This window comes from Rhodanobacter denitrificans (assembly GCF_003335105.1).
GTDB lineage: Bacteria > Pseudomonadota > Gammaproteobacteria > Xanthomonadales > Rhodanobacteraceae > Rhodanobacter > Rhodanobacter denitrificans_A.
In genome coordinates this window covers 1-55,921 of record NZ_QFWQ01000002.1, presented here as the reverse complement: position 1 = coordinate 55,921, position 55,921 = coordinate 1, and the positions used below count along the sequence as shown (strand labels likewise).

Sequence of the window (55,921 nt, the reverse complement as noted above, 5' to 3'; positions counted from 1 at the left end):
CGAAGCGCATGCCGCCATTCCGTTACGACGGCTGCTCAGTGCACCCGCTCGACATGGGAGTCGCCGTTGCAGCCGTCCACGAACATCAGCCAGCCGCCGAACAGCGAGGGTTTGACCTTGACGGCGGGGTTGTCGGAGGTCATGCACTCGGGCTTGTCCGAGCCGATCTGTTTCCACACCTGGCCGTTGTCCAGCGTGAACTCGCTCCGGCCCTGCCAGCCACCGAAGTGCCCGACCATGTGTGCATTGATCTTCTGGTGCTTGGCGCTGTCGGCATAGAACACCGGCTTGCCGCTGGAGCTGACCATGCGGGTCTTCACCACGGGATGCGTGGTCAGCCACGTATCGAGATTCGCCAGTTCCTGCGGGCTGAGCTTGTCCAGTCCGGCGGCCTTGAATTCGGCGCCGCTCATGCGCTGTTGCAGGCTGTTGGCGTCCTGCGCATGGACGCTGACGCAGCACAGCGGAAGGGCCAGCAGCAGCGGCAGGCTGAGGTGACGGTGGCGGATCGGCATGGGATGCATCCTCGAGGTTGCGGCGAACGGAAGAGCGGAGCGGTGATTCTGCGTCCGAAGCCGCTCTGGCGCCAGCCGCGCGGCGGGATACTCGCAGCGTCGCGCCGGCTGAGTGCGGTCGCGCCGCAGCCGGACCGCTGGCGGTGGCGCCCGGGCATGCGCTCATCGCAACGAGGCGGGCAAGAGGGCCCAGCCAGTACCCGCTCAGTTCGCCGGTTCCACCCTCGCGCTGGCGTTGTAGCCCTTCACCTTGAGCAGCCAGCCACCGAAAGCGCCGGGTTTCACAGTGGCCTCGGGGCTGTCGACCGGGCGCGGCGTGGCCAGCGAACTGTCGTCGCTGACGCGCCATTGCTGGCCGTTTTGCAGGGTGAGCACGCTGCCTCGCCGCCAGCCCTCGAAATGGCCGGCGATCGGGCTGACCACGATGCGTCCGACTTTTCGGTCGGCGGAGTCAGCTTGGTGCCCCGTGCCGCCACCACCACCCGCCGGTTTCCGGTCAGCCACCACCCTGGCGGAGGCTGTCGCAGACGCCGGTACCAGCGCCGCGAGTTCGGCAGCGTGGTCGGCCAGCCATTGCTGCAGGTGCTGCAGCTCGGCAGGGTCGAGCTTGTCCAGTCCGGCCTGGCTGAATTCCGCCGGCCCCATCTTCTGTTGCAGCATGATGGCCTGCTGGGCGTGCGACGAAGCGCAGGCCAGCCCCAGCGACAGTGCGAACAGGAATGGCGACAACGGAAGCAGGCGCAAGCTCATGACGATGAATCCACGGGGCGGCGTGCCGCAGGTGAATGTGGATTTTGCGCGGTAAGCTGGTCGCGTGCCAGCCGCAGGTCGATGGAAGCGGCGATGTCCGCCGATGAGGAAGATCGTTTCATGGTTCAAACCGTTCCCGGTGTGCCTGTCAACCTCGACACGTGGCGTGCCCGGGCCGGCCGGTTGCCATCGGCGCTGGCCGAGGCGCTGGATGCCTGTGCGGCGCGCGTGGTGAACCAGGCCGAGTGCTGCGACGTGCTGGACCTGCTCGGCGTGCTCGGCTGCGATGCGCAGACCCAGGCGGCGGCGCTGTGGTTCGAGCTGGCCCGGGTCGATCCCGTATTGTGGGCGGCGCGCCGCGCCGGGTTGCCGGCGGAACTGCAGCGGCTGGTGGACGGCCAGCAGGCGGCGGAACAGGTGTGGGCGCTGCATGCGCAACGGCCGCCACAGGGTGCGGCCGAGGGCCTGCGCCGGCTGCTGCTGGCGATCGTGCGCGACCTGCGCGTGGTATTCGTGCTGCTGGCGCGGCAGCTGGCGCGGATGCGCGCGGCGGCGCTGCCCGAAGGCGAGCGGCAGGCGCTGGCGCGGCTCACCCGCGACATCCATGCGCCACTGGCGAACCGGCTCGGCATCTGGCAGTTGAAGTGGGAACTGGAGGATCTGGCGTTCCGCCATCTGCAGCCGGATACCTACCGGCGCATCGCCGACCTGCTCGACGAGCGCCGCGCCGACCGCGAGGCGTTCATCCGCGACTCGCTGGCCGAACTGCAGCGCGCGCTGGCGGCGGCGGGCATCCAGGCCGAGCTGGCCGGCCGGCCCAAGCACATCTATTCAATCTGGAAGAAGATGCAGCGCAAGGCGCTGGACTTCTCCGACCTGTACGACATCCGCGCGGTGCGCGTGCTGGTCGACAGCATCACCGACTGTTATGCCGCGCTGGGCGTGGTGCATTCGCTGTGGCCGCACCTGCCGGGCGAGTTCGACGACTACATCGCGCGGCCCAAGGCGAACGGCTACCAGTCGCTGCACACGGCGGTGATCGGGCCGGAAGGCAAGACGCTGGAGGTGCAGATCCGCACCCACGCCATGCACCGCGCCAATGAACTGGGCGTGGCCGCGCACTGGCGCTACAAGGAGGGCGGCAGCGGCGATGCCGAGTTCGAGGCGAAGATCGCCTGGATGCGCAAGCTGCTGGAGCCGCGCGGCGAGGACGACAGCACGCTGGCGGCCGAGCTGCAGACCGAGCTGTTGGAGGACCGCGTCTACCTGCTGACCCCGAAGGGCGAGGTGTTCGACCTGGCGCGCGGCGCCACCGTGCTGGACTTCGCCTACCTGGTGCACACCGAGGTGGGCCATCGCTGCCGCGGCGCCAAGGTCAACGGCCGCATCGTGCCGTTGACGTTCCAGCCGCAGAGCGGCGACCGCGTCGAGATCCTCACCGGCAAGGTGGCCGAACCCAGCCGCGACTGGCTGTCGCCGCACCACGGCTACCTCAACACCGCGCGGGCGAAGGACAAGCTGCGCGCGTGGTTCCGCAAGATCGCCCACGACGCCAACGTGGCGGCCGGCCGCGGCATGTTCGAGCGGGAGCTGAAGCGGCTGGCGTTGACCCATGCGGACGTGAACCGGCTGCCGGCGCACTTCCATCTGAAGAGCCACGACGAGCTGCTGGTGGCGCTGGCGCTGGGCGAAGTCACCCCGGGCCAGATCGCCCGCGTGCTGCAGGAGGCGGCACAGCCACCGGAGCCGCCCGCAGTCACCCAGTCGGGTGCGCCGGTGGCCTCGCGCCACGCCACGCTGGACCACAGCGCGCTGCGCATCGAAGGCATCGGCAACCTGCTGACCACGCTGGCGCGCTGCTGCCAGCCGCTGCCCGGCGATCCGGTGCGCGGCTTCATCACCAAGGGCCGCGGCGTGTCGGTGCACCGCGCCGACTGCGGCAGCCTGGCGCGGCTGGCCCGGCGCGATCCGGACCGGGTGATCGAGGTGAGTTGGGGCAGCGCCGCCAGCCAGGCCTACGAGGTCGACATCGAACTGCGTGGCTACGACCGCAAGGGCCTGCAGAAGGATGTCACCAGCGTGGTCAGCAACGCCGGCACCCACATCATCGCCTCGTCCAGCCGGCTGTTCGTGCATACCGGCGAGGTGGAGATGCGCTTCACCCTGCGCGTGCGCGATTTCGAGCAGCTGTCGACCCTGCTTGGCAAGCTGCTGGCGCTGCCGAACGTGCTCGACGTGCGCCGGGTCGGCGTCGGCTGAATGACCGCGCAATGCCCGCGGGTCCGCCAAATGGCGGCGGACGGCCCGATGCTAAGCTTCAGCGTCAGCCTTCACAGCCACGGACCATGAGCCGACGCCGAGACCAGCACGAAGCACATCCACCCGGGCGCACCGAACCCACCCTGGGGGACATCGGCCGCCTGGATGCGCCGCGCGCGCCGATCGCGGACGGCTTGCCGCCGGTGTCGGTCGAGCCGCGCCGTTCGCATGAGGGCCAGACGGTATCGCGTCGCCGTCGCCATCGTCGCCGCGGCTGGCTGCTGCCGCTGTTGCTGCTGCTGATCGCGGGGGCCGGCGTGCTCTGGTTCAACCAGAACCGCTTGCGCGGCATGCTGCCGCGTACCGACTTCAATACCGTGCTGACGCAGGCGCAGCAGGCACTGCAGGATGGCCGTCTGGACGGCCAGGACGGCACCAGCGCGCGCGAACTGTTCCAGGCCGCCGCGGCGCTGGAACCGGACAATGACCGCGCCCGCGACGGGCTGCGCCAGGTCGGCCAGGCCGAGCTGGCGCAGGCCGATAGGGCGTTGCAGGCGGGCAATCTGGCCCAGGCCGCGCAGCAGGCCGCGGTGGCTCGCGAGCTGCTCGGCGGCGGCAGCGACGTCGACCGGCTCGACCACGCGATCAGTGGCGCACGCGCGCGGCAGATGCAGACGGTGGACGTGGTCGACGAGGCGCGGCAGGCCTTCGCCGCCGGCAGGTTGAGCGGCCCCGACGGCGCCGGCGCGCTGTACCAGCGCGTACTGCGCGCGGACCCGGACAACGCGGTGGCGGCCCACGGCCTGGACCAGGTCGGCTATGCGCTGGCGGTGCAGGCGCGCAATGCATTCGATGCGAAAGACGCCGCGACGGCTGACGCCAGTGTCGAGCAGCTGGCCGCGCTGCAGCCCAACAACGGCGCGCTGCCGTCGCTGCGCGCGCTGCAGGCGCAGGCGCGCAAGCAGGACAACAGCGCGCTGGATGCGGTGCTCAAGGCCGGCCAGGACGCGTTGCGCACGGGCCGCATCGCCGGCAGCGGCGACGACACCGCGCTGGCCCATTTCCAGGCCGCATTGAAGCTCGATCCGGGTAATGCAGAGGCACACGACGGCCTCGGCAGGGTGGCGCAGGCGCTGACCGTGCAGGCGAATGCCGCACTCGACGATGGCGACACGGCGCAGGCGGCGAAGCTGCTCGGGCAGGCGGAGGAACTGGCGCCGAAATCGGCCGACCTCGCCGCGGCGCGGGCAAGGTTGGACAAGGCGTCCGCGGTGAAGTCGGCGCCGCCGGCCGCCCCCGCGGCTGCGGAGCATGCGCCGGCATCGGTCGCTCCGCCCGCCCCGGTTGCCGTATCGCCACAGCAGAAAGAGGCGGTGGCGCTGCTGGTTCAGCGCGCACAGCTGGCGGCGAACAACGGCAATATCCTGATGCCGCCCGGCGACAGTGCGTACGACCTGTACCGCAGCGCGCTGGCGATCGACGGCAACGACGAGGCGGCGCTGCACGGCCTGCAGGCGTTGCCCACCCGGGTCGAGGGGCAGTTCAACCAGGCGCTGGCCGCCGGCGACCTGGGCAAGGCCGGCGACATGCTGGCGAACTTCGCGGAACTGGCGCCGGGCAACGGTGCGCAGGGCGTGCTGGGCAACCGGCTCGCCGAAGCATGGCTGGACCGGGCCGAACAGCAACTGGCGCACGGCGACCGCATCGGCGCCAGCCAGTCGCTGGAGCGCGCACGCAAGCTGGCCCCCGCCAACCCGCGCGTGCTCGACCTGGACGTCCGCCTGCGGCGTGGCGGGTGAGCACGGCATGACGGTGCTGGTGTTCGGCGGCAGCAGCCAGATCGGCCATTTCCTGTTGCCGCGCCTGCTCGCCAGCGGCGAGGCTGTGCTCGCCCTGAGCCGGCAGCCGCGGCCCGCGCACGCCGGGGTGGCATGGCTGCAGGGCACGCTGCCCGACCGCGTACCGGCATTGCCGCCGTTGTCGGCGATCATCAGTTTCGGCCCGCTGCAAGGGCTGGCCGACTGGCTGGCGCAGGCCACCCTGGCCGATGCGCCGCGGGTGGTGGCCACCAGTTCGATGAGCGCCGAGACCAAGCGCGAGTCGAGCGTGCCGGCCGAGCGTGCCCTCGCGCGCCAGCTGCGCGAAGGCGAGGCTGCGCTGGCCGCTGCCTGCGAACGCCACGGTTGTGCCTGGACCGTGCTGCGGCCCACCCTGGTCTATGGCGCCGGCCTGGACAAGAGCCTCACCCCGATCGCCCGCCGTGCGATGCGGCTGCGGCTGTTCCCGTTGCCGGCCGGCCGCGGCCTGCGCCAGCCGGTGCATGCGGACGACATTGCACAGGCGGTGCTGGCCGCGCTGGAATGCCCGGCCGCGGCCGGCCGGATCCTGCCGATCGGCGGCGGCGAGCGGCTGCGCTCCGCCGAGATGTTCGCCCGGGTGCGCCACAGCCTGCCGCTGGCCACCCTGCCACTGCCGCTGCCGGCGTGGCTGCTGCGGCTCGGCCAGCGCGCACTGCCGCCGCTGCGCGGACCGCTGAGCCGGCTGGACAGCGACCTGGTCGCCGACAATGGCGAACTGCAGCGGGTGCTGGGCATTCATCCGCGGCCGTTCCGGCCCGAGCCCGCGATGTGGGTGTCGTCACGCTAGCGGCCCCGCACGGCCCGCGTTTTGCCCCGAAACCGGCCGTCGCGTTCAGATGCCCGCCGGGTAGCAGGCCCTATGATCGACCTACTTGATTGCCGGATTCCCCCCGTTGGCCCCCATGACCCGCATTCGCCTGCTCGCTCGCCGCAGCTGGCCCTGGCTGCGCATCCCGTTCTGGATCGCCGCGGGCCTGCTGGTGGGCTTCGTGCTGCCGTACACGCTGGTGCTGAACAAGCGGGTGCAGGAGCGCTTCAACGATCTGGTGTTCGCGGTGCCGACCCGGGTCTATGCGCGGCCGTTGCCACTGGCCGTCGGGTTGCCGATGAAACCGGCGGCGCTGGAGCTGGAGCTGACCTTCGCCGGCTACAGCAACGACGGCAGGGGCCAGGTTGCCGGCAGCTGGGCGAAGGAGGGCGCGCGCTTCACGGTTTCCTCGCGCGGCTATGCCGGGCCTGACGGCGGCGAGCTGCCCAAGCGGATCCGCGTCACCCTCGGCAACGGCGTGGTGCAGTCGGTGCAGGACGTCGCCAGCGGCAAGAAGATCGAGCTGGCGCACCTGGATCCGGCGCGCATCGCCACGCTGTACGGCGCCACCCAGGAGGAGCGCCGCTTCGTGCACCTGGCCGACGTGCCGCCGCTGCTGGTCAGTGGCCTGCAGGCGGTCGAGGACCGCGACTTCAAGCATCACATCGGCATCGACATCGGCGCGATCGTGCGCGCGGCGTTCGCCAACCTGCGTGCGGGGCATACCGTGCAGGGCGGCTCCACGCTGACCCAGCAGCTGGTGCGCAACCTGTTCCTCAACCGCGACCAGAACTTCACGCGCAAGATCAACGAGGCGCTGATGTCGCTGCTGCTGGAGGCGCACTACAGCAAGGGGCGCATCCTCGAGGCCTACGTCAACGACGTCTTCCTCGGCCAGCAGGGCGGCCAGGCGGTGCATGGTTTCGCGGCGGCGGCGGAGTTCTACTTCGGGCGGCGGCTGGAGGACCTGCGGCCGCAGGAGGTCGCGCTGCTGGTCGGCATGGTGAAGGGGCCGAGCTACTACGATCCGCGCCGCGCGCCGGAGCGTGCGCTGGCCCGGCGCAACCTGGTGCTGCAGGAATTCTTCGATACCCACCTTATCAATGCCGCACAGCTCAACGCCGCGCAGGCCGCGCCGCTGGACATCGTGCAGAACGGCCAGCTGCCGCACAATCGCTTCCCGGCCTTCATGGACCTGGTGCGCACGCAGATCACCGCCGATTTCGACGAGCAGGCGCTGCGCGACGGCAACCTGTCGATCTTCACCACGCTCGACCCGGCCGCACAGCTGTATGCCGAGCAGGCGGTCACCAGCGCGCTGAAGGGCCTCGGCAAGCGCGGCGACGGCGTGCAGGCGGCGGGCGTGGTGACGGATGCGCACAGCGGCAGCGTGCTGGCGATGATCGGCAGCAAGATCCCGGGCGACCCTGGCTTCAACCGCGCGATGGACGCACGCCGGCCGATCGGCTCGACGGTCAAGCCGTTCGTCTACCTGGTCGCGCTGACCCAGCCGGAGCGCTGGAACCTCGCCAGCATGATGGACGACAGCCCGGTCAGCCTGCGCCAGCCCGACGGCAGCTACTGGACGCCGCAGAACGACGACCACCGCAGCCACGACCCGCTGATCATGGTCGATGCGCTGGCGCACTCGTGGAACCTGGCGACGATCCACCTGGGCATGCAGGTGGGGCTGCCGCGGATCCAGGCGTTCCTGAAGTCGTTCGGCATCGGCGACATCAATCCCAGTCCGTCGCTGCTGATCGGAGCGCTCGATCTGTCGCCGCTGCAGCTGGCCCAGCTGTACCAGTACCTCGCCGCCGATGGCCACGCGCTGCCGCTGGTGGCGGTACGCGGCGTGCTCGACGGCAGCGGCCGCACGATCAAGCGCTACCAGGTGCAGGGCGGGCGCGGCGAATACCAGGAAGCGGTGCGGCTGACCACCTGGGCGATGCAGCAGGTGGCCGAGTACGGCACCGCCAGCGCGCTCGGCAACTCCGCGCTGGCCTCGCTGCATGCCGCCGGCAAGACCGGCACCAGCAACGACATGCGCGACAGCTGGTTCGCCGGTTTCACCGACGACCACCTGGCGGTGTTCTGGATGGGGCGCGACGACAACAAGCCGACCACCCTGTTCGGCGCCACCGGCGGCCTGCGCGCATGGCGCGACCTGTTCGCCAAGCTGCCGACCACGCCACTGTCGGTCGCGCCCGGCGAAGGGTTGGAGATGGCCTGGATCAATCCCTCCAGCGGCAAGCGCACCGAATCGCAGTGCGCGGGCGCGCAGCAGGTGCCGGTGATCCAGGGCACGCTGTCGGGCGACACCGAGGGCTGCTTCTGGCAGGGCATCCAGAGCCTGTTCGGCGGCAGCGACCATCCCACCGCCACCGGCGCGGCGAGTCCCGCGCCCAGTACTCCGAACGGAAATTGATCATGCGTTACCCTGTCCCGCGTTCCCTTCCGCTGCTGGCTGCCGGCGCGCTGGCCGGTTGCGGCATGTTCGCCACCACGCCGCCGCCAGCGGACCCCCGACCGCCGCTGCCGACCTATGACCAGGTTGCGGCGATCCGCGCCGCCGGCGATCGCGAAAAATCCGTCATCGACGTCCATGCTTTGCGCGACCCCGGCGTCACCGCGCTGCAGGACGCCGCCAAGTACGACGAGCAGGGCGGCATGTACGCCGCCGCCGCCGGCAAGCTCGACCAGGCATTGAAACTCAGCCCGGATTCGCCCGACCTGCTGCAGGAGCGCGCCGAGATGGCGGTGCGCCTGAAGGATTTCTCCGCCGCCGAGAGGTTGGCCCACAGGTCGTGGTCGCTCGGTCCCAGGCTGGGGCCGCTGTGCGCACGCAACTGGCAGACCATCGCCGAGATGCGCCTGCAGGCGCGCGACCCGGCCGGCGCCGAGACCGCGCGCAAGTGGGTCGGGCAGTGCCACAAGCCGGGCGTGCCGCGTTATTGAGTGGTATTGCGGGCGGCCCCTGCGCGCGCCATGGATGTCAGAACAGTGCCGCCAGCACCAGCACGATGCCCACGACGCTCGCCGAGAACACCAGGGTGCGCAGGTAGGGGATGCCGGCGGCATAGACCGGCACATAGACCAGCCGTGCCCAGAAGTACAGCTGCGCGCCCAGCATGGTGTGCGAGTCGTGCCGTTGCAGGACGTGCGCGACGAGCACCACGGCGACGAAGAACGGGAAGGTCTCCAGGAAGTTCGCGTTGGCCCGCTGCAGGCGGCCACTGATGCCGCTGAGCGGTGGCCTCGCCTCGTCGCGCGCACTGGCGGCCCAGCCCAGCCCGCGCTGGGCGATCAGGCAGGTGGCGACCAGAGTGACCTGCACCAGTCCCAGCACCACACTCCACAGCAGCATCTGCAGTTCGGTCGTCATGCGGTGTTCCCCTCGTGGCGGTGCCGGCATGGTGGACCTTCGCCGGTGTCGGTGCCAGTGGAGCGGGCTCCGCGCCGCCGGTTTGCCGCGTGCTGCCGCTCCGCCATACTTGGCGGATGAACGACCTCGATGACACCGAGTCCGACGACGTCGGCGCCCTGCTCGGTGCCGACGGCCCGTTCGCGCGTGAGTTGCCGGATTTCGCGCCGCGGCTGGCGCAGCAGGCGATGGCGCGTGCGGTGCGGCAGGCGATCGCGGCGCGCGACACACTGATTGCCGAGGCCGGCACCGGCACCGGCAAGACCTATGCGTACCTGGTGCCGGCGCTGTTGTCGGGCGAGCGCGTGATCATCTCCACCGGCACCAAGGCGTTGCAGGATCAGCTGTATTTCCGCGACTTGCCGAAGGTGCGCTCCGTGCTCGGCACACGGCTGAAAACCGCCTTGCTGAAAGGCCGTGCGAATTACCTGTGCCTGTACCGGCTCGACCAGACCGTGCGCGAAGGCGCCAGCTTCGAGCGCACGCAGGCGGCGCAGCTGGCGACGATCCGCGCGTGGTCCGCGCGCACCCGCCGCGGCGACCGGATGGAGCTGGCCGAGGTGCCGGAGGAGTCGCCGCTGTGGCCGCGGGTCACCTCGACGCCGGAGAACTGCCTCGGCGTGGAGTGTGCGTTCTACGACGACTGCCACGTATTCAAGGCGCGTCGCGAGGCGATGGAGGCGGACGTGGTGGTGGTCAACCATCACCTGCTGTTCGCCGACCTTGCGCTGAAGCAGGAGGGTTTCGGCGAGATCCTGCCCGGCGCGGCGGCGTTCATCCTGGACGAGGCCCATCAGATTCCCGAACTGGCCGGCCAGTTCTTCTCGCAGAGCGTCAGCGCTCGCCAGCTGAGCGACATGGCGCAGGATGCACTGACCGAATGCAGCGGCGTCACCGGTGCGATCGGCCTGCTGCTGGAGCCGGTGGAGGCGCTGCAGGACGCGTTGCGCAAGCTGCGCCTGGCGCTGGAGCCGTTGCCAGCGCGCGGCGCGTTCCAGCTGCTGGAAGATCGCGCCGACGTGCGCACCGCGCTGCACGATTTGCGCGAACTGCTCGCCACGCAGGCCGAACTGCTGGCCTCGCAGGCCGAGCGCTCGCGCGGCTTCGCCAACCTGCACGAACGCGCCGAACTGTTTGCCGAACGGCTGGACCGCATCGTCGAGTCGCACGGCGACCACGACGTGCGCTGGTACGAGACCTTCCCGCGCGGCTTCGCGCTGTACGCCACACCGCTGGACCTGGCGGCACCGATGCGCGGCCTGCGCGAACGCACCCAGGCCGCGTGGATCCACACCTCGGCCACGCTGTCGGTGGCCGGCAACTTCGACCACTTCGCGCGCCAGCTCGGCCTGGACGAGCCGCAGACGCTGAGCCTGGAAAGCCCGTTCGACTACGCGCGCCAGGCGCTGTGCTACCTGCCACCGGACTTGCCCGACCCGAACGCGCGCGACTACACCGACAAGGTGATCGAAACCGTGCTGCCGGTGCTGCATGCCTCCAGCGGCCGCGCGTTCCTGCTGTTCACCTCGCATCGCGCGCTGCGCCGTGCCGCCGAACTGCTGCAGGACAAGGTGCCGTGGCCGCTGTTCGTGCAGGGCACCGCGCCACGGCCGCGGTTGCTGGAGGAGTTCCGCGCCAGCGGCCATGGCGTGCTGCTCGGCGCGGCCAGTTTCTGGGAAGGCGTCGACGTCGTAGGCGAGGCGCTCAGCGTGGTGGTGATCGACAAGCTGCCGTTCGCCGCGCCCGACGATCCGGTGCTGATGGCCCGTCTCGCCGCGCTGGAACAGTCCGGCATCAACCCGTTCATGGGCTGGCAGGTGCCCAGCGCGGCGATCGCGCTGAAGCAGGGCGCCGGCCGCCTGATCCGCAGCGTGCACGACCGCGGCGTGCTGGTGCTGTGCGACCCGCGCCTCACCGGCAAGGGCTACGGCAAGCTGTTCCTCGCCAGCCTGCCGACGATGCCGCGCACGCGCGAGCTGGCCGATGTGCGTGCGTTCTTCAGTGATGCGCCCGTCATGGCATCGTCGGACAACAGGTAGGGCCGCCGCCGATGGCCATCCTGCCGGCCACCGTTGCCGGCAGGATCACGCTCAGGCCCGCGCGACCTCGACCGTCACGTGCACCAGTTCCTCGTGGATGGCCAGCTGCCGGCGGACCTCTCCGGCGTCGATGGCCGTGCTGGCGACCAGCGCCAGGATGCAGGCATAGCTGTTGCGGCCGACGCGCCAGACGTGCAGGTCGCTGATGGCCGCCGTCGGAAAATATTCTTTCACGACATCGCGGATTTCCATGACCACCGGCTGGTCCATCTCGGCGTCCAGCAGGATCCTGCCGGACTCGCGCAACAGGCCGACAGCCCAGCGCGCGACCAGGATCGAACCGGCGATGCCCATTACCGGATCGAGCCAGGCGGCGCCGTAAAGCTTGCCACCGAGCAGCGCGACGATGGCGAGCACGGAGGTTGCCGCGTCCGCGACGACGTGCAGGTAGGCCGCGCGCAGGTTCACGTCGTGGTGACGGTGTCCGTCATGCCCGTGGCCATGCCCGTAATCATGTCCATGCGGGTGATCGTGCCCGTGCCCGTGATGGTGCTCCCCCTTCAGCAGCCACGCGCACAGCAGGTTGACGCCCAGGCCGAGCACCGCGATCAGGATCGCGTCGTCGTAGTGGATCACGGCGGGCACGAACAAACGTTCCAGCGACTGCACCATCATCAGTGCGGCGACCACGGCGAGCAGCAGGGCACTGCTGAAACCGCCGAGTATCTCGATCTTCCAGGTGCCGAAGGCGAACCGGCCGTCCTTCGCGTAGCGCCGGGCCAGCACGTAGGCCATCACGGAGAGGCCCATCGCCAGCGCATGCGAACTCATGTGCCAGCCGTCGGCCAGCAGCGCCATCGAATTCAGCCAGTAGCCGCCGGTGATCTCCACCACCATCATGGCCGCCGTGATGAACACCACCTGCCTCGTGTTGCGCTCCGCCTTCGCGTCGACGTGGTTGAACTGGTGGCTGTGGGTGAACGGAGAGGCGTCGGGCGCGGACATGGTTCGATCTCTGGCAATATACTCCCCCATAGTATATGAGCGAAGGACGATCGCCATGTCCCATATCCACGAAAACCGGAAGAAGCTGGTCGCGCGGGTGCGTCGCATCAGCGGCCAGGTGGCTTCGCTCGAACGCGCGATCAAAGGTGAAGCCGAGTGCGGCGCCGTGCTGCAGCAGCTGGCCGCCGTGCGCGGCGCGGTCAACGGCCTGATCCTGCAGGTGATGGAGGGGCACCTGCGTTCCCACGTGGCCGACAGCGGCAACACGAAACAGCAGGATGAGCTGCTGCCGGTACTGGCGGTGCTGCGCAGCTACCTCAAATAGCGGCGGAAGGGGCTCCATGGGGCGTTTTGACGCCATCCTGGAAAAGTTCACACTGTTCCCCGTCTTGAGTGGGTGATCGTGTTCCATCGGGGACGCTGGTGGGGCGCTGCGAGGCTGAATCTGACTTGCCGTTCGATGTCTGCTTTGGCCAGGAGTTGACGATGGGCCATCGGGAGCGCCCGTCTCAGTAGGGTTGGATTGCACGATTGAGGTCGCCGATGGTGACGTAACGATCCCGACCATCCGGTATTCTCCAGTTCGACGTTCGGGCATCCGCCAACAGCCGGATGACGTCACGGGGGAGCGTTATGTGGGGGTATTACGTTGCGTTGGCGTTGCGAAGCAGTGCGCGAAGCAAGGCTTTGACGACACTGGTGATGGCGCTGCTGGCTTTCGGCGTGGCGGCGTGCATGGTGTCTTATGCCGTGTTCCGCGCGACCACGAGCAATCCACTTCCCGCCAAATCTTCCCGGCTTTTCGTGCCTCAGATCGACAATGTGGGCCCGTCCTACAACTGGGGAGGCGATCCACGTGTGGGACTCAGCTACATCGATGCGATGGCGTTGTGGAAGGCACACGAAGCGAAGCGCCAGACGATCCTCTTTGCCTCGACCTGGCAGATGAACCCGGCTGATCGCCCCACGCAGGCCATGTCGCTGGATGGCGACGCGGTGACCGCCGATTTCTTCCCGATGTTCGATGTGCCTTTTCGCTATGGCAGCGGCTGGACGGCGGATGACGATGCGCGGTACGCCACCGTTGCCGTGATCAGCCAGGACCTGAACGAAACGCTGTTTGGCGGACAGAACAGCGTGGGGCGGGAGATGCGGCTGGATGGCCAACTCTTCCGGATCACCGGTGTGCTGCAGAACTGGAACCCGCGGCCGCGGTTCTTCGACATCGGCAGTCACGGAACCGTCTACAACTTCGATGACGCAGGTGATATCTACATCCCGTTCACTCGCGCGACCGAGATGAAGAAGGACAGCAAGTTCGTGTTCTGTCCGACGGCATCATGGCGATCGGACACCGCGCACTGGGGTGCCTACCTGCGCAGCGAATGCGATCGGATCGACGCCTGGGTGCAGCTCGATACTCCTGCCGAGGTCGCCCACTACCGCGAGTTCCTGCACAACTACGCCGCCGAGCAGCAACGCCTCGGGCGCTTCGCGTGGGCGCCCAACATCCGCCTGCGCAACCTGACGGACTGGCTGGCGGACCAGTTGGGTACGCCCAAGGTGTCGAGCCTGTCGATGCTGGTTTCCGGCAGCTTCCTGCTGATCGTGCTGGTCAACGTGGTCGGGCTGATGCTGGCCAGGTTCATGCGGAGGGCGCCGGAAATTGGCGTGCGTCGCGCCCTCGGCGCATCGCGGGCCGCCATCTACCGGCAGTTCCTGACCGAGGCGGTGACGGTGGGCCTGTTCGGCGGCCTGCTCGGCGCGGCACTGACGCTGCTGGGCGTATGGGGTGCCGGAGGCCTTTTCGAGCCGAACATTGCACGCCTCGTACATGCGGATACCTCGCTGGTAGCGCTGACCGTGCTGCTCGCCATGGCTGCCACGGTGATTTCGGCCCTGTACCCGACCTGGCGCGCGGCGCAAACCCAGCCCGCCTGGCAAATCAAGATCAATTGAGGTTCCCGTCATGGCACCAGCGAGGACATTCATGCAGTTGCGTCCCATTGTTGCTGCATTGGGTCGACACAAGGTCGCCACCCTGCTTATCGTCCTGCAGGTGGCGCTGACGCTGGCGGTGGTGTCCAACGCCATGTTTATCGTGGCATCGCGCATCGTCCACCTGTCCCGCCCCACCAGCACGGACGAAGCCCACCTTTTCGTTATCCGCAACGGCTGGACGATGGGCCAGAATGCAACCCAGCTCGATGCGAATATTCGCGCCGACCTGGATGCCTTGCGTCACGTGGCGGGCGTGCGTGACGCGTTTTCCAGCCAGGGGTTTCCGCTGGCAGGATACAACGTCAATATCATCACGCACCTCAAGCTCGACCCGGAGCAGAAGACCAACGCGCAGTTGGTCACGTTCTTTGCTTCGGACGAGCACACGATCGACACGCTGGGAATATCGCTGGTCGCCGGGCGCAACTTCCGTCCCGATGAAATCGCCGCCATCGGCCCCAACGACAAAATGGATCCGGCCGGCATCGTCGTCACCCGCAGCCTTGCCGACAAGCTGTTTCCCGATGGTTCGGCCCTGGGCAAGACGGTCTACCTGCCGGATGGGCCTGCCGCCATCATCGGCATCGTTGCAAGCCTGCAGGGACCGCTCAAGAATTCGAGAGCCATGGATGGATTTACGGTGCTGGTCCCGATGCGCTTTGTCGATCCCGCCGGCGTCATCTACATGGTGCGCACTGAATCCACGGACATGAAACCGGCGATCACGGCCTCGCTGAAAGCACTCCAGGCGCGCGGAGGCATCCGCATCATCGCCCCGAGAGGAGGCGTCGTGACCATGGCTCAGGTCCGTGAGCGCGCGTATGCGGACGACCACAGCGTGGCGATGCTGATGAGCGTCGTCTGCGGGTTGCTGCTGCTGGCCACGGCAGGCGGCATTGTCGGGCTGAGCAGTTTCTGGGTCAGCCAGCGGCGCAGGCAGATCGGTATCCGCCGCTCGCTCGGCGCGACGGCGGGCGACATCCTGCGCTACTTCCATGCCGAGAATTTCCTGATCGTCAGCGGCGGCGTCGTACTCGGAGCGTTGCTTGCGTTCCTGGCGAATCTCGGCCTGATGAATGTCTATGAATTGCCACGCATGCCGCTTTATCTGCCACTGGTTGGTGCGCTGCTGTTGTGGCTGCTCGGTCAGGTAGCCGTATGGGGACCGGCACGATATGCCGCCAGGGTGCCGCCCGTAGTGGCGATTCGCTCGGAGTGAACGGCGGTTGCAGTACCCTGATTTGAACGCGCGCGAAACCGCTGCCGTCAATCCAGCGCCGCACTGAAACGGTCCCCGCGTGGAAGGTGAGGCTGCTGTGGATCGAGCGAGGCGATTGGCTGATCGTGTTTCACCGGGACGCTGGGGGGCGTGTCGAGGCTGCATCCGACGGCTGCCCGGTACCCGCTTTCGACCGCGGATCAAGCCGGTCGACGCAACCGATTGTCGAAACGTGCTTCCGCCGTTCGTCGTGGCTCTGTGAATGGCCCCGATGCACCTGGGCATCCTGGTTCCAACCACCGTCACAAGACCAAGGAAGAATCATGGCTACCGCAACGGCAATGAAAAGAAAGCTGGTGTTGAAGATGTCCGTCTCCCTGGACGGCTTTGTCTGCGGACCGAACGGCGAGGCCGACTGGATATTCCGCTCATCCGGGGGCGCCGATTCCACGGCGTGGGTGCTCGATACGCTTGTCGGAGCCGGCGTGCACGTCATGGGCAGCCGCAGCTATCACGACATGGCGGCGTTCTGGCCCTATTCGGACATGACGATCGCCCCGCCGATGAACGACATCCCCAAGGTCATTTTTTCGAGGCAGGGGATCACGCACGGCCCGCAGGCGGATCGGACGACGGCGGCGCTCGCCGAAGCACAAGCACGCAATGCGCAGCGGCATGGCGTCACGCCGACGGCGGCGGTCCTCAGGTCCTGGGCCGAACCCACCGTGGCAAGCGGCGATCTCGCGGAGGAAATCCTCCGGCTGAAGGCACAGCCGGGCAATTTCATCCTTGCGCATGGCGGCGCCCGGTTCGCCCAGAGCCTCGTTGCCTCCGGCCTCATCGACGAATATCGACTGGCCATCCATCCGGTGGTGCTGGGCCAGGGCCAGCCACTGTTCTGCGCGCTGCGCAGCCCGGTGGATCTGCGCCTGGTCAGCGTGACTCCCTTTGCTTCCGGCGCCATGGCCGCCATCTACCAGCCGGCATGAACCGCCGCGCGCGGGCGGAATAGCTCGCGACGAGGCCCGGCTGCTTCGCGCGCGGAGTTCCGGGCCTTGCGTGCGGCGAGATCCGTGCCGGGTTCGATTCGAACGCACGGATGGCCGGTCCCGGAGCGGCCGCGCCGCTGGTGCGAAGTCTCGCCGTCATCGGCGCGCCATCTTGCGGCCCGTTGCCGGACTGCCGTTGCCCGCGCCGGTGCCGTTGCGGCTGTTCTGATCGGGGCTCCGATCCGGGGAGGGCGAGATGATGCAATGGACACAGACAGTGATGGCGAAGGTGCTGGGCATCGGCGTGCTGGCGTTGCTGATGACGATACCGCTGCTGCAGGTGAACGGGCTGGTCAGTGAACGCCAGCAGTTGCGCGAGACGGCGATTGCGCAGATTGCGCAGGGGTGGGGTGGCCGGCAGGTGCTGGGCGGCCCGGTGCTGGTGGTGCCGACCGTGCGCCCGATGCCAATGGAAGGCTTGGTGGCGGCGCCGTGGCAGGTGGGCAGCGAGAGCTTGCTGGCGGATACGCTGCGGCTTGATGCGGCGATGGACGTGCAGATGCGTGGCTACGGCATCTATACCGCGCCGGTGTTCGTCGCCACGGTGAAGCTCGACGCGCAGTTCCGAGCGCAGGACCTCGCGCATTATCGCCAGGCCAGCGCCGCCCGGTGGCAGGGCGGCAAGGCCGAGTTGCGGCTGCCGGTCGGTGACCTGCGCGGCCTGCAGGAGGTGAGCGGGCTGCGCATCAACGGCCAGCCGGCGCGCTTCGAATCGTCGGCCGAGCGGCTCGGCCTGTGGCCGACCGTGGTGGTGCCGATCGACCTGGATGCGCTGGGCGGGCAACCGATCGACGTGCAGGTCGACCTGAAGCTGGCCGGCACCGAGGCGCTGCAGCTGCTGCCGCTGGCGCGCAGCACCGAGGTGACGATGCGCGCGCCGTGGCGCGATCCCAGCTTCGTCGGCGCGGCGCTGCCGCTGGAACATGCCATCGACACTCGCGGCTTCAACGCACACTGGCACCTGCTCGATCTCAACCGCAGCTATGGCCAGCACTGGGTCGACAACGATGCCGCGATGATCCCGGCGCTGCAGGCATCGACCTTCGGCGTGCAGCTGTACCAGCCGGTCGACGTGTATCAGCGCAACGTGCGCGCGGGGAAGTACGGGCTGCTGTTCATCGCGATGACCTTCGTGGCGTTCTTCCTGTTCGAGGTGCTCAAGCGGCTGCGCGTGCACCCGGTGCAATACCTGCTGGTCGGCGCCGCGCTGGCCACGTTCTACGTGGTGCTGCTGGCGCTGTCCGAGCAGATCGGCTTCGGCCCGGCGTATGCGCTGGCGGCGGTCGCGGTAGTCGTGCTGGTGGGTGGCTACGCGACGGCGGTGCTGCGCGCGCGGCGCGCCGGCTTGTTGCTGGGTGGCGTGCTGGGGCTGATCTACACGGTGCTGTACGGGCTGATCGCGGCTGAGCAGTACGCACTGCTGATCGGCGCGCTGGTGCTGCTGGCGATGGTGGGCCTGATGATGTACCTGACCCGCCGCATCGACTGGTATGCCTACGTACCCAAGTCGACCGAGCCGCCAGCCGCTATCATGGACAAACCATGAACCTGCTCGCGATCGAAACCGCCACCGAAGCCTGCTCCGTCGCCCTGATCCACGGCGACGAGCTGATCGCCCGCAGCGAGATCGCGCCGCGCCGGCACACCGAACTGGTGCTGCCGATGGCCGACGAACTGCTGGCCGAAGCCGGCATCGGCCGCCACGCGCTGGACGCGATCGCGGTAGGCCGCGGCCCCGGCGCATTCACCGGCGTGCGCCTGGGCGTGTCGCTGGCGCAGGGCATGGCGCTGGCGCTGGACCTGCCGGTGGTCACCGTCTCCTCGCTGGCCGCGCTGGCGCTGGAAGCGCCGGAGGAAGACGGCACCGCGATCCTCGCCGTCATCGACGCGCGCATGGGCGAGATCTACGCCGCCTGCTACCGCCGCGACGACAACGGCGGCCTGATCGCGCTGGACGACGAACGCATCTGCACCGCCGAGACGCTGGTTCTGCCCGAAGCAGGCATGTGGCAGGTCGTCGGCACCGGCTGGGCCACCTACGCCCCCGTGCTGAGCCAGCGCCTCACCGGCACCCTGCATTCCGCCGATGGCTTGCGTTATCCGCAGGCCGCGCATGTTGCCGAACTGGCCATGCGCGAGTTCAAGGCCGGCCACGTGCAGGCGCCGGAACTGGCCTTGCCGGTGTACCTGCGCGACAAGGTGGCGCTGACGCTGGTGGAGCAGGGGAAGGCCTGAGCCATCTGTCGGTTCTGATTCCGAGCTGGTAGCGAAGCCGAATACGTGTCGGTGCAGATGATCCTGGGCCGTTGGAAGGGGGGCGTATGCAAGTCAGGTATCAGTATCGATGTGATGTCGAATACTTCAGGGCCGTGATTGATCGGCAGTATCGGCAAGGCCCTTGGCTATTCAGGCTGCCCGTGCAGTTCGGCGTGATCGGCTTGGCGTGCGCAACGGCTTTTGCCGCAAGCGCCGACACTTCCATGGCATCGCGGGCCGTGTTGTTCGTCATGATCCTCGGCCTGGTCGCCGCTGTTGGAGTCTGGGCGACCAAGCAAAGCCTCATGATGAAATTTCGACGCAAGCCCGGTTTTGGGGCCGCGGTGGCGGTGTCGATTTCGGATGCCGGTGTCGAAGTGGATGGCAACCAGTCCTGGTCGAAGCTGGAATGGTCAACCTATCCTGCCGCCGTCCGCTTCAACGACGGAATCCTGCTGAAAAGACCGCGCTCCATAAGGTGGTTGCCAGATTCGGCAATTGTCGATGGCAGTGCGGCAGAAGCCACGGAACTGGTTGCTTCGAAGACCTGTCTCCGCCACGTTCGATAGTCGCGGTTGTTGTCGGGCACATCCAGCTTGGCGGCTGCCTACGGCCTGGCAGCGTGTATTCCGGTGATGCCGCGTGCAGCATCACCGGCGAAGCATCAAAGCTGCCCGATCACCCATTGCACCAGCAAGCTGCTCACCGCCACCGCGATCCACACGCCCAGCCCCAGCAGGATCGGCCGCGCGCCGCTGGCGGCCATCCTGCGCAGGTTGGCGGACAGGCCGATCGCGGTGAGCGCCACGATGATCAGGAACTCGGCCAGCAGGTGGATGGCCGGCTGGATCGCCACCGGAACCAGGCCGGCGGTACGCACCGCCGAGGCGACCAGGAACCACAGGATGAACCATGGGAAGATGCTGGCGAGGCTGAACTGGCCGACGCTGCCGGCTTCGGCGTGCTTGCGCTTCTCGCGGGCGGCGACCGCGAAGGCGAGCACCAGGCACACCGGGATGATCAGCGTGGCGCGGGTCAGCTTGACGATGGTGGCATAGTCGCCGGCGGCGTGGCTGTAGCTGTAGCCGGCGGCGACCACCGACGAGGTGTCGTTGATCGCGGTGCCGGCCCACAGGCCGAAGCCGAGGTCGGACAGGTGCATCAGATGGCCGAGCAGCGGGAACAGCAGCACGGCGACCAGGTTGAACAGGAAGATGGTGGAGATCGCGAACGCGGTGTCGTGGTCGTCCGGGCGGATGATCGGGGTGACGGCGGCGATCGCCGACCCACCGCAGATCGCGGTGCCCACGCCGATCAGGATCTTCAGCTTGTCGTGCACGCCAAGCCAGCGACCCAGTGCCCAGGCGCTGACGAAGGCCACGGTCATCGTCACCAGGGTCACCGACAGCGATTCGAGGCCGGTCTTCGCCACCTGGCTCAGGCTGAGCCCGAAACCCAGCGCGATGATCGACCACTGCAGCACCTTCTTGCCGGCGAACGCGATGCCGGGGGAGTAACGCTCGCCCGGCGACAGCAGGTTGCGCACCACGATGCCCAGCACGATGCCGATCACCGGGCCGCCGATCAGCGGCAGGCGGCGGCCCAGCCACAGCGCCAGCAGGCCGATCGCGACCGCCAGCAACAGCCCGGGGGCACGCTGCCTGAGCAACGAGGAAGGAACGGAAAGGGTCGAGGTATTCATGCATGGGCTCCGGCAACTGCGCCATTGTCGGGCCGCATGCCAATCAGGAAAATTTGAAATATATGATTGGATATATCAGGCAAGCTGATAGGATCGACCGATGATCAACATCAGCCCGCGCCAGCTGGACGTGTTCGTGCAGATCGCACTGCACGGCAGCGTGCGTGCCGCCGCCGAGCGGCTGCACCTGACCCAGCCGGCGGCCAGCATGGCATTGGCGGAGATGGAGCGACAGCTGGATGCGCCGCTGTTCGACCGCGAGCGCGGCCGCCTGCACCTGAATGTGCGTGGCCGCGAACTGCTGCCGCTGGCGCAGGAGCTGCTGGAGCGGCATGCCGAGTTCGGCCGGCTCGGGCGAGCGGAAGGCGCTGCGCTGGGCGGCGAACTGCGCATCGGCGCCAGCAATACGGTGGGCAATTACCTGGTCGGGGAACTGCTCGGCGGTTTCGTGCGCGCGCACCCGCAGGTGGCGATCCGCCTGCGCGTGGCGAATACCGAGACGATCGCCGCCGGCATGCTCGAGCACAGCCTGGACATTGGCTGCGTCGAAGGCCCGGTGGCGCATCCGCTGCTGGAAGTGCGGCCGTGGCGCGACGACCTGCTGGTGGTGTGCGCGCCGCCGGAGCATCCGCTGGCGCGCAGGCGCGGCCTGAAACCCGCCGATTTCGCCGGTGCGCGCTGGGTGCTGCGCGAACCCGGCTCGGCCACCCGCGCCACCAGCGAAAGGGTGCTGGCGCAGTTGCCGCCGGGCGAGACCGTGCTGGAGCTGGACCAGATCGAGGCGATCAAGCAGGCGGTGGTGGCCGGGCTGGGCATCGCCTGCCTGCCGGCGGTGGCAGTGACCGATGCGTTGGCGACCGGCCGCCTGAAGGCGCTGAAGACGCCGTTCCTCGACCTGCGGCGCAAGCTCTCGCTGCTGCTGCATCGCCAGAAGTACCGCGGCACCCTGCTGGATGCGTTTCTGGAAGGCGTGTGACGCGCAGGAATCAGCGGGTGGACGCGCCGACGATCTCCGCCAGCATCGCCGCGGCCTGCTCGTGCGTGGGTGCGTTCAGCAGTCGCGCGGCGTGGCGGCGCAGGTACGCGTGGTCGAGCGTGGCGAGGCGGTCCCGGACCTGCAGGATCTGCGCCGGATGCATGCTGAACTCGTGGAGGCCTAGCAGCAGCAGCAGCGCGGCGAAGTTCACGTCGCCGGCGATTTCGCCGCACAGGCTGACCGGCTTCTTCGCGCGGCGGCCGGAAGTGAGCACGTGCGAGATCAGCCGCAGCAGCGCCGGCTGCAGCGGGTTGTAGATGTTCTCCAGCGCGTCGTTGCCGCGGTCGGCGGCGAGTACGTACTGCGCCAGGTCGTTGGTGCCGATGGCGAGGAAGTCGGCGTGCTCCAGCAGGGCGCGCACGTTGATCGCCGCGGCCGGCACCTCGATCATCGCGCCCAGCGGCAGCTTCTCCGGCAGGTCGATGGCCTCGCGCTTCAGGTCCTGCCGCGCCAGCTTGAACAGCGTGCGCACCGCGATCATCTCGTCCGGCTGGGTCACCATCGGCACCAGCACGCGCACCGGGCCGTAGCAGGCGGCGCGCAGGATCGCGCGGATCTGGGTGGTGAACACCGCCGGATAGCGCAGCGACAGGCGCACGCCGCGCACGCCGAGCGCGGGGTTGTCCTCGCCGCGCAGGGTGAGCCCGGCGGCGTCGGCCTTGTCGGCGCCCAGGTCCAGCGTGCGGATGGTCACCGGCAGGCCGCCCATGCCCATCACCAGGTCGCGGTAGGCGATGAACTGCTCGTCTTCCGAGGGCAGCGCCTTGTGCTTGAGGAACAGGAACTCGGTGCGGTACAGGCCCACGCCGTCGGCGCCGCGGGCGCGCGCCATCGCCACGTCGGCCGGCGTCTCGGCGTTCGCCAGCAGGGCGATCTCGACGCCGTCGCGGGTGCGCGTGGGAGCGTTCGCCAGCTTGGCCAGGCGCCGGCCTTCGGCCGCGGCCTCGCGCTGCCAGGCGCGGTAACGCGAGAGGTCCTGCGCGGCCGGGTGCACGATCGCCTCGCCGCGCTCGGCATCGAGCAGGATCAGGTCGTCGTCGTGGATGTTGGACAGCGCGTCGCGGGTGCCCACCAGCATCGGCAGGCCCAGGCTGCGCGCCAGGATCGCGCTGTGCGAGTACGCGCTGCCGGAACTGGCGACCACGCCGAGCAGGCCGTTGCCGGCCAGCTGCGCCATGTCGGCCGGCGCGATGGAGTCGGCGATCAAAATCTCGCCCACGCGCGCGGCCAGCTTGCGCTCCTCCGGGCTGGTCTGCCGCTGCAGCGCGGAGATCACCCGGTTGATCACCTGCTCGACGTCTTCCTTGCGGCTGCGCAGGTAGGGGTCGTCCATCGCCTCGAACACGGCGGACAGGCGGTCGCGCTGCTTCTTCAGCGCGGCGCCGGGGCGGTAGTGGCCGATCCGCACCAGGTCGTCCAGCCCGCGCAGCAGTTCGGCGTCGTCCAGCAGCAGGCTGTGCGCGTCGATGAATTCGTTGACCTCGCGCGCCAGCGCGCCGTGCAGCTTGCCGCGCAACTCGCGCAGTTCCTGCCGCGCGGTGTCCAGCGCCTGGTGCAGCTTCGCCAGCTCGCCCTCGATCTCTTCCTCGGCCAGCGGCCGGGTGTCGACCGCGTAGCGGCTGGGCTGCACCAGCCGCGCACGGCCAAGCGCCATGCCGTGCGCGGCGATGGTGCCGGTGAGGACGTGTCTCACGGGCGGCTCCTGGCGAAACCGGGAAACCCGCAACGGGACTTCCCGACGGTCGGAAGTCGGGAATCGGCAATGGGAAAAGCGGGCGGCATGACGCTGACGGTGAACCGCCAGCCCATGCGCGCCGTGCTCTTGCCGATTCCCGATTCCCGATTCCCGGCTTCCATATGACTCATGCTCCTTCGTCGAACTTGCGCTCGAACAGCTCGATCACCGCGGCCAGCGCGGATGCCTCGTCCGACCCGTCGACCCGAATGGTCAGCGGGCTGCCGAGGCCGGCGGCCAGCATCATCACGCCCATGATGCTTTGCGCGTTGACTTCCCGACCCCTGCTGACCAGCCATACGGTGGATTTGAAACCCTGCACCAGTTGCACCAGCTTGGCCGAGGCGCGGGCGTGCAGCCCCAGCTTGTTGGAAACGACGATCTCTTGCTCAAGCATGGTCGATGAAAATTCCCCCGCGGCCACCGCTGGCCGCGATCTCGGCCAGTTCGTCCAGTGGTTTCTCCGCATAGTTGAGTACGCGCAGCAGCATCGGCAGGTTGAGGCCGGATACGCAGTGCAGGTGTACGCCGAGCGCGCCCAGCGACAGGCCGATGTTGCACGGCGTGGCTCCGTAAAGGTCGGCCAGCACCAGCACGCCGTCGCCGGTATCGAGCTCGCGCGCATGACGCACGGTGAGCTGGCGCATCGCGTCGGGGTCCGATTCCGGCGGAATCTCCACCGCCGCCACGCGCAGCGGCAGCCTTGGCATGACGTGGTGCGCGGCGGAGATCAGCGCCTGACCGACCGCCTCGTGGGTCATCAGCAGCACGCCGACGCTCATGTCCGGCGACCCGCGGTGGCGATGTGCAGCGGCAGATCAGTCATCACTCGAGCTCGCGATGGAAGGTGACCACGCCTTCGCGACGGTCGCGATAGTGGGCGGCGAGCTTCTCGACCAGGTAGACCGAACGGTGGCGACCGCCGGTACAGCCGATCGAGATGGTCACGTAGCTGCGGTCGTCCTGCTCGAAGCGCGGCAGCCAGGCGTCCAGCCAGCGTGCGGTGTCGGCGAAGTATTCGCCCACCAGCGGCTCGGCATCGAGGAAGTCGCGCACCGGCGCGTCCTTGCCCGACAGCGGCCGCAGGTGCGCGTGCCAGTGCGGGTTCGGCAGGCAGCGCGCATCGAACACGAAGTCCGCATCCAGCGGCAGCCCGCGCTTGAACGCGAACGACTGGAACATCAGGGTCAGTCCCTCGGTGGCCTGCGCGTAGCCGGTGGCGACCAGCCGGCGCAGCTGGTGCACGTTGAGCTCGCTGGAGTCGATCACCTTCTCGGCGATCGCCATCAGCGGGCGCAGCAGGCGGCGTTCCTCGGCGATCGCGTCGGCCAGCGACACGCCGCGGGTGGCCAGCGGATGACGGCGGCGCGTTTCCGAATAGCGCTTGATCAGCACCTCGTCGCGGCAATCCAGGAAGATCAGGTGCACCTGGACGCCGGCGCGGGCCAGCTCCGACAGCACGGTCGGCATGTGTGCGAAATCGGTGCCGCGGTTGCGCACGTCCACGCCCACCGCGATGCGCCGCGGCCGGCCGCGACGGTCACCGCTGGTGGCTGCGTCGACCAGTTGCGGCAGCAGTATCGACGGCAGGTTGTCGACGCAGTAGAACTCCAGGTCCTCCAGCGCGCGCAGCGCCACCGTCTTGCCGCCGCCGGACATGCCGGTGAGCACGATCAGGTGGATGTCGTGCGGGTCGACCCGCTGGCTGGTGGAGGGAAAATCGTCGCTCATGCGTTCACCATGGGGGCAGCCGCTGCAACTGGTGTGCCTGGCGGTCGATGAAGGTCTGCGCGGGATCGATGCCCTTGCTCTTCAATGCGTGGTTGCGCACGGCGGCCTCGACCAGCACCGCCAGGTTGCGGCCCGAGGCCACCGGGACGGTGATCATCGGCACCTGCACGTCGAAGATCTCGCGATGGCCGATGTCGCCGGTGAGGCGGGTCAGCGTGTCGCCGCTGTCGCCGAGATTGACCTCGCCCTCGCGCAGCGGCTTGAGGTGGATCACCAGGCGCAGATACTTGGAGATCTTGACCGACATGTGGCCGAACATCTCGCGCACGTTGAGCACGCCCAGCCCGCGCACTTCCAGCAGGTCCTGCAGCAACTCGGGGCAGCTGCCGTCGATCACGTCCGGCGCGATCAGGGTGAATTCGGTGGCGTCGTCGGCGACCAGCCGGTGGCCGCGGCTGATCAGTTCCAGCGCCAGCTCGCTCTTGCCGGAGCCGGCCTCGCCGGTGATCAGCACGCCGATCGAGAACACCTCGAGGAACACGCCGTGCAGGGTGACCTTTGCCGCCAGCATGCGCGCCAGGTGGTACTGCATGTAGGTCAGCAGCTCGTGGCCGCGCTTGGGGCTGATCCACAGCGGCGTGTCGGTTTCTTCGGCGACCTCGCGCAGGTCGGCCGGCACGGCCTGGTCCTTGGTGACGATCAGCGCGACCGGCTGGTAGGCGGCGATCTTGTGCATCACCTCCCAGCGCTGGCGCGAGTCCAGCCCGTCGAGGTAGTTCAGCTCCTCCGAGCCGATGATCTGGATCTTGTTCGGGTAGATGACGTTGAGGTAGCCGATCAGCGACGGCCGGCGAGCCTGCGCCGCGCCCGGTTCGAGCGCGCGCGATTCCCCGCGCATGCCGGACACCCAGCGCAAGGCCATGCGTTCGTGGACGCTGTCGTAGAGCTGTCGTGCGCTGATCCGATCCAAGCCTTGGGTCCCTTGCGCCGCGTGCCGTGGCCCGGTGGACCTTCGCGGCAGTGTGCTCATTGTGCCAGCTTGGACGATGGCGTGTGTCCGGAGGGCAAAACGGCCCGCCCCGGGCGGGGCGGGCCGTGACGGGCCGGAGCCCGGGGCGGTCAGCCGTACTGGCGCTCTTCGCGGGTTTCGCGCTGATGCTTGTCGGCGACCTTTTCGCGGTGCCTGCGCAGCTGGTTGACCAGCTTGTCGAACAGCACGTCGATGGAGGCGTACATGTCGGCCTCGGTGGCTTCGGCATGCAGGGTGGCGCCGATGACGCCCAGGGTGCCCTCGGCACGTTGCTGGAGCTTGTCGACCGAGAGCACGATCGCGAGGCTCTTCAATTTGTCGTCGAGGCGGGTGAGGCGGTCGAGCTTGGCGGTGGCGTGGTCGCGCAGGGCCGGGGTGACTTCAATCTGCTGGCCGCTGAGTTGGAATTGCATGGTGCGCCTCCTCTGGTGGTGCAGTGCCGCGTTTCGCGGCGGGGTGGACGCGCCGGGCCGGGGTGGCCGCGGCACATCGTCAATCATCCTGTAGCAGGTATGGGAGCGATTTTTCGTTAACCAAGTTCCCGCGGATAGCCCCTGCGACAATCAGCCCGCGCGCTGGCGCTCGCTGGAGGTGGGTATACGCAATCCCTCGCGGTATTTGGCGACGGTGCGGCGCGCGACCTGGATGCCCTTGCGCTGCAATTCCTCGGCGATCGCCAGGTCGGACAGCGGCTTGCGCGCGTCCTCGGCCTCGATCAGCTTGCGCAGCATGGCCTGGATCGCGGTGGCCGACGCGCTGCCGCCGTCCTCGGTGGAGACGCCGCTGGAAAAGAAATACTTCAACTCGAAGGTGCCGCGCGGGGTGTGCATGTACTTGCGCGTGGTGACGCGCGAGATGGTGGACTCGTGCATGCCCACCTCCTCGGCCACCTCGCGCAGCACCAGCGGGTGCATCGCCTCGGGGCCGTAGTCGAGGAACGCGCTCTGCCGCCGCACGATCGCCTCGGCGACCTTGAGTAGGGTCTCGGCGCGCGATTCCAGGCTCTTGATCAGCCAGCGCGCCTCCTGCAGCTGGCCGCGCATCCAGCTGGCGTCCTCGCCGTGGGCCCGCGCGATCAGGCCGCAGTAGTGCTGGTTCAGGCCCAGCCGCGGCTGCGCGTCCGGGTTCAGGCTGACCCGCCAGCGGCTGCCGTCGCGCAGCGCGTAGACATCGGGGGCGACGTATTCCACCGGCGTGGCGTCGAGCGCGGCGCCGGGGCGCGGGTCGAGGCTGCGGATCAGCACGGCGGCGTCGGTCACGTCGCTCTCGCCGGCGCGCAGGCGCCGTGCCAGCCGGGCGGTATCGTTGCGTGCCAGCAGCTCCAGCTCGCTGTCGACGATGCGCAACGCCAGTTCGCGCTGCGGTGTCTCGGGGGCGAACTGTTCCAGTTGCACGCGCAGGCAGTCGCGCAGGTCGAGGCTGCCCACGCCGGCGGGGTCGAAACCCTGCAGCCGGCGGCGCACGGCATTGATTTCCTCGACGCTGGCATTGAAGCCGGCGGGCAGCGCGGCGAGCACGGGCTCCAGCCCTTCGGCCAGGTAGCCGTCGGAGTTCAGCGCGTCGATCAGCACGGTGGCGATCAGGTGCTGGCGCGGGTTGAACGAGGCCAGGTTGAGCTGCCACAGCAGGTGCTGCTGCAGGGTTTCCGGCGCGGCGTTCTGTGGCTCGAAATCGTCGTCGCCGCGCATGCCTGCGCCGCTGCCGGCGCTGCCGCTGCTGGAGAAGTCGATCGGTGTCTCGGCTACACCGCCACCGTCCGACCAGTCGCCGGTGTCGTCGCCGGCTTCATCGCCGGCGGGCACGCTGGCCGTGATCGTCTCGTTGCCGGGATATTCGTTTTCGGTCCCGCCGCTCTCGTCCGCCTCGTCGTCCTCGACCTCCTCGGCGAACTCCAGCAGCGGGTTGCTCTCGGCGATCTGCCGCAGTTCGGCTTCCAGCTCCAGCTGCGACAGCTGCAGCAGACGGATCGCCTGCTGCAGTTGCGGCGTCAGGGTCAGCTGCTGGTGGAGGCGAAGCTGGAGGGCGGGTTTCATGCCGGCGGGGTCGGATGGAATCGCGGCCATCGTAACGCGTGCCTGTGGCCGCAGCCATAGCCCGCGGCCGCGCCGGAAGCCCGCTTCGGCAGATGACTCAGAGCCGGAATTCGCGACCCAGGTAGACCTCGCGCACCTTCTCGTCGGCGAGAATGTGCGCCGGAGTGCCGCGCGACAGCACCTCGCCTTCGTTCAGGATGTAGGCACGGTCGCAGATGCCCAGTGTCTCGCGCACGTTGTGATCGGTGATCAGCACGCCGATGCCGCGCTCCTTGAGGTGCCGCACGATGCGCTGGATCTCGCCGACCGAGATCGGATCGACCCCGGCGAACGGCTCGTCCAGCAGCATGTAGCGCGGGTTGGCGGCCAGTGCGCGGGCGATTTCCACGCGACGGCGCTCGCCGCCGGACAGGCTGACGCCCTTCTGTCCGGCGATGTGCTCGATCTTCAGCTCGTCCAGCAGGTTTTCCAGCTCGCTGTTGCGCTGCTGCGCGCTCAGCCCGTCGCGCAGTTCCAGCACGGCGAGGATGTTGTCCGCCACGCTGAGCCGGCGGAACACCGAGGCTTCCTGCGGCAGGTAGCCGATGCCCAGCCGGGAACGCGCATGCATCGGCAGGCCGGTGATGTCCATCTTGTCCAGCTTGATCGTGCCGCCGTCCGTCTCGATCAGGCCGACCACCATGTAGAAGCAGGTGGTCTTGCCTGCGCCGTTGGGGCCGAGCAGGCCGACCACCTCGCCTTCGCGGATGGAGAAGCCGAAATCGCGCACGACCTGGCGGGACTTGAAGCTTTTCTGCAGACCTTCGGCGGAAAGCATCGGTTACTGCTGCCCCTGCGGGGTGGGCACGCTTTTGGCCGGCGCGGGCGCGGCGGAGCCGGCCGGTTTCGGCTTGGGCCGGAAGGTCATGTGGACCAGGCCGTCGCCGGCGCTCTCGCCAGTCATCTGGCTGGTCTCGGTGTTGTAGGTGAGCTTGTCGCCATGCGCTTCGCCGCGGCCCTTCTGGGTGACCGAGGCGTTGCCGCTGAGCACCGCGATGCCATTGAGGTTGTCGTAGTCGAGCGTGGCGGCGTCGCCCAGCATCAGGTTGCCGTTATCGTCCAGCTGCTCGAGATGGGCCGGGCTGCCGGTGATGACCACCCGGCTGATCTGGGTGTCCGCGTCGAAATACACCTTGGCCTGTGCGCCGGTGGCCTTCAACGTGCCCTGGGTGATCACCACGTTGCCGGTCAGCGTGCTCACGCTGTTCGGTTTCTGGAAGCCGTCGAAATTCTTGGCGGCGACCTGCATTTCCTGCTGGCGGTCGCTTTTCCTGGCCAGCGCCGGCTGGGCCGCGAACAGGCCCAGGGCGACCACGGCGAGCGCGAACCTAGCGCTGGCGCGGCGGGAAGGTGGCATGGACGTCATCGAGCAGCTCCAGGTGTTTGTCGTTGAGGTCGGCACGCATGCCGATACCGCTGATTCTAGTGCCGCCTTGCACCATCTGCGCCGGGGCGGCGGTTTCCAGGCGATTCTGCTTCGGCCAGGCGGTGACGTCGGCGGTCTGGATGCGGGTCGCCGGCGTATCGTCGAACGCCGCCCGGTTCATTTCCACCGGACCCTGCAGCTTGAGCTGGGTACCGTCCTTGTTGACCCAGCCGTACAGCGACTGGCCCAGCCAGTCCGGCACGCCGGCCTGGTTGGCCGGCAGCTGGAAGGTGGGCGCGTTGAGGTAGAGCGATTCGTCCCCCTCGCGACGCTCCAGGTGCGGCGACTGCAGGTGGAAGCTGGGCAGGCCCTCGGCGTTGTACTCGGTCATCCGGGCGTCGGTCAGGGTGTAGCCGGAACGCGGCGGCCCGACGAAATCGGGGGTCTTCGGCGCCGGCCCCAGCCACCAGAGCAGCAGCTGGCCCAGCCCGGCGGCCACGGCGACGGCGACGGTCGCGGCCGGCAGGCGCCGGTCGCGCAGCCAGAGGCGCAGGTTCATTGCCAGCGCTCCCGTTCGGCATCGCTGCGGCCCTGGGCGTGCAGGATCAGGTCGCACACCTCGCGCACGGCACCCATGCCTCCGCTGCGGGCGGTCTGCCAGTGCGCGGCCTCGGCCACCCAGGGGTGCGCGTTGGCCACCGCCACCGCCAGCCCGGCGATGCGCATCGGTGGCAGGTCGGGCAGGTCGTCGCCGGTGAAGGCGGCCTGTTCGGGTGCCAGATGCAGTGCGTCCAGCAGTTGCTGCAGGCAGATGCGCTTGTCGCCCTGGCCCTGGTAGACGTGGGCGATGTCCAGTTCCTCGGCGCGCAGGGCGACCGGGTGGCTGATCCGCGCGGTGATAATCGCCACCTGCACGCCGTTCGCCTGCAGCCGCTTCAGGCCGAGCCCGTCGTGCACGTGGAACACCTTGGTCTCGCGGCCGTCCTCGCCGTACCACAGGCGACCGTCGGTCAGCGTGCCGTCCACGTCGAACACCGCCAGGCGGATCTTCGCGGCGCGGGTCAGGAGGTCGGTGGGGAGATTGGCGAGATAGGGCATGGGCTTGGGGTTGCTCGCGAAGGGCGTCGAGGAGCGGGCTTGTCTGATTTGCCGATTCGCCTTGGCGAATCGGCAAATCAGGCCGTATCAGACGACACGCGCACGGAGCAGATCATGAATGTTCAGCGCGCCGACCACATGCTGTTCGTCGTCGACCACCAGCAGGGCGTGGATCTGGTGCCGCTCCATCATCTGCGCCGCCTGCGCCGCCAGCTTGTCGGCGCCGATCGTCTTCGGGCCGCGGGTCATCAGCTCGGCCACGGTGGCACCGCGCAGGTTCACGCCCTCGTCGTCCAGCGCGCGACGAAGGTCGCCGTCGGTGAACACGCCGAGCAGGTGGCCGTCGGCGTCGACCACGGCGGTCATGCCCAGGTGCTTGCGGGTCATCTCGACCAGGGCAGCGGTGAGGCTGGCGTCCGGCGATACCCGAGGTACTTCGTCGCCGGTGTGCATCACGTCGCTGATGTGCAGCAACAGGCGCCGGCCCAGCGCACCGGCCGGGTGCGAGCGGGCGAAGTCGTCGGAGGTGAAGCCGCGCGCCTCCAGCAGCGCGATCGCCAGCGCATCGCCCAGCGCCAGCGCCACGGTGGTGCTGGTGGTCGGCGCCAGGCCCAGCGGGCAGGCTTCGCTGGAGATGCTGCCGTCCAGGTGCACGTCGGCCTGGGTCGCCAGCGAGGAGGTCGGGCGGCCGGTGATCGCGATCAGCGGGATGCCCTGGCGCTTGATCACCGGCAGGATGAGCAGCAGCTCGTCGGTCTCACCGGAATAGGAGATCGCCAGCACCACGTCCTGCGGCAGGATCATGCCGAGGTCGCCATGGCTGGCCTCGCCCGGGTGCACGAAGAACGCCGGCGTGCCGGTGGAGGCCAGGGTGGCGGCGATCTTGCGCCCGATATGGCCCGACTTGCCCATCCCGCTGACCACCACGCGGCCCCGGCAACCCAGGATCAGCCGGCAGGCCTCGACGAAGGCCGGCCCGACCCGCGCCTCCAGCGCCTCGACCGCCGCCGCCTCGGTGGCGATCACCGTGCGCGCGCTGCGCATGATGGCGTCCGGATCCAGCTTGGCCGGCGTGGCGGGAGAGGGCGGGGCGATGCGTGCGTTCATGGGGGCTCGACAAGGAAGGGAATGGCGGTCATCCCGCCGGACGAGGGCCGTCGCCTGCGCCGGTCTGGATCTGCCGTCATTTCTGCGCCAGAGGATTTCCATTACCATGGCATATCCGCATTTTAACGTCATTGAGCCAGTGCGATGGGTTCCCGTCGCGACGGAACCCCTTCCGGCTGGCCAGCCTCCCGTATGGAACACTCCCCGATGGACCCTGCCCGCATCCAGGCAATGATCGTGAACGGCCTGCCCGGCGCCCAGGTGGAGGTGAGTGGCGATGACGGCGTGCATTTCGAGGCCACCGTGGTCGCCAGCCAGTTCGCCGGCAAGCTGCCGCTGGCCCGGCACCGGCTGGTCTACGCCACGCTGGGTGAGCTGATGGGCGGCGCGATCCATGCGCTGGCCCTGAAGACCCTGACCCCCGAGGAAGCCGCGGCGCGCCATTGAGGGCTGCAGCCGCACTTCCCCCTCCGAGTTTCGATTGAAGGACTTTCGATGGCCAAGATCCTGATCAGCGGCGGTACGCCGCTCCATGGCGAGGTAGGCATTTCCGGCGCCAAGAACGCCGTGCTGCCGATCCTCGCCGGCTGCCTGCTGGCCGACGAGCCGGTCAGCATCGGCAACGTGCCGCACCTGCACGATGTCACCACGTTCATCGAGCTGCTCGGCCAGATGGGCGTGCAGCTGGTGCTGGACGACCGCATGAAGATGCACGTCGACCCCCGTACCACCAGTACCTGCGTGGCGCCGTACGACCTGGTGCGCACGATGCGCGCCTCGATCCTGGTGCTCGGCCCGCTGGTGGCGCGCTTCGGCCAGGCCGAGGTGTCGCTGCCGGGCGGCTGCGCGATCGGCTCGCGCCCGGTCGACCAGCACATCCGCGGCCTGCAGGCGCTGGGCGCCGAGATCACGGTCGAGAACGGCTACATCAAGGCGAAGGCGGGTCGGCTCAAAGGCGCGCGCATCCTGATGGACATGGTCACCGTGACCGGCACCGAGAACATCATGATGGCGGCCACCCTGGCGCAGGGCACCACGGTGATCGAAAACGCGGCGCAGGAGCCCGAGGTGGTCGACCTGGCCCATTGCCTGATCGCGATGGGCGCGCAGATCGAGGGCGCCGGCACCTCGACCATGGTCATCCACGGCGTGGAGCGCCTGCACGGCGCCGAGTACGAGGTGCTGCCCGACCGCATCGAGACCGGCACCTTCCTGGTCGGCGCGGCGATGACCGGCGGCAAGGTGCGCGCGCGGCATGCCCGCGCCAGCACGCTGGACGCGGTACTGGCCAAGCTGGAGGAGTCCGGCGCGCACATCACCACCGGCGACGACTGGATCGAGCTGGACATGGGCGGCCGCCGCCCGAAGGCGGTCAACATCAGCACCGCGCCGTACCCGGCGTTCCCGACTGACATGCAGGCGCAGTTCACCGCGCTGAACTGCGTGGCCGAGGGCACCGGCGTAGTCACCGAGACGGTGTTCGAGAACCGCTTCATGCACGCGCACGAGCTGCAGCGGCTCGGCGCGGACATCCGCCTCGAGGGCAATACCGCGGTGGTGCAGGGCGTCGCGCAGATGAGCGGTGCGCCGATCATGGCCACCGACCTGCGTGCCTCGGCCTGCCTGGTGCTGGCCGGGCTGGTGGCCAAGGGCGACACCACGGTGGACCGCGTCTACCACATCGACCGCGGCTACGAGAACATCGAGGAAAAGCTCGGCGTGCTCGGCGCGAAGATCCGCCGTTTGCCGAACTGAGTGGTTGCGTAGCGCGTACAGCAAAAAAGCCCGACGTTGCCGGGCTTTTTTCGTACTGGCCATATGTGAAGAGCTTCAGTCGGCCCGGTAACTCACAAGCTCCATCACCATGTCGCCGCCGTCGTGCTGCGACAGTTTCACCGGCAGCGGGTAACGGTCGGGGGCGTACCAGGCGCTGAAGCCGCGGTCGGCGTCGGTGCGGTCGACCCGTTGCGCGGCGAAGCTGCCGGCGGGAACCTTGACGTTTTCCTTGCCGGTCACCTTGAAGTGCTGCACCTGCACTTCCTGGCGCACCGCGACCGGCAGCGCGACCTGCCGCTTGCCGTCGCGCAGGGCCAGGCCCAGCGCCAGCGGCAGGGTGTTGCGCTCGACCATGCCTGGGCTGGTCGGGTAGCTCCGCGGGCCCTTGCCCTCGTCCACGGTCACGCGGTTCTTCGACCAGTCGGCCACCAGGTGACGCTGCTTGGCCTTCACCGCGGCCTGCATCTGGTAGTCGTAGCTGATCGCCTCAGGCACGTCGCCCTTCCAGCGGAAACGCGAGCTTTCCGTAACGCTGGCGCCGAGCAGGGCGGCCAGTCCACCAGTGCCCTTGACGTCCTTGCCGTAGATCCACTCGCCGTTGCCGGCCGCGCGCAGGGTCACCGTGGCGACACCCATCGGCTGGCCGCCCTGCGATACGTTGTAGGTTGCGGTGAAGGCGCCAGGCGTGGCGGCGGGGGCAGTCCGGGCGCCGAGCAGCAGGCCGAGGCCGAGCAGGGGAGCGAGCAGGGGTCGGATGGTCATGCGCCGAGTCTGCCGAGACCGGGCTGAACCGGCTTTAAGGAACAAGGCCGTCGTCGCCCAGCCGCAACGGGGTCGACAGCGGCTGCCCGTCGAAGCGCGGCGCTCCATCCCATTGCAGCCGTCCCGCGGCCAGCAGGTTCAGCACCGCCGGCAGCAGCCGGTGTTCCAGCGGCAGCAGGCGCTGCGCCAGGCGTTCCTCGTCGTCGCCGGCCTCGATCGCCAGGCACGCCTGCGCGATCACCGGGCCGCCGTCCAGCTCCGCGGTGACGAAATGCACGCTGGCGCCGTGCTCGGCATCGCCGGCTTCCAGTGCGCGGCGATGGGTGTGCAGGCCGCGGTATTTCGGCAGCAGCGAGGGATGGATGTTGATGATCCGGCCCACCCACGGCTTCAGCGCCTCGCCGTCGAGGATGCGCATGAAGCCGGCCAGCACCAGCCAGTCGGCGCCGCTGGCGGCAATGCGCCGGAACAGGTCCAGGTCGAACGCGCGGCGATCCGGGTAGCTGCGCGGGTCCAGCGCCAGGGTCGGGACGTTGGCCGCCTCGGCCAGGCGGAGCGCGCCGGCGCCGGCCTTGTCGCTGCCGACCAGCACGAACTCGACCGGCAGTTCGCCGCGCGCGCGCGCCTCGAGCAATGCAGCAAGGTTGCTGCCGCGCCCGGAGGCGAGCACGGCGACTTTGGCTGGCATGACCGGCACCGAACGGATCAGCCGATATGCACGCGTTCGTCGCCCGCCGCGGGCACGATCGCGCCGATCACCGAGCTGGCCAGGCCGTGCTTCGCCAACAGCGCGGAGGCGGCGGCCACCGCGTCGCGCGGCAGGATCACGGTGAAACCGACGCCGCAGTTGAACGTGCGCCACATTTCCTCGCGTGCCACGTTGCCTTCGCGCATCAGCCAGTCGAATACCGGCGGCAGCACGATGGTGGACGCGTCCAGCGCGATGCCGAGGCCGTCCGGCACCACCCTGATGATGTTTTCCTTGAGACCGCCGCCAGTGATGTGGGCCATGCCGTGGATCTGCTCCGGCTGTGCGCGAAGCAGGTCGAGCATGCTCTTGACGTAGATCGTGGTGGGCGCCATCAGCGCGTCGACCAGCTTCACGCCGCCGAGGTCGAGCTCCAACCTGCCATTGTCGGCCGTGCAGCCGGCGCGCTCGAGGATCCTGCGGATCAGCGAATAGCCGTTCGAGTGCGGTCCGCTGGAGGCCACGCCCAGCACCACGTCGCCGGCCACGATGGCGTCGCCGGTGAGCATCCGCGACTTCTCCACCGCGCCCACGGTGAAGCCGGCCAGGTCGTATTCGCCCGGCGGGTACATGTCCGGCATCTCGGCGGTCTCGCCACCGATCAGCGCGCAACCGGCCAGTTCGCAGCCTGCGGCGATGCCGCCGACCACGGCGGCGGCGGTGTCCACGTCGAGCTTGCCGGTGGCGAAGTAGTCGAGGAAGAACAGCGGCTCGGCGCCCTGCACCAGCACGTCATTGACGCACATGCCGACCAGGTCGATGCCGATGGTGTCGTGGCGGTTCAGCTGCTGCGCCAGCTTCAGCTTGGTGCCCACGCCGTCGGTGCCGGAGACCAGCACCGGCTCCCGGTAGCGACCGCTCAGGTCGAACAGGCCGCCGAAGCCGCCCAACCCGCCCATCACCTCGGGGCGGAAAGTGCGCTTGACCAGCGGCTTGATGCGTTCGACCAGCGCATTGCCGGCGTCGATATCGACGCCGGCGGCGCGGTAGGTGAGGGCGTCAGACATGGCGGAAACCGGCGTGGATGAAACGCGCAATTCTAGCAGCTTGCGGCGCCGTTGCCGGCCGGCCGCCGCGGGTTTGGTGACCGCCGGCATGGACGCTGGGGGCGCGATTGGGCAGACTTCCCGGAAGCTTCCCCTCAGAAGATGCCCCTTCCATGCGCCTGTCACGCCTGCTGATCGCCACCCTGCTGCTGGGTCTTGCCGTGTTGCCGCCGCTGCACGCGCAGGCGGCGGTGGGCTCGCCGTACTCGGTGGTGGTGCCGCTGGCCGACACCAGCGACGCGCAGCGCGACCAGGCGTTCGCCACCGCGCTGGGCCAGGTGCTGGCGCGGGTCGCCGGCGGCCAGGACCTGCGCAGCAACCCCGGATACGCCGAGGCGCTGGGTACGGCGGCCTCGATGGTGCAGAAATTCCAGTACCAGCGCGCCGCGACCGGGCTGGTGCTGGACGTGGAATTCGAGCCCGGCGCGGTGCGCCGGCTGGTGTCGAAGCTGGGCGTGCGCAGTGCCGGCATCAAGCCGCCGGTACTGCTGCTGGTGCGCGGCAGTGATGGTCGCCTGCTCGATCAGGCGGCGCTGGCCGGCCTGGCCGCAACCGCCGGGGCGCGCGGCACCAACCTGGCCTATCCCGACGCGGCCAATCCGCCGGATGCAGCCAAGGTCGCCGCTACCGATCCGGCCGCGCTGGCGGCAATCAACCAGCGCTACCACACCGGCCTGGTCCTGCTGGGCAAGCTGCGCGACGGCGGTGCCGACTGGACCCTGGTCTCGGGCGGCCAGACGCAACACTGGAGCGACCAGGGCACCACGGCCGCCGTGCTCGGCGATGCCGGCAATGGCCTGGTCGATCGGCTCGGCAAGCAGCTCAACGTGATCGGCGCCGGCCCCAGCGAAGGCAAGCTTTGGGTCAGCGGGCTCGAATCCGCGATGGATTACGCCAACCTGATGGCCACCCTGCAGGAGGACCCCTCGGTGAAGCAGGTACAGACGCTGGGCGCGCAGAACGACGGCGTGCTGCTGCATGTGAAGGCTTCCGTGCCGATGGGCGCGCTTGCCGCGAACCTCGCCGCCAGCGGCCACCTGCTGCTGCAGGGCGAGCCGCATGCTGGCGCGGACGAGAATCTGCGCTGGCTGCACTGACGGGATTACGAATTCCCCGCACAATCCCCGTGCGGACTTTTCCAATGATGCGAGTCCCTCGCAAGAACCTGCCCGTCCCTGGCCGGATTCTTCAGATGGATGACCATCCCTTGCCGGGGCGTACCGAGTGAATCAGGACAAGGACATCTCGCGCCGCTGGCAGCTGCTCGCCATCGCGGCAGTCATCGTCTACCTGCTCTGGCTGCTGGCACCGGTGCTGATGCCGTTCGCGGTGGCCGCCATGCTGGCCTATCTTGGCGATCCGCTGGTCGACCGGCTGGAGCGGCTGCGACTGAACCGGGCGTGGGCGGCCACCATCGTGTTCGTGGTGATCATGGTGGCAATGATTGGCGTGCTGCTGTTGCTGATCCCGCTGATCGCGCGCCAGATCGAGAACCTGGTCAGCAACCTGCCGCGCTACGGCGACTGGGCGCAGAACACCGTGTGGCCGTGGCTGCAGGCACGCCTGCACCTCGATCCGCACACCTTCGACAGCGATCGCCTGCTGGCTGCGGTCAAGGGCCACCTCGCCTCGATCGGCGGCGTCGCCACGGCCGTGCTGGGCAAGGTGTCGCGCTCCGGCCTGGGCATCGTGGCGTGGCTGGCCAACCTGGTGCTGATCCCGGTGGTGGCGTTCTACCTGCTGCGCGACTGGGACCGGATGGTGGCGAAGATCGACGGCATGCTGCCGCGTTCGATCCAGCCCACCATCGCCTACCTGGCGAGCGAGTCGGACAAGATCCTGGGCGCGTTCGTGCGCGGCCAGTTGCTGGTGATGCTGGCGCTGGGCGTGTTCTACGGCGGCGCCCTCGGCGTGGTGGGGCTGACCGTGGGGCCGCTGATCGGCATGGTCGCCGGCCTGCTCAGCTTCGTGCCGTACCTGGGCTTCATCATCGGTTTCGTCGCGGCGATCGTGGCCGTGCTGGTGCAGTACGGCGACTGGACGCACGTGCTGATGGTCTGCGGCGTGTTCGCGGTCGGCCAGCTGCTGGAAGGCTATGTGCTGGTGCCCAAGCTGGTCGGCGACAAGATCGGCCTGCACCCGGTGGCGGTGATGTTCGCGGTGCTGGCTGGCGGCTACCTGTTCGGCTTCCTCGGCGTGCTGCTGGCGCTGCCGGCGGCATCGGTGATCATGGTGCTGCTGCGCTACCTGATCGAGCGTTACCGCATGAGCGAGCTGTACAACGAGGCGGGCCCGGAGGATCCGGTGATCGCCGAGGTGGACGTCACCGTACGCCGAAACGGTGGCGTCGAAACGGAGACCGTAGCGGCACCTCCGCCGGACGACCGCCGCGCCCCATGATCCCGCAGCTGCCGCTCGCGCTGCGCTGGCCGCACCGCCAGCGCTTCGACCATTTCCACGCCGGCGCCAATGCCGCCGCGCTGGCCGCGGTGCGGGCGCTGGCGCTGCAAGCCGGTGCGCCGTGGGTCTACCTGCACGGACCTGCCGGCAGCGGCCGCAGCCACCTGCTGATGGCTGCCTGCCAGGCGGCCGGCTTGGCGGGGCGGCGCATGCAATACCTGCCGCTGGCGACGTTGACGGATCGCGCGGCGGCATTGCGCGGCGTCGCCGGCAGCGAGCTGCTGGCGCTGGACGACATCGGTGCCATTGCCGGCGATGGCGATGCTGAGCACGCGCTGTTCGACCTCTATAACCGCACCCGCGCCGAAGGCAACGCACTGCTGTTCGCCGCCGATGCCACGCCGACCCGGCTCGGCATCGAGCTGCCCGACCTGCGCTCGCGCCTGGGTGCCTGTACCCGGTTCGCGCTGAAGCCGCTCGACGACGACGAGCGGCGCGCCGTGCTGAAGACGCAGGCCGCCGCGCGAGGGATCGAGCTGGACGACAGCGTGCTGGACTGGCTGTTCGCCCGCTACGCGCGTGATCTCGGTGCGCTGCTCGACCTGCTCGACCGGCTGGACCAGGCCTCGCTGGCGGCGCAGCGGCGGATCACCATTCCGTTCCTGCGCGAATTCCTGCGCGATGCGGCATCCTGAAACGACGAAGGCGCCCGCGGGCGCCTTCGTCTGTTTCCACGGGACAGGCCCGCTCAGGCCTTGAGCAACCCCGGCGTCGCCTGCTGGCCGATCGCGTCGGTCAGCGCCTTCGCCACATTGAGATTGCCGGCGATGAGGTTGCCGCTGGCCGGGATGCCGTCGCGGCCGGCGAAGTCGCCATAGCGACCGCCGGCCTCGTGCACCAGCAGCACGCCGGCGGCCATGTCCCAGGGCTTCAGGCCGATCTCGAAGTAGCCGTCGTAGCGGCCGGCGGCGACGTAGGCGAGGTCCAGCGCGGCGGAGCCGGAGCGACGGATGTCCTCGGCCTGGCCGAGGATGGCGCGGGTCATGTCCAGCTGCGCGGCGAGGTGTTCGCGCTGGCGGAACGGGAAGCCGGTGGCGATCATCGCGCCGCCCAGGTTCTCGCGCTTGCCGACGCGCATGCGGCGGTCGTTGAGGTAGGCGCCGTCGCCCTTGCTGGCGGTGTACAGCTCGTCGCGCAGCGGGTCGAACACCACGGCGTGGATCGGCACGCCCTTCTCCAGCAGCGCGATGGACACGCTGAAGTGCGGGATGCCGCGCAGATAGTTGTGGGTGCCGTCCAGCGGGTCGATCACCCAGGTCAGCGGACCCTTGCCGATCGCGCCGCTTTCCTCGGCGAGGATCGCGTGGTCGGGATAGGCGCGGCGCAGTTCCTTGACGATTTCCGCCTCGGCCAGCTTGTCGACCTCGGAGACGAAATCCATCTGCTGCTTCTCGACGACGTGCAAGCCGTCGATGCGGTTCATGTAACGCAGGATCACGTTGCCTGCGGAACGGGCGGCGCGCGCCGCGATCGTGACGTGGGGTCGGGCCATGGGTATCGACTTTGGAAGAGAGCGGGGCTGCGGCCGGCGATTCTAGCAGAGGCGGGCCCTGGCCGCCCCGCGTCCACTATCCTTGTCGACCCGAACCACCCATCCGCCCAGCGCATGACCGACCTCCACGACCTCGCCGCCCGCATCCGCTACGTGCTGGTGCGCACCTCGCATCCCGGCAACATCGGCAGCGCGGCGCGGGCGATCCGCACGATGGGCTTCGCGCGGATGGAGCTGGTCGCGCCGCACCGTTTTCCCGATCCGGAGGCGAACGCGCTGGCCGCCGGCGCGGACGACGTGCTGGCCAACGCCGGCCTCCATGCCGGGCTGGTCGATGGCCTGGGCGGCAGCAGCCTGGCGCTGGGCCTGTCGGCACGTCGGCGCGGCGTGACCTTGCCGGAACTCTCGCCGCGCGAGGCGGCCCGGCAGGCGCTGGCGGCGGCGACTCGTGGCGAACAGGTGGCGCTGGTGTTCGGCAACGAGCGCACCGGGCTGGAGAACGAGGAACTGGCGCGTTGCCACGCGATGGTGCGGATTCCCAGCGTGGACGACTTCAGCTCGCTCAACCTGGCGCAGGCGGTGCAGGTGATGGCCTATGAACTGCGCATGGCGATGCTCGGCGACGAACCGCCAGCGCCGCCGCCGGAGCACGACGAACCGCCCGCTGACGCCGCGCAGATGGAACAGTTCTACCGCCACCTGGCACAGACGCTGGACGACATCGACTTCCACAAGGGCCGCGAGCCCACCACGATCATGCTGCGCCTGCGCAAGCTGTTCCAGCGCGCCCAGCCGGACGCGCGCGAGCTGCGCGTGCTGCACGGCATTCTTGCCGATGCGCAGCGGATGGCGGGGCTGGCCAACGGCAAGTAGGCGGCTTCGGTAGGGCGGGCACTGCCCGCCAGCCTTTCAATGTGCCGTGGGAAATGCAGGAGCGGCGGGCGGTGTCCGCCCTACGAAGCTGCTGCTAGCCGCTTTCCTCGCCTCCCGGTTCAGCCTGCGCAGGGAGGCGCGTCACCAGCAGCTTGTCGATGCGGGCGCCGTCGAGGTCGACCACTTCGAAGCGGATGCCACGCCAGGCGAACGTCTCGCCGGTCTGCGGCACGTGGCCGAGGGCGGTCATCACCATGCCGGCGGCGGTGCGGTAGCCATGTTCCTCCTCGCCCGGCAGCTCGCCGATCTGCAGCAATTCGCGCAGGTCGTCGGTGGACAGGCTGCCGTCGATCAGCCAGCTGCCGTCGGCGCGCTGCTTGATCGGGCCGTCCTCGCTGCTGCCGGCGTGGCCGATCTGGCTGGCGCCGACCACGGCCGCCAGCAGGTCGTTGACGGTGACCACACCCTCGATGTCGCCGTACTCGTCCACCACCAGCGCCAGCGGCGTCTCGGCGTCGCGGAACTCCTCCAGCAGGTCCAGCGCGCGGGCGGTGGCGGGCACGAACAGCGGCTTGGCCAGGTGTCCGAACAGCTCCGGCGTGCCCTCGGCAAAGCTGTGCAGCAGCAGTTTGACCTCGACCACGCCGACCACCTCGCTCTCGTCGCCGCGGTACACCGGGTAGCGCGAGTAAGGGGTTTGCCGCAGCACCTCGATGTTCTCCTCGCGGCTGGCGGCGATGTCCAGCCATGCGATGCGCATGCGCGGGGTCATCACGCTGTCCACCGTGCGGTCGCCCAGGCGCAGCACGCGGTTGACCATGTTGTGTTCGTCCGCGTCGAGCACGCCCTGTTCGGCGCTTTCGGCGACCAGCAGGCGGATCTCCTCCTCGCTGACCATGCCGCCACCCTGCGGATTGACCCGCAGCAGGCGCAGCAACTGGTTGCTCGATGCGTTCAGCAGCCACACGAACGGCGCGGTCAGCCGCGACAGCAGCAGCATCGGGATCGCCACGTACGACGACACCTTTTCCGGCGCCGCCAGCGCCAGCCGCTTGGGTACCAGTTCGCCGACCACGATCTGGATGAACGAGATCAGCGCGAAGCCGAACACGATGCCGATGACCCGCGCATACGGCAGCAGCCATTCCGGGGACGCGCCCCGCAGTGCGGCGCCGATGTGGCCGCCCAGCGCATCGCCGGCCACCGCGCCGGTGATCAGCATGACCAGGGTGATGCCGACCTGCACGGTGGACAGGAAGTGCTCCGGCGCCTCGGCGTGGCGCGAGGCCGCGGCGGCCTTGCGGCCTTTCCGCGCCATCTGCCTGAGGCGGCTCTTGCGCGAGGCCACCAGCGCCATCTCCGACAGGGCGAAGAAGCCGTTGCACAAGGCCAGCACGAGGACGAGCGCGATTTCGGTCAGCATCGCGGCGATGATGGGGGAGGCTGCATGGGTACAGTGTAAGGGCTGTGCGGGCTGCAGTTCATCCGGGCATTGATGCAGGGCAGCATGGCAGTCCTGTAACATGACTGTCACGTATCCCCGGGCATGGCCAGCATGTTTTCACTGCAGACGATTTTCGGCAAAGGCGACAAGTTCTACGGATTGCTCGAACAAAGCGCCGCCACCGTGTGCGAAAGCGCCGGCGCCCTGCACGAGCTGCTGACCCGGCCCGACCGCGGCGCGACGATGGCGGCATTCACCGTCACCCGCGCGCGGGAGAAGGCGCTGGCCGCGCAGATCAGCGAGGAACTGGTGAATACCTTCGTCACCGCGCTCGACCGCGAGGACATCGAGGCGCTGAACTCGGCGCTGTACAAGATCCCCAAGAGCATCGAGAAATTCGCCGAGCGCTACGAGATCGTCGCCGAGCGCCTGGACGGGGTGGATTTCGTCCAGCGCACGCTGGTGCTGCGCCGCTCCAGCGAGGTGGTCGCCGAGATGATCGGCGAGCTGCGCCGCGGCCTGCGCATCGACCCGGTGCGCAAGCTGCAGGACCGCCTGCAGGCGCTGGAATCGGAAGGCGACCGCATGCTGCTCGCGCCATACCGCACGCTGTACGTCGAGGGCAACGACGCGATGCGCGCGATGCTGGCGAAGGACCTGTTCGAGCTGATCGAGAAGGCGATCGACAAGTGCCGCGACGTGGGCAACATCGTCTATTCGATCGTGCTGAAGAACTCCTGAGGCCGCGCCCGTGAGCTTGCGTCCATCGCCCCGTCCGGCCGCACTGCCGGCGTCGCCCGTCGTCTACCGCCTGGCCGGAGGCCGTGCATGAGCGTCGTCATCGTGGTGGTGGCGATCGCGCTGGTTTTCACCTACATCAACGGCTTCCACGATACCGCCAACTCGATCGCCACGGTGGTGGCGACCAAGGTGCTCACGCCCGGCCAGGCGGTGCTGCTGGCGGCGGCCACCAACCTGGTCGGCGCGTTCATGGGCACCGCGGTGGCCGCCACCATCGCCTCCGGGCTGATCAACGCCGGGGTGATCGAGATGGGTTCGCAGCTGCTGATCTGCGCGCTGCTGGCGGCGATCGTGTGGAACCTGATCACCTGGTGGCTGGGCCTGCCGTCCAGCTCCAGCCATGCGCTGGTCGGCGCGCTGGTGGGCGCGGCCATGGCCGCTTCCGGCAACCGGCTCGACGCGGTGGTCTGGGCCGAGGGCAGCTGGCTGAAGGGCCACGGCGTGATCCCCAAGGTGGTGGTGCCGATGGTGCTGTCGCCGCTGGCCGGCTTCATCATCGGCTTCCTGCTGATGGGCGGGTTGTACGCGCTGCTGGCGTGGTTCGCCAACCGGCGGGGCTGGTCGCGGCGGTTCGGACGCACCCCGTTCGTCAACGCGTTCTTCGGCAAGGCGCAGATCGTCTCGGCCAGCGCGATGGGCGTGGCGCACGGCATGAACGACGCGCAGAAGAGCATGGGCATCATCGCGCTGGCGCTGGCCGGCGCCACCGCCGCGCACCAGTTCGACCACCTGCCGGCGTGGCTGGGCTTCCTGCGCGTCGACGGCAGCCCGGGCGGCGGCTTCGAGATCCCGGTATGGGTGAAGGTGGTCTCCGCGCTGACCATGGCTGCCGGTACCGCCGGCGGCGGCTGGCGCATCATCAAGACGCTCGGCCACAAGATGGTCAAGCTGCATCCGATCAACGGCTTCGCCGCCGAGACCAGTTCCGCGCTGGTGATCCTCAGCGCCTCGGCGTTCGGCATCCCGGTGTCGACCACGCACAACGTGTCCGCCTCGATCATGGGCGTGGGCGCGGCCAAGCGTTTCAATTCGATCCGCTGGTCGGTGGTCGAGCGCATGGTCTGGGCATGGATCCTGACCCTGCCGGTCACCGCCCTGCTGGCCTACGGGCTGGTGGTGGCGTTCCGGCTGATGTCCTGACGGGACCGTGGCGGGCCCGCTGCCCGGACAGGATGGCTTCTACAGCGAATCCTCGCCGAGCGCGATGAGCCGTTCCAGCTGGTCGCCGAGCATGCCCAGTTCGCGCACCACGCGCTGCAGCTCGGCGGCGTCGAGGAACTCGTAGGGGCGGTTCTCGCACAGGTGCAAGTAGGGCGAGCCGTCCAGGTCGGTGACCGCGAGGAAGCCGGTGCGCTGCTGCCAGTTGAAGCGCAGGCAGCGGCCGGGGTCGACGCCGGCCAGCGGCCCGATCGGGGTGGAGATGCGCAGGTAGCGCCGCCCCGACTCGTCTTCCAGCTCGGCCAGGTAGATGCCCTGGCTGCGGCCCTGCGCCAGTTGCAGGTCGAAACTGATCAGGTACGGATCGTTCTGGCGCAGTTCGTGCTGGCTGCCGATATGGGAACGCACGGCTTCGAAGTGGCGCATGCGGCGGCTTCCGCTGGCGAAGGTCGGAAGCTACTCTGCCACGACCCACCGCCTGCGTCGCGTGAACCATGCATGAGGCCGCCACCCGCATCTATGCCGCCATCGCCGCGATACCGCGCGGCCGGGTCGCCAGCTACGGCGCCATCGCCGCCCGCGCCGGGTTGCCCGGGCGGGCGCGGCTGGTCGGCCGGTTGCTGGGCGAGGTACCCGACGGCATGGAATTGCCGTGGTACCGCGTGCTGTGCTCCAGCGGGCACATCGCGATGCCGCCGGGCAGCCGTGGTTTCCGCGAGCAATCCAGGCGATTGCGGGCGGAAGGCGTGGAGGTGAGGAACGGCCGGGTGCCGCTGTCGCGGTTCGGCCTGGATGGCGATCTCGACCACGCGCTGTGGGGCATGCCGGACGCTTGACCGGCGACGCTGCCGACGGGTCGCCACAGCTTTTTCCGGCGGCCGGGCCGGGCGGGTTTGCTAGCATGTCGTCGATGAAAGCCTCCGCCCTCGACCTGCTGCAAAGCGTTTTCGGCTATCCCAGTTTCCGCGGCCAGCAACAGGCCGTCGTCGAGCATCTCGCCGAGGGCGGCGACGCGCTGGTGCTGATGCCCACCGGCGGCGGCAAGTCGCTGTGCTACCAAATCCCCGCGCTCATCCGGCAGGGCACCGGCATCGTGGTGTCGCCGCTCATCGCGCTGATGCAGGACCAGGTCGATGCGCTGCGCGAGGCGGGCGTGGCGGCCGCCTATCTCAACTCCAGCCTCGGCGCCGAAGCGCAGCGCGAGGTCGAACGCCAGCTGCTGGCCGGCGAGCTGAACCTGCTCTACGTGGCGCCCGAGCGCCTGCTCACGCCGCGCTTCCTCGCCCAGCTCGAGCGCACCGAAGTGGCGCTGTTCGCGATCGACGAGGCGCACTGCGTGTCGCAGTGGGGCCACGACTTCCGCCCCGAGTACCGCGAGCTGGCGGTGCTGCACCAGCGCTTCCCGGACGTGCCGCGCATCGCGCTCACCGCCACCGCCGACCCGCGCACCCGCGAGGAGATCGTCGAGCGGCTGTCGCTGCAGGGCGCGCGGCAGTTCGTTTCCAGCTTCGACCGGCCGAACATCGGCTACCGGGTCGGCCTGCGCCACAACGCGAAGCGCCAGCTCACCGAGTTCCTGCAGGGCCACCAGGGCGAATCCGGCATCGTGTACTGCCTCAGCCGGCGCAAGGTGGACGACACCGCCGCCTGGCTGGCCGAGCTGGGCGTCGAGGCGCTGCCGTACCACGCCGGGCTCGATGCGGCGACCCGCGCGAAGAACCAGCAGCGTTTCCTGCGCGAGGACGGCGTGGTGATGGTCGCCACGGTGGCGTTCGGCATGGGCATCGACAAGCCCGACGTGCGCTTCGTGGCGCACCTGGACCTGCCGCGCAGCATCGAGGGCTACTACCAGGAGACCGGCCGCGCCGGCCGCGACAGCCTGCCGGCCGAGGCGTGGATGATCTACGGCCTGTCCGACGTGGTCACCATGAGCCAGATGATCGCGCAGTCCGAATCGGCCGACGAGCGCAAGCGGGTGGAGCGGCAGAAGCTGGAGGCGTTGCTGGCGTATGCCGAGGCCACCGACTGCCGTCGCCAGCTGTTGCTGGGCGCGTTCGGCGAAAACCACCCAGGTTCCTGCGGCCATTGCGACAACTGCCTCGCGCCGCCGAAAACCTGGGACGCCACCGTGCCGGCGCAGAAGGCGCTGTCGGCGGTTTACCGCACCGGCCAGCGGTTCGGCTCCGGCCACGTCATCGACGTGCTGCGCGGGGAGGAGACCGAGCGCGTGCTGAGCCTCGACCATCACCGGCTCAGCACTTTCGGCGTCGGCGCCGATCTCGACGAGAAACAGTGGCGCTCGGTATTCCGCCAGCTGCTCGCCGCCGGCCTGCTGGAGGCCGACGCCGAAGGCTACGGCACCCTGCGCCTCACCGCCGCCAGCCGCAGCGTGCTCAGCGGCGGCCGCCCGGTGAAGCTGCGCGAGGATGCGCGCCCCGTCCGCGCCGGCCGCCAGCGGCGCGACAGCAAGCTGGTCACCGGCGGCAGCCTCGGCATCGAGAGCTGGGAGCAGGATCTGTGGGACGCCCTGCGCGCGCTGCGCACGCAGCTGGCCAGGCAGCAGGGCGTGCCGCCGTATGTGGTGTTCCACGACGCCACCCTGCTGGCGATGCTGCGCGCGATGCCGGCCAACGAGGACGAGCTGGCCGGCGTCAGCGGCGTGGGCGACGCCAAGCTCAAGCGCTACGGCCGCGACTTCCTCGCGGTGATCAACAGCCCTGCGTAGGGCGGACACTGTCCGCAGGCTTTCCCCGGCGTGTCGTGGCGCGGAGGAGCGGAGCCGGGTTCATGGCCGCCCTGCCGGGCGAAGCGCGCGGCTGCATACGTATTCAGCCGGACACGATCAAGGGCCACGGTGCAGACTCGGGCGCATCTTGATGCCATGACGTTGGGGAGACGCGATGGGCACGATCGACATGACGGGCGACGGGTTGGGCCAGCGCGCTACCGCGCGGGTGGTGCTGATCTCGGCGGCGGCGGCGCTGGGCGGGTTCCTGTTCGGTTTCGACACGGCGGTGATCAACGGTGCGGTCGATGCGATCCGCGGCGGCTTCGCGCTGGACGCGGCACAGACCGGCTTCGCGGTGTCCTGCGCGCTGCTCGGCTCGGCCGTGGGCGCCTGGTATGCCGGCATGCTGGCGAACCGCTTCGGCCGCGTGCGCACGATGCAGGTGGCCGCGGCGCTGCTGGTGGCCAGCGCGCTGGGCTCGGGCCTGGTGACCGGGGTGTGGGACCTGATCCTGTGGCGGCTGGTCGGCGGCATCGGCGTGGGCGTGGCCTCGGTGATCGCGCCCACCTACATCGCCGAGGTGTCGCCCGCGCACATCCGCGGCCGGCTCGGTTCGATGCAGCAGCTGGCGATCGTGCTGGGCATCTTCGCCGCGCTGCTCAGCGACGCGTGGCTGGCCGGCGTGGCCGGCGGCGCGGCGCAGCCGTCGTGGCTCGGCCTGGCGGCCTGGCGCTGGATGTTCCTGGTGGCGACGCTGCCGGCGCTGGTCTACGGCACCCTGGTGCTGGGCGTGCCGGAATCGCCGCGCCACCTGGTCGCCAAGGGCCGCCTCGACGAGGCCCGCGTGGTGCTGCGCAACGTGCTGAACATGCACAGCGAGACCGCGCTGGACAACAAGCTGCGCGACATCGCCGACAGCCTGCGCTCGGAACACCGGCCGCGCCTGAGCGACCTGCGCGGCAAGGCGGCGGGCCTGCTGCCGGTGGTGTGGGTCGGCATCCTGCTGTCGGTGTTCCAGCAGTTCGTGGGCATCAACGTGATCTTCTACTACTCGTCCACCCTGTGGCATTCGGTGGGCTTCAGCGAGGCCGACTCGTTCACCATCACCGTGGTCACCTCGATCGTCAACGTGCTGGTCACCCTGGTGGCGATCGCGCTGGTGGACAGGATCGGCCGCAAGCCCTTGCTGGTGGTCGGCTCGGCCGGCATGGCGATCACCCTGGGGCTGATGGCGTGGTGTTTCTCGCAGGCCACCGGCAGCGGTGCCACGCTGAGCCTGCCCGGCGCCACCGGCATGGTGGCGCTGGTCGCGGCGAATGCCTATGTGGTGTTCTTCGGGGTGAGTTGGGGCCCGGTGGTGTGGGTGCTGCTGGGCGAGATGTTCCCGAACCGGATCCGCGCCACCGCGCTGGCGGTGGCCGCGGCGGCGCAGTGGCTGGCCAACTTCGCGATCACCAGCACGTTCCCGGCGCTGGCCGAGCTGGGCCTGACCATGGCCTACGGGCTGTATGCCGGCTTCGCGCTGCTGTCGCTGCTGTTCGTGCTGTACGCGGTGCGCGAAACCAAGGGCATTGAGCTGGAGGACATGCGCGCATGAAGACCCCGGAGCAGGGGCCGTCCTGCCAGGCCGCCCCGCCGCATGCGCCGGACTGCGCCTGCCGCGAGGCGCGACGGGCGGTATACGACAGGCGGCGCGCAAACCGGCTAGGATTCGGGGGCGCCGGCGTCGTGCCGGGCGGCGGGTGGACTCCGGATCAGGCTGCGGATGAAGGGAAAAGCCACATCGATCGACATTGCCCACCTGGCCGGGGTTTCCCAGGCCACGGTGTCGCGTGCGCTGCGCGGCAGCCCGCTGGTCAATGAGGAAACCCGGCGGCGCATCCAGGCCGCCGCCGAGCAGCTCAACTACAAGGTCGACAAGAACGCCTCCAACCTGCGCCGGATGCACACCGGCACGCTGGCGCTGCTGTTCTTCGAGGACCCCACCGCCGACGAGTCGCACATCAACCCGTTCTTCCTGTCGATGCTGGGCTCGATCACCCGCGCCTGCGCGCTGCAGGGCTACGACCTGCTGATCTCGTTCCAGCAGTTCTCGCGCGACTGGCACGCCGATTTCGCCGACAGCAAGAAGGCCGACGGCCTGATCCTGCTCGGCTACGGCGACTACCTGGCCTATACCGACAAGCTGGAAAAACTGGTCGCCCAGGGCACCCGCTTCGTGCGCTGGGGCGCGGTGCTGCCGGAGCAGCCCGGCGTATCGATCGGCTGCGACAACTTCCGCGGCGGCCAGGCGGTGGCCGAACACCTGCTGGAACGCGGCTGCCGCCGCATCGCCTTCCTCGGCGATGCGTCCAGCCACTACCCGGAATTCTTCGGGCGCTATCGCGGCTACGTCGACGCGCTGCAGCAGGCCGGGGCGGAAGTGGACCCGGCGCTGCAGGAAAACGCCGAGAGCACCGAGCGCTCCGGCTACGAGGCGATGCGCAGCCTGATCCTGCGCGAGGCCGGCTTCGACGCGGTGTTCGCCGCCAGCGACCTGATTGCGATTGGCGCCATGCGCGCGCTCGGCGACCACGGGCTGCGCGTGCCGCAGGACGTGGCGCTGGCCGGCTTCGACGACATCCCCATGGCCAGCTTCGTCAACCCGCCGCTGACCACCGTGCTGCAGGACACCAAGCAGGCCGGCGAAGTGCTGGTCGACAGCCTGCTCAGCCTGATCCGCGGCCAGCCGGCCGACAGCCAGGTGCTGCCGGTGAAGATGATGGTGCGCCGTTCCAGCTTGCGCTGAGTCGGTCATTGCGGCATTCACACGCGGTCGCTTAACCTGCGTACGTTGTCCGGATCCCTTCGCCTGACAGGGTCTAACGCGCCATGGAACGCACTCCGTCGGAACTGGAATTTCACCAGGTGTTCGAGCGCATCACCGATGCCTACGTGGCATTGGACAGGGATTGGCGTTACACCTACCTCAACGCGAAGGCCTGCGAACTCTTCGGGCGACGCGCGGAGGATCTGGTCGGCCGCCACATATGGACCGAATTCCCCGAAGGCGTCGACCAGCCGTTCCACCGCGCCTACGAGCAGGCGATGGCCGAGCAGCGGCCGTTGCAGATCGAGGCGTACTACCCGCCGTACGAACGCTGGTTCGAGAACCGCATCTACCCGTCGGTTGACGGGCTGACCATCTATTTCCTCGACATCACCGAGCGCAAGCGGGCCGAGCACGAGCTGTTGCAGCAACAGCGGATGCTGACCCAGGCCCAGCAGGTGGCACACATCGGCAGCTGGGAGTGGGATATCGCGGCCAACCGGGTGGCCTGGTCGGCGGAGCTGTATCGCATCTATGGCGTGGCTCCGGGGCGGCATGCGGCCACGTTCGAGGCCTACCTGGCGCTGGTGCACCCGCAGGACAGCCAGCACGTGCGGCAGGTGATCGAGCAGGCGGCCGTGGATCACCTGCCGTTCGAGTTCGAGGAGCGCATCGTGCGCCCGGACGGCGCGGTGCGTACCCTGTTCAGCCGTGGCGCCGTGGATGTCGACGAGGCCGGCCTCGCGATCCGCATGGTGGGCGCGTGCCAGGACATCACCGAACGCAAGCACGCCGAGCAATTGGAGGCCGGTCAGCACGAGATTCTCGCCGGCATCGCGGCGCAGCGCCCGCTGGTGCAGAACCTCGAGCAGATCGCGCACCTGCACGAGGAGATGAATCCCGGCGCGCTGTGCTCGCTGCTGCTGCTCGACGAGAGCGGCCGGCACGTGCTGCATGGCGCCGCGCCGAGCCTGCCCGAGGCGTACAGCCGCGCGCTGCACGGGCTGGAGATCGGCGATGCGCACGGCTCCTGCGGCACCGCCGCCTGGTGCGGCGAGCGCGTGGTGGTGGCCGACATCACCACCCATCCATACTGGGAAAACTACCGGTCGCTGGCATTGGTGCACGGCCTGCGTGCCTGCTGGTCCACGCCGGTGTTTGGCAGCGGCGGCCAGGTGCTGGGCACCTTCGCGGTGTACTTCCGCGAGCCGCGCGAGCCGCGCCCCGAGGAGTTGCACAGCATCGACCGCATGCTGCCGATCACCGGCATCGCGATCGAGAGCGACCGGCTGACCCGCCGCCTGCGCGAGCGCAACCGCTTCTTCGAGATGTCGCTGGAGATCTTCTGCATCCTCGATCCGCGCACGCAGCGGCTGGTGCAGTTCAACCCGTCGCTGCCGCGCGTCACCGGCTATGCCGCCGACGAGCTGAAGTCGCGCAGCTACCGCGAGTTTCTGCGCATGGAAGATGGGAGCACCGACAAGGATCCGATGTTGCAGCGGGATGCCGCCGGGCAGCCGGTATACGACTTCGTCAACCGCTGCATCTGCCGCGACGGCGGCGAGCGGCTGCTGGAGTGGGTCTCGTTCGCCGCACCCGACGGGCTGCTCTATGCGGTGGCGCGCGACATCACCGAGCGGCGCCGGATCGAGGCGGAGCTGGCCTATGCGTCCAGCCACGACCTGGTCACCGGGCTACCGCACTATCTGCTGCTGGAACAGGTGGTGGAGGGGATGCTGCGCGATCCGGGCGGATCGACCTCGTTGCTGGCGATCGGGCTGGACCGTTTCCAGCTGGTCAACGCCTCGGTCAGCCATGCCGCCGGCGATGACGTGCTGCAGCGGCTGGCCGCCCGCCTGCAGGCCGCGGCGGGCGGGCAGGGCCAGGTCGCCCGCGTCGCCGGCGACGAATTCGTGGTGGCTGCTGCCGGACTGTCGTCCGTCGGCGCGCTGGAACTGGCCGAACGGCTGCGCCAGGCCGTGGCCGAGCCGCTGGAAGGGCCTGGCTATCGCCTGCGGCTCACCGCCAGCGTGGGCATCAGCTATTCCCCCGTCCACGGCCGCGACCCGAAGAGCCTGCTGCGCCGCGCCGAGGCGGCGATGTACCAGGCCAAGCAGGAAGGGCGCGACTGCGTCGTCGAATTCTCCGCCGCCGAGATGCAGAACCTGGAGGACCGGCTGCAGCTCGGCAACCACCTGCGCGACGCCATCCGGCTCGGCGAGCTGGAGCTCTACTACCAGCCGCAGTACCGCGCCGCCGACCGCTGCATGACCGGCTTCGAGGCCCTGCTGCGCTGGAACAGCCGGCAGCTCGGCCAGGTGCTGCCGGGCCGCTTCATCCCGGTCGCCGAGGCGCTGGGCCTGATGCCCGAGATCGGCGAATGGGTGATCGACGCCGCGTGCCGGCAACTGCGCGAATGGCTGGATCGCGGCTATCGCGACTTCACCCTCGCGGTGAACGTGGCGGCGCAGCAGCTGCAGCGCCCGGGCCTGGTCGGCCAGGTCGCCGACGCACTGCGGCGCCATGCGGTGCCGCCGGCGATGCTGGATATCGAGATCACCGAGAGCACGTTCATGGAAAACGTGTGGCGGGTGCGGCTGAGGCTGGCCGAGCTGAAGGCGCTGGGCATCCGGCTGTCGCTGGACGACTTCGGCACCGGCTATTCCAGCCTGGCCTACCTGAAGCAGTTCCCGATCGACAAGCTGAAGATCGACCAGAGCTTCGTGCGCGGCCTGCCGCTGGATGAGGCCGACGCGGCGATCGTGCGCACCATCATGGCCGTGGCCCACGAGCTGCACATGCGCGTCGCCGCCGAAGGCGTGGCGACGGGGCCACAGGCCGATTTCCTCGCCGCCGCCGGCTGCGACGAACTGCAGGGCAACCATCTCGGCCCCGCGCTGCCCGCGGCGTCGGCCGAGGAGCGCTTCAGCCCGGTATCCGTGTAGCCATCAAGTGGCGGAACGGCATGGCGTGGGCGAACTCGTGGGCAGCCCCGATTCCGGCGCAGCCCTTCCACCACCGGCCTGCCACGTTGGCGAACTCCGCATCTGGCGCGAACAGCGCGGCGAACGCATCCATACCGTGCCGGTTCCGGCATGCCGCGAACGCGGCGACCACCTGCGCCACCCCGATTGGTACGGACATGGCACCTCCTGGCGAGGTGATTTCGACATGCCGCAATGGAGCGGCGGGAAGAACGCGCTGGATCAGCCGGGCGGTCGTGCGGTCCCGGGCCGCCATGCCATGCCGACGCCCGCCGGTGCGGTCAGTTCGAAGCCGAACCGGGCGTACAACTCCTGCGCCCGGCCGTCAGCGATCAGGCTGACATAGCCGCCGGGCGGCACGTTCGCATCGAGGTAGTCCATGATCTCCCTCATGATGCGCTTGCCCAGGCCCTTGCCCTGGTGCGCTGGCAGCACCGCGATGTCGACCACCTGGTAGAAGCATCCGCCGTCCCCGATGACGCGGCCCATGCCGATCGGCTCACCGCGATGCAGGATCTGCACCGCGAACAGCGAGCCCGGCAGCCCGCGCCTGGCCGCCTCTTCGGTCTTCGCGCCGAGCCCCGCGCCGGTGCGCAGGGCGTTGTAGACGCTGGCGCTCGGGGTAGCTTGGAGGATGGCGTAGGCGGGATCGCTCATGTCATGCGGCCATGGGCGGTCGATCGCCCGTCAATGGGGAGGCCGGCAGTGCTTCCCCGATCCCGCCTTCCACCTCGAACGTCACCCTGCCGCGGTGACGGCTGCCCTTGTAGTTCATGGCCGTTCTCCGGGTGTTCCGCGTTGTGGTCCGGTGTTCGATGATGAGCCTGGGATGGATCGTGCCATCACGACATCCCGCTGCGGGTCGTTGCCCAGCGGGAAGACGTGGTCGCCGACCTCGACGAAGCCGCACTTCCTGTAGAACGAGATCGCCCGCGGGTTGTGCTCCCATACGCCCAGCCAGACCACGTCCGAGCCGCGTATCTGCAGTGCTTCGATGCAGGCGTCCATGAGGCCCTGCGCGATGCCCTTGCCATGCCACGCGTCGGCAACATACAGCCGCTGGATCTCGCCTGGGGATCGGGCCGCGACACAATCCGGGGCATCACCCCAGCGCAGCTGGGCAAACCCGACCAGCCCTTCATCGCCATCGCAAAGCAGGGTAACCATGTGAGGGTTGGCAATCTCGCCCGCCTGGATCGCCTCGCTGTAGCTGGTGCGGCAGTGGAGGGCCATGTCTTCGGGCGTATTCGCGGCATCGAAGGTGCCTCGGAAGGTCGCCTCGGCAAGCCGCGAAAGTGGTCCTGCGTCGCTGGGGTTGGCTGGTCGGATGACGGGCAATGGTGCCTCCGGGGAATTGTTGGGTTGCAGCCACTTCTCGTACGGGAAGCACCGCAACACTCCGAAGCGGGGCACGGCAGAACCAACCGGTCGATAACCCATGGCTTCGTAGAATGGACGGGCATGATCTGTACTGTCCAGGTGCAGCCGAGCCAACCCCCACCGATCCGCCTGTGCTTCCAGCGCCCGATAGAGGGCACGTCCAGTGCCCTGCCGCTGGCAGCCGGGCGCGAGATAGAAGAGCTGGACCTCGCCGCTTCGGTGGAGCAGGCCAACGCCCGCGATGGTCTCGTCAGACGCTGCCACCACACAGAAGTTATCGGGATTCGCGATCCACGTGCCGAAGTTGTCCGCAGTCTTGTTGCCAATCCACGCCGATAGGGTGCCATGGTCGTCTCGATGGTCGGCGGTACACAAACTCGAGATGGACGCTCTCACCGTAGCGATAGCGGCCACAGCATCGGCGACCTCGGCGGGACGTACCTGGATGCTCATCTGCAACCTAACGCTGGAGTTGAGTGGCGGCTAACAGATGGCGAAGCCAGCTGATGAGCGTCCGCTCGAGCGATGGGTTGGACGCCCGGCCTTGCCGTCGGCCTGCGCCACGGGGCGCCCGGCGCCGACGACGATTACGCACTGGCCGACGATGCACATGGAGAACATGGCTACGCAGCCTGGACGCAACCGCTTGGCTTGTAGACCCGCTGCGTAGAGGCCGGATTGTTGGCCAGCTTCTCGATTGGGCGTGCGGGTCGTGCCAGGAGTTCGCCGCCGCAGTTGGGGCAGATGCCACCAAGGACAGCGGTGGCACAGGACTCGCAGAATGTGCACTCGAACGAGCAGATGCAAGCGCCCTTGGACTCGGGCGGCAGCTCTCGATCGCAGCACTCGCAGCTGGGCCTCATTTGCAGCATGGTGCGTTCTCCGGTTTGAGGGCGTCTAAACGCTGGAGTAAGGCGGCGGCGAAGCCGTCCGCCTCAAATGAAATGTTAGATGCCATGCTGCGCACGCAACCGGTCGTAGCACGCACCGCATAGAAGTTTGATGCCAGCAAACGCCTCGGAACGATCATTCCAATCGCCGGTAGAACCACCCTCGCGGAGGCGAACTTCCTCACATGCGGAGCACCAAGCGTCCCCCCGCGGACCACCTGACCAAAAGAACCCAACCTTCTCGCCCGTGCCGAGAGCGCTGACGAGATGTTGGCAAACGAAGGTCTGCTCTTCCTCCCCGTGCGCATGGCATTCGACAGTGTTGGTCATGGGATCTAACGCTTGAGTTAAGCGGCGGCGAAGCCGTCCGCCTTGAACGAGTAAAAAGAGACTTCCTCCCCTTTCGGCCTCGAGGGCCATGATGGTGTTGCGAAACAACCGTCAGCAGAAGAGGAAGTCTCCATGAGCACTATAACCCTGGGTGTGGACTTGGCGAAGAACGTGTTCTC

At 68.8% G+C, this 55,921-nt stretch carries 54 protein-coding genes; 27 read left to right on the top strand and 27 right to left on the bottom strand.

All coding sequences use genetic code 11. The features are described from left to right. Positions 1-35: 35 nt before the first annotated feature. Both DEO45_RS01245 and DEO45_RS01240 read right to left on the bottom strand, forming a co-directional pair. On the bottom strand, positions 36-515 hold the full coding sequence (locus DEO45_RS01245) for a hypothetical protein (RefSeq protein ID WP_114340519.1): 480 nt from the start codon (positions 513-515) through the stop codon (positions 36-38). A 204-nt stretch (positions 516-719) separates the two neighbouring features. Then, complete coding sequence (locus tag DEO45_RS01240; protein ID WP_114340518.1) at positions 720-1,265, bottom strand: hypothetical protein; 546 nt, start codon at positions 1,263-1,265, stop codon at positions 720-722. A 120-nt stretch (positions 1,266-1,385) separates the two neighbouring features. Here DEO45_RS01240 and DEO45_RS01235 point away from each other — a divergent pair, with 120 nt between their 5' ends. The 5 genes from DEO45_RS01235 (at position 1,386) to DEO45_RS01215 (ending at position 9,149) form a co-directional block, all read left to right on the top strand. Beyond that, positions 1,386-3,524 carry a bifunctional (p)ppGpp synthetase/guanosine-3',5'-bis(diphosphate) 3'-pyrophosphohydrolase gene (locus DEO45_RS01235; RefSeq protein WP_114340706.1) on the top strand — a complete coding sequence of 713 codons (2,139 nt, stop codon included), beginning with the start codon at positions 1,386-1,388 and terminating at the stop codon, positions 3,522-3,524. A gap of 86 nt (positions 3,525-3,610) precedes the next feature. Further along, positions 3,611-5,323: a hypothetical protein gene (locus tag DEO45_RS01230; protein WP_114340517.1), complete on the top strand. Its 1,713-nt coding sequence runs from the start codon at positions 3,611-3,613 to the stop codon at positions 5,321-5,323. A gap of 7 nt (positions 5,324-5,330) precedes the next feature. Further along, a complete protein-coding gene (locus tag DEO45_RS01225) occupies positions 5,331-6,170 on the top strand; it encodes an SDR family oxidoreductase (protein WP_114340705.1) in 840 nt (279 codons plus the stop codon). Positions 6,171-6,276: 106 nt separating this feature from the next. After that, a complete protein-coding gene (gene mrcB, locus DEO45_RS01220; protein ID WP_114340516.1) occupies positions 6,277-8,619 on the top strand; it encodes a penicillin-binding protein 1B in 2,343 nt (780 codons plus the stop codon). 2 nt (positions 8,620-8,621) lie between these two features. Continuing rightward, the gene (locus DEO45_RS01215) at positions 8,622-9,149 is read left to right on the top strand and encodes a tetratricopeptide repeat protein (RefSeq protein ID WP_114340515.1); all 528 of its coding nucleotides are present in this window, start codon (positions 8,622-8,624) and stop codon (positions 9,147-9,149) included. Positions 9,150-9,186: 37 nt separating this feature from the next. On the opposite strand, the gene DEO45_RS01210 is transcribed toward DEO45_RS01215, so the two are convergent. Continuing rightward, positions 9,187-9,576, bottom strand: coding sequence for an MAPEG family protein (locus DEO45_RS01210; RefSeq protein WP_114340514.1), 390 nt, complete (start codon positions 9,574-9,576; stop codon positions 9,187-9,189). Between the two features lie 116 nt (positions 9,577-9,692). Here DEO45_RS01210 and DEO45_RS01205 point away from each other — a divergent pair, with 116 nt between their 5' ends. After that, positions 9,693-11,654: an ATP-dependent DNA helicase gene (locus tag DEO45_RS01205; RefSeq protein ID WP_114340513.1), complete on the top strand. Its 1,962-nt coding sequence runs from the start codon at positions 9,693-9,695 to the stop codon at positions 11,652-11,654. A gap of 51 nt (positions 11,655-11,705) precedes the next feature. On the opposite strand, the gene dmeF is transcribed toward DEO45_RS01205, so the two are convergent. Beyond that, on the bottom strand, positions 11,706-12,659 hold the full coding sequence (dmeF, locus tag DEO45_RS01200; protein WP_114340512.1) for a CDF family Co(II)/Ni(II) efflux transporter DmeF: 954 nt from the start codon (positions 12,657-12,659) through the stop codon (positions 11,706-11,708). Between the two features lie 55 nt (positions 12,660-12,714). Here dmeF and DEO45_RS01195 point away from each other — a divergent pair, with 55 nt between their 5' ends. The 7 genes from DEO45_RS01195 to DEO45_RS01165 all read left to right on the top strand — a co-directional run bounded on the left by DEO45_RS01195 (position 12,715) and on the right by DEO45_RS01165 (position 19,753). Further along, complete coding sequence (locus DEO45_RS01195; RefSeq protein WP_114340511.1) at positions 12,715-12,984, top strand: metal/formaldehyde-sensitive transcriptional repressor; 270 nt, start codon at positions 12,715-12,717, stop codon at positions 12,982-12,984. A gap of 362 nt (positions 12,985-13,346) precedes the next feature. Continuing rightward, the gene (locus DEO45_RS01190) at positions 13,347-14,618 is read left to right on the top strand and encodes an ABC transporter permease (protein WP_317616001.1); all 1,272 of its coding nucleotides are present in this window, start codon (positions 13,347-13,349) and stop codon (positions 14,616-14,618) included. Between the two features lie 31 nt (positions 14,619-14,649). Continuing rightward, entirely contained in the window at positions 14,650-15,879 is a 1,230-nt protein-coding gene (locus DEO45_RS01185) for an ABC transporter permease (protein ID WP_114340509.1), read from the top strand. A gap of 323 nt (positions 15,880-16,202) precedes the next feature. Further along, positions 16,203-16,868, top strand: coding sequence for a dihydrofolate reductase family protein (locus DEO45_RS01180; RefSeq protein WP_223250732.1), 666 nt, complete (start codon positions 16,203-16,205; stop codon positions 16,866-16,868). Between the two features lie 256 nt (positions 16,869-17,124). Beyond that, complete coding sequence (creD, locus tag DEO45_RS01175) at positions 17,125-18,474, top strand: cell envelope integrity protein CreD (protein WP_114340507.1); 1,350 nt, start codon at positions 17,125-17,127, stop codon at positions 18,472-18,474. Further along, entirely contained in the window at positions 18,471-19,163 is a 693-nt protein-coding gene (gene tsaB / locus DEO45_RS01170; RefSeq protein WP_114340506.1) for a tRNA (adenosine(37)-N6)-threonylcarbamoyltransferase complex dimerization subunit type 1 TsaB, read from the top strand. Before creD ends, tsaB begins: the two co-directional genes overlap by 4 nt. 182 nt (positions 19,164-19,345) lie before the next feature. After that, positions 19,346-19,753, top strand: a complete 408-nt coding sequence (locus DEO45_RS01165; RefSeq protein ID WP_147269661.1) for a hypothetical protein — start codon at positions 19,346-19,348, stop codon at positions 19,751-19,753. Positions 19,754-19,848: 95 nt separating this feature from the next. Here DEO45_RS01165 and DEO45_RS01160 read toward each other — a convergent pair whose 3' ends face one another. Continuing rightward, the gene (locus tag DEO45_RS01160) at positions 19,849-20,886 is read right to left on the bottom strand and encodes a YeiH family protein (protein ID WP_114340504.1); all 1,038 of its coding nucleotides are present in this window, start codon (positions 20,884-20,886) and stop codon (positions 19,849-19,851) included. A gap of 100 nt (positions 20,887-20,986) precedes the next feature. Here DEO45_RS01160 and DEO45_RS01155 point away from each other — a divergent pair, with 100 nt between their 5' ends. Beyond that, complete coding sequence (locus DEO45_RS01155) at positions 20,987-21,862, top strand: LysR substrate-binding domain-containing protein (protein WP_114340503.1); 876 nt, start codon at positions 20,987-20,989, stop codon at positions 21,860-21,862. 10 nt (positions 21,863-21,872) lie between these two features. Here DEO45_RS01155 and ptsP read toward each other — a convergent pair whose 3' ends face one another. From ptsP to DEO45_RS01095, 12 genes are all read right to left on the bottom strand, one after another. Further along, the gene (gene ptsP / locus DEO45_RS01150) at positions 21,873-23,615 is read right to left on the bottom strand and encodes a phosphoenolpyruvate--protein phosphotransferase (RefSeq protein ID WP_114340502.1); all 1,743 of its coding nucleotides are present in this window, start codon (positions 23,613-23,615) and stop codon (positions 21,873-21,875) included. Positions 23,616-23,784: 169 nt separating this feature from the next. After that, complete coding sequence (locus tag DEO45_RS01145; protein WP_114340501.1) at positions 23,785-24,054, bottom strand: HPr family phosphocarrier protein; 270 nt, start codon at positions 24,052-24,054, stop codon at positions 23,785-23,787. After that, entirely contained in the window at positions 24,047-24,439 is a 393-nt protein-coding gene (locus tag DEO45_RS01140) for a PTS sugar transporter subunit IIA (RefSeq protein ID WP_114340500.1), read from the bottom strand. Before DEO45_RS01140 ends, DEO45_RS01145 begins: the two co-directional genes overlap by 8 nt. A 43-nt stretch (positions 24,440-24,482) precedes the next feature. After that, entirely contained in the window at positions 24,483-25,388 is a 906-nt protein-coding gene (gene rapZ, locus DEO45_RS01135) for an RNase adapter RapZ (protein ID WP_114340499.1), read from the bottom strand. Between the two features lie 4 nt (positions 25,389-25,392). Continuing rightward, positions 25,393-26,358 carry an HPr(Ser) kinase/phosphatase gene (hprK, locus tag DEO45_RS01130; RefSeq protein ID WP_114340498.1) on the bottom strand — a complete coding sequence of 322 codons (966 nt, stop codon included), beginning with the start codon at positions 26,356-26,358 and terminating at the stop codon, positions 25,393-25,395. Positions 26,359-26,507: 149 nt separating this feature from the next. Beyond that, positions 26,508-26,831, bottom strand: a complete 324-nt coding sequence (gene hpf / locus DEO45_RS01125) for a ribosome hibernation-promoting factor, HPF/YfiA family (protein ID WP_114340497.1) — start codon at positions 26,829-26,831, stop codon at positions 26,508-26,510. A 150-nt stretch (positions 26,832-26,981) separates the two neighbouring features. Further along, entirely contained in the window at positions 26,982-28,451 is a 1,470-nt protein-coding gene (locus DEO45_RS01120; protein ID WP_114340496.1) for an RNA polymerase factor sigma-54, read from the bottom strand. A gap of 97 nt (positions 28,452-28,548) precedes the next feature. Further along, positions 28,549-29,268 (bottom strand): LPS export ABC transporter ATP-binding protein, encoded by a 720-nt coding sequence (gene lptB, locus DEO45_RS01115; RefSeq protein WP_114340495.1) that lies wholly within the window; start codon positions 29,266-29,268, stop codon positions 28,549-28,551. A 3-nt stretch (positions 29,269-29,271) separates the two neighbouring features. Further along, positions 29,272-29,856, bottom strand: coding sequence for a lipopolysaccharide transport periplasmic protein LptA (gene lptA, locus DEO45_RS01110; RefSeq protein WP_114340494.1), 585 nt, complete (start codon positions 29,854-29,856; stop codon positions 29,272-29,274). Beyond that, complete coding sequence (lptC, locus tag DEO45_RS01105; RefSeq protein WP_114340493.1) at positions 29,819-30,415, bottom strand: LPS export ABC transporter periplasmic protein LptC; 597 nt, start codon at positions 30,413-30,415, stop codon at positions 29,819-29,821. The genes lptA and lptC overlap by 38 nt, the downstream gene beginning before the upstream one ends. Continuing rightward, positions 30,412-30,954 (bottom strand): KdsC family phosphatase, encoded by a 543-nt coding sequence (locus DEO45_RS01100; RefSeq protein ID WP_114340492.1) that lies wholly within the window; start codon positions 30,952-30,954, stop codon positions 30,412-30,414. Before DEO45_RS01100 ends, lptC begins: the two co-directional genes overlap by 4 nt. Positions 30,955-31,041: 87 nt before the next feature. Continuing rightward, positions 31,042-32,061 carry a KpsF/GutQ family sugar-phosphate isomerase gene (locus DEO45_RS01095; RefSeq protein ID WP_114340491.1) on the bottom strand — a complete coding sequence of 340 codons (1,020 nt, stop codon included), beginning with the start codon at positions 32,059-32,061 and terminating at the stop codon, positions 31,042-31,044. Between the two features lie 207 nt (positions 32,062-32,268). Here DEO45_RS01095 and DEO45_RS01090 point away from each other — a divergent pair, with 207 nt between their 5' ends. Both DEO45_RS01090 and murA read left to right on the top strand, forming a co-directional pair. Continuing rightward, positions 32,269-32,508: a BolA family protein gene (locus DEO45_RS01090; RefSeq protein WP_114340490.1), complete on the top strand. Its 240-nt coding sequence runs from the start codon at positions 32,269-32,271 to the stop codon at positions 32,506-32,508. A 48-nt stretch (positions 32,509-32,556) separates the two neighbouring features. After that, entirely contained in the window at positions 32,557-33,816 is a 1,260-nt protein-coding gene (gene murA, locus DEO45_RS01085) for a UDP-N-acetylglucosamine 1-carboxyvinyltransferase (RefSeq protein WP_114340489.1), read from the top strand. Between the two features lie 75 nt (positions 33,817-33,891). Here murA and DEO45_RS01080 read toward each other — a convergent pair whose 3' ends face one another. From DEO45_RS01080 to purM, 3 genes are read right to left on the bottom strand one after another with little or no spacing between them, the layout of a single operon-like run. Continuing rightward, positions 33,892-34,599: a DUF3108 domain-containing protein gene (locus DEO45_RS01080; RefSeq protein ID WP_114340488.1), complete on the bottom strand. Its 708-nt coding sequence runs from the start codon at positions 34,597-34,599 to the stop codon at positions 33,892-33,894. Positions 34,600-34,633: 34 nt separating this feature from the next. Continuing rightward, positions 34,634-35,296, bottom strand: coding sequence for a phosphoribosylglycinamide formyltransferase (purN, locus tag DEO45_RS01075; RefSeq protein WP_114340487.1), 663 nt, complete (start codon positions 35,294-35,296; stop codon positions 34,634-34,636). A gap of 8 nt (positions 35,297-35,304) precedes the next feature. Next, positions 35,305-36,354, bottom strand: coding sequence for a phosphoribosylformylglycinamidine cyclo-ligase (gene purM / locus DEO45_RS01070; RefSeq protein WP_114340486.1), 1,050 nt, complete (start codon positions 36,352-36,354; stop codon positions 35,305-35,307). A gap of 152 nt (positions 36,355-36,506) precedes the next feature. On the opposite strand from purM, the gene DEO45_RS01065 reads away from it, so the two are divergent. The 3 genes from DEO45_RS01065 to hda all read left to right on the top strand — a co-directional run bounded on the left by DEO45_RS01065 (position 36,507) and on the right by hda (position 39,488). Then, positions 36,507-37,490, top strand: coding sequence for a DUF2066 domain-containing protein (locus DEO45_RS01065; RefSeq protein WP_114340485.1), 984 nt, complete (start codon positions 36,507-36,509; stop codon positions 37,488-37,490). Positions 37,491-37,617: 127 nt separating this feature from the next. Then, positions 37,618-38,793: an AI-2E family transporter gene (locus DEO45_RS01060; RefSeq protein ID WP_114340484.1), complete on the top strand. Its 1,176-nt coding sequence runs from the start codon at positions 37,618-37,620 to the stop codon at positions 38,791-38,793. Further along, a complete protein-coding gene (gene hda / locus DEO45_RS01055; RefSeq protein WP_114340483.1) occupies positions 38,790-39,488 on the top strand; it encodes a DnaA regulatory inactivator Hda in 699 nt (232 codons plus the stop codon). The genes DEO45_RS01060 and hda overlap by 4 nt, the downstream gene beginning before the upstream one ends. Before the next feature lie 53 nt (positions 39,489-39,541). Here hda and DEO45_RS01050 read toward each other — a convergent pair whose 3' ends face one another. Continuing rightward, positions 39,542-40,345 carry an inositol monophosphatase family protein gene (locus DEO45_RS01050; protein ID WP_114340482.1) on the bottom strand — a complete coding sequence of 268 codons (804 nt, stop codon included), beginning with the start codon at positions 40,343-40,345 and terminating at the stop codon, positions 39,542-39,544. 114 nt (positions 40,346-40,459) lie between these two features. Here DEO45_RS01050 and DEO45_RS01045 point away from each other — a divergent pair, with 114 nt between their 5' ends. After that, positions 40,460-41,218, top strand: a complete 759-nt coding sequence (locus DEO45_RS01045) for an RNA methyltransferase (protein WP_114340481.1) — start codon at positions 40,460-40,462, stop codon at positions 41,216-41,218. 94 nt (positions 41,219-41,312) lie between these two features. Here DEO45_RS01045 and DEO45_RS01040 read toward each other — a convergent pair whose 3' ends face one another. After that, positions 41,313-42,641 carry a hemolysin family protein gene (locus DEO45_RS01040; protein ID WP_114340480.1) on the bottom strand — a complete coding sequence of 443 codons (1,329 nt, stop codon included), beginning with the start codon at positions 42,639-42,641 and terminating at the stop codon, positions 41,313-41,315. A 132-nt stretch (positions 42,642-42,773) separates the two neighbouring features. Between DEO45_RS01040 and DEO45_RS01035 the strand changes: the two genes are divergently transcribed. Next, positions 42,774-43,403, top strand: a complete 630-nt coding sequence (locus tag DEO45_RS01035) for a DUF47 domain-containing protein (protein WP_114340704.1) — start codon at positions 42,774-42,776, stop codon at positions 43,401-43,403. Between the two features lie 87 nt (positions 43,404-43,490). Continuing rightward, positions 43,491-44,603, top strand: a complete 1,113-nt coding sequence (locus tag DEO45_RS01030; protein WP_114340479.1) for an inorganic phosphate transporter — start codon at positions 43,491-43,493, stop codon at positions 44,601-44,603. Between the two features lie 39 nt (positions 44,604-44,642). Here the strand turns inward: DEO45_RS01030 and DEO45_RS01025 are convergent, their stop codons facing one another. Beyond that, a complete protein-coding gene (locus DEO45_RS01025; RefSeq protein ID WP_114340478.1) occupies positions 44,643-45,047 on the bottom strand; it encodes a hypothetical protein in 405 nt (134 codons plus the stop codon). A 68-nt stretch (positions 45,048-45,115) separates the two neighbouring features. Here DEO45_RS01025 and DEO45_RS01020 point away from each other — a divergent pair, with 68 nt between their 5' ends. The 5 genes from DEO45_RS01020 to DEO45_RS01000 all read left to right on the top strand — a co-directional run bounded on the left by DEO45_RS01020 (position 45,116) and on the right by DEO45_RS01000 (position 53,103). Beyond that, complete coding sequence (locus DEO45_RS01020; RefSeq protein ID WP_114340477.1) at positions 45,116-45,457, top strand: MGMT family protein; 342 nt, start codon at positions 45,116-45,118, stop codon at positions 45,455-45,457. A 74-nt stretch (positions 45,458-45,531) separates the two neighbouring features. Beyond that, the gene (recQ, locus tag DEO45_RS01015; RefSeq protein WP_114340703.1) at positions 45,532-47,346 is read left to right on the top strand and encodes a DNA helicase RecQ; all 1,815 of its coding nucleotides are present in this window, start codon (positions 45,532-45,534) and stop codon (positions 47,344-47,346) included. A 175-nt stretch (positions 47,347-47,521) separates the two neighbouring features. Continuing rightward, positions 47,522-48,946, top strand: coding sequence for a sugar porter family MFS transporter (locus DEO45_RS01010; RefSeq protein ID WP_114340476.1), 1,425 nt, complete (start codon positions 47,522-47,524; stop codon positions 48,944-48,946). A 168-nt stretch (positions 48,947-49,114) separates the two neighbouring features. After that, positions 49,115-50,137 (top strand): LacI family DNA-binding transcriptional regulator, encoded by a 1,023-nt coding sequence (locus DEO45_RS01005; protein WP_114340475.1) that lies wholly within the window; start codon positions 49,115-49,117, stop codon positions 50,135-50,137. 83 nt (positions 50,138-50,220) lie between these two features. Further along, positions 50,221-53,103: a bifunctional diguanylate cyclase/phosphodiesterase gene (locus DEO45_RS01000; protein WP_114340474.1), complete on the top strand. Its 2,883-nt coding sequence runs from the start codon at positions 50,221-50,223 to the stop codon at positions 53,101-53,103. Here the strand turns inward: DEO45_RS01000 and DEO45_RS00995 are convergent. From DEO45_RS00995 to DEO45_RS00975, 4 genes are all read right to left on the bottom strand, one after another. After that, on the bottom strand, positions 53,084-53,302 hold the full coding sequence (locus DEO45_RS00995; RefSeq protein WP_147269660.1) for a hypothetical protein: 219 nt from the start codon (positions 53,300-53,302) through the stop codon (positions 53,084-53,086). The two genes, DEO45_RS01000 and DEO45_RS00995, sit on opposite strands and share 20 nt — an antisense overlap. A gap of 62 nt (positions 53,303-53,364) precedes the next feature. Further along, the gene (locus DEO45_RS00990; RefSeq protein ID WP_114340472.1) at positions 53,365-53,799 is read right to left on the bottom strand and encodes a GNAT family N-acetyltransferase; all 435 of its coding nucleotides are present in this window, start codon (positions 53,797-53,799) and stop codon (positions 53,365-53,367) included. A 114-nt stretch (positions 53,800-53,913) separates the two neighbouring features. After that, positions 53,914-54,975: a GNAT family N-acetyltransferase gene (locus DEO45_RS00980; RefSeq protein ID WP_114340471.1), complete on the bottom strand. Its 1,062-nt coding sequence runs from the start codon at positions 54,973-54,975 to the stop codon at positions 53,914-53,916. A 170-nt stretch (positions 54,976-55,145) separates the two neighbouring features. After that, positions 55,146-55,385, bottom strand: coding sequence for a DUF1272 domain-containing protein (locus DEO45_RS00975; protein ID WP_223250747.1), 240 nt, complete (start codon positions 55,383-55,385; stop codon positions 55,146-55,148). Positions 55,386-55,921: the final 536 nt, after the last annotated feature.

Coding starts and splice junctions, on each gene's coding strand:
- DEO45_RS01090 (WP_114340490.1), top strand. CDS start 32,269: ATGGACCCTGCCCGCATCCAGGCAATGATCGTGAACGGCCTGCCCGGC.
- DEO45_RS01065 (WP_114340485.1), top strand. CDS start 36,507: ATGCGCCTGTCACGCCTGCTGATCGCCACCCTGCTGCTGGGTCTTGCC.
- DEO45_RS01205 (WP_114340513.1), top strand. CDS start 9,693: ATGAACGACCTCGATGACACCGAGTCCGACGACGTCGGCGCCCTGCTC.
- DEO45_RS01050 (WP_114340482.1), bottom strand. CDS start 40,345: ATGGCCCGACCCCACGTCACGATCGCGGCGCGCGCCGCCCGTTCCGCA.
- DEO45_RS01040 (WP_114340480.1), bottom strand. CDS start 42,641: ATGCTGACCGAAATCGCGCTCGTCCTCGTGCTGGCCTTGTGCAACGGC.
- lptB (WP_114340495.1), bottom strand. CDS start 29,268: ATGCTTTCCGCCGAAGGTCTGCAGAAAAGCTTCAAGTCCCGCCAGGTC.
- DEO45_RS01230 (WP_114340517.1), top strand. CDS start 3,611: ATGAGCCGACGCCGAGACCAGCACGAAGCACATCCACCCGGGCGCACC.
- DEO45_RS01000 (WP_114340474.1), top strand. CDS start 50,221: ATGGAACGCACTCCGTCGGAACTGGAATTTCACCAGGTGTTCGAGCGC.
- DEO45_RS01155 (WP_114340503.1), top strand. CDS start 20,987: ATGATCAACATCAGCCCGCGCCAGCTGGACGTGTTCGTGCAGATCGCA.
- DEO45_RS01045 (WP_114340481.1), top strand. CDS start 40,460: ATGACCGACCTCCACGACCTCGCCGCCCGCATCCGCTACGTGCTGGTG.
- DEO45_RS01020 (WP_114340477.1), top strand. CDS start 45,116: ATGCATGAGGCCGCCACCCGCATCTATGCCGCCATCGCCGCGATACCG.
- purM (WP_114340486.1), bottom strand. CDS start 36,354: ATGTCTGACGCCCTCACCTACCGCGCCGCCGGCGTCGATATCGACGCC.
- DEO45_RS01180 (WP_223250732.1), top strand. CDS start 16,203: ATGGCTACCGCAACGGCAATGAAAAGAAAGCTGGTGTTGAAGATGTCC.
- lptA (WP_114340494.1), bottom strand. CDS start 29,856: ATGACGTCCATGCCACCTTCCCGCCGCGCCAGCGCTAGGTTCGCGCTC.
- DEO45_RS01005 (WP_114340475.1), top strand. CDS start 49,115: ATGAAGGGAAAAGCCACATCGATCGACATTGCCCACCTGGCCGGGGTT.
- DEO45_RS00975 (WP_223250747.1), bottom strand. CDS start 55,385: ATGAGGCCCAGCTGCGAGTGCTGCGATCGAGAGCTGCCGCCCGAGTCC.
- DEO45_RS01185 (WP_114340509.1), top strand. CDS start 14,650: ATGCAGTTGCGTCCCATTGTTGCTGCATTGGGTCGACACAAGGTCGCC.
- DEO45_RS01160 (WP_114340504.1), bottom strand. CDS start 20,886: ATGAATACCTCGACCCTTTCCGTTCCTTCCTCGTTGCTCAGGCAGCGT.
- DEO45_RS00990 (WP_114340472.1), bottom strand. CDS start 53,799: ATGAGCGATCCCGCCTACGCCATCCTCCAAGCTACCCCGAGCGCCAGC.
- lptC (WP_114340493.1), bottom strand. CDS start 30,415: ATGAACCTGCGCCTCTGGCTGCGCGACCGGCGCCTGCCGGCCGCGACC.
- recQ (WP_114340703.1), top strand. CDS start 45,532: ATGAAAGCCTCCGCCCTCGACCTGCTGCAAAGCGTTTTCGGCTATCCC.
- DEO45_RS01215 (WP_114340515.1), top strand. CDS start 8,622: ATGCGTTACCCTGTCCCGCGTTCCCTTCCGCTGCTGGCTGCCGGCGCG.
- DEO45_RS00995 (WP_147269660.1), bottom strand. CDS start 53,302: ATGTCCGTACCAATCGGGGTGGCGCAGGTGGTCGCCGCGTTCGCGGCA.
- creD (WP_114340507.1), top strand. CDS start 17,125: ATGATGCAATGGACACAGACAGTGATGGCGAAGGTGCTGGGCATCGGC.
- DEO45_RS01030 (WP_114340479.1), top strand. CDS start 43,491: ATGAGCGTCGTCATCGTGGTGGTGGCGATCGCGCTGGTTTTCACCTAC.
- DEO45_RS01195 (WP_114340511.1), top strand. CDS start 12,715: ATGTCCCATATCCACGAAAACCGGAAGAAGCTGGTCGCGCGGGTGCGT.
- dmeF (WP_114340512.1), bottom strand. CDS start 12,659: ATGTCCGCGCCCGACGCCTCTCCGTTCACCCACAGCCACCAGTTCAAC.
- DEO45_RS01035 (WP_114340704.1), top strand. CDS start 42,774: ATGTTTTCACTGCAGACGATTTTCGGCAAAGGCGACAAGTTCTACGGA.
- DEO45_RS01245 (WP_114340519.1), bottom strand. CDS start 515: ATGCCGATCCGCCACCGTCACCTCAGCCTGCCGCTGCTGCTGGCCCTT.
- DEO45_RS01210 (WP_114340514.1), bottom strand. CDS start 9,576: ATGACGACCGAACTGCAGATGCTGCTGTGGAGTGTGGTGCTGGGACTG.
- tsaB (WP_114340506.1), top strand. CDS start 18,471: ATGAACCTGCTCGCGATCGAAACCGCCACCGAAGCCTGCTCCGTCGCC.
- DEO45_RS01120 (WP_114340496.1), bottom strand. CDS start 28,451: ATGAAACCCGCCCTCCAGCTTCGCCTCCACCAGCAGCTGACCCTGACG.
- DEO45_RS01145 (WP_114340501.1), bottom strand. CDS start 24,054: ATGCTTGAGCAAGAGATCGTCGTTTCCAACAAGCTGGGGCTGCACGCC.
- murA (WP_114340489.1), top strand. CDS start 32,557: ATGGCCAAGATCCTGATCAGCGGCGGTACGCCGCTCCATGGCGAGGTA.
- DEO45_RS01095 (WP_114340491.1), bottom strand. CDS start 32,061: ATGAACGCACGCATCGCCCCGCCCTCTCCCGCCACGCCGGCCAAGCTG.
- DEO45_RS01235 (WP_114340706.1), top strand. CDS start 1,386: ATGGTTCAAACCGTTCCCGGTGTGCCTGTCAACCTCGACACGTGGCGT.
- DEO45_RS00980 (WP_114340471.1), bottom strand. CDS start 54,975: ATGAGCATCCAGGTACGTCCCGCCGAGGTCGCCGATGCTGTGGCCGCT.
- DEO45_RS01010 (WP_114340476.1), top strand. CDS start 47,522: ATGGGCACGATCGACATGACGGGCGACGGGTTGGGCCAGCGCGCTACC.
- DEO45_RS01240 (WP_114340518.1), bottom strand. CDS start 1,265: ATGAGCTTGCGCCTGCTTCCGTTGTCGCCATTCCTGTTCGCACTGTCG.
- hpf (WP_114340497.1), bottom strand. CDS start 26,831: ATGCAATTCCAACTCAGCGGCCAGCAGATTGAAGTCACCCCGGCCCTG.
- hda (WP_114340483.1), top strand. CDS start 38,790: ATGATCCCGCAGCTGCCGCTCGCGCTGCGCTGGCCGCACCGCCAGCGC.
- DEO45_RS01100 (WP_114340492.1), bottom strand. CDS start 30,954: ATGCCCTATCTCGCCAATCTCCCCACCGACCTCCTGACCCGCGCCGCG.
- rapZ (WP_114340499.1), bottom strand. CDS start 25,388: ATGAGCGACGATTTTCCCTCCACCAGCCAGCGGGTCGACCCGCACGAC.
- DEO45_RS01080 (WP_114340488.1), bottom strand. CDS start 34,599: ATGACCATCCGACCCCTGCTCGCTCCCCTGCTCGGCCTCGGCCTGCTG.
- DEO45_RS01225 (WP_114340705.1), top strand. CDS start 5,331: ATGACGGTGCTGGTGTTCGGCGGCAGCAGCCAGATCGGCCATTTCCTG.
- DEO45_RS01025 (WP_114340478.1), bottom strand. CDS start 45,047: ATGCGCCACTTCGAAGCCGTGCGTTCCCATATCGGCAGCCAGCACGAA.
- DEO45_RS01140 (WP_114340500.1), bottom strand. CDS start 24,439: ATGAGCGTCGGCGTGCTGCTGATGACCCACGAGGCGGTCGGTCAGGCG.